Raw genomic sequence first — 57,463 nt, forward strand, 5'->3', positions numbered from 1 at the left:
CGGATGCGTTCATTATAGTCATGGAAGGCCGGCAGCACCTGGGCGATGGCGTCGCGGATCAGGCCATAGTCATCGGCATAGGCTTCCCAGGGGATAGCGAAACGGTCGCCGAGGACCGCGCGCGCCAGGCTGGCCACGATCCACGGTTCCGAACGGACCTGTTCCGAAGGCGGTGGCAGCTTGCCAGTCGAGGCGTGGACCATCGACATGGTGTCCTCGACCGTCACCGACTGCGGGCCGGACGCCTGCATGTCCAGTTCGGTGCGGCCTAGGCAGGGCAGGAGGATGTTCTCCTTCGCCAGCAGGAGGTGCGAGCGGTTGAGCTTGGTGGCGACATGTACCGCCAGATCGAGACCGCGCACTGCCGCGAAGCTGCGCGCCGGGTCCGACATGGCGACCGCCAGATTGCCGCCGAGGCAGACCATGACCTTGGAACGGCCCTCCGCCATGGCTTCCATCGCCGCCACGGCATCATGACCATGCGCCACCGGCGGATCAAAGCCATAAACCCGTTTGATGCCTTCGCGCAGAGGGGCGGGCGCCTTTTCATCGATGCCGACCGTGCGGTCGCCCTGCACATTGGAATGGCCGCGCAAGGGACAGATGCCGGCGCCGGGGCGGCCATAATTGCCGCGCAGCAACAGCAGGTTGGAAATCTGCTGCACGGCGGCGGTACCCTGGCTGTGCTGGGTGACGCCCATGCCGTAACAGACGATGACGGATTTGGCCGTTGCGTAAATCTGGCCGGCCTGTTCGAGCTGGATGCGCGTCAGGCCGGACGCGGCCTCGATCTCTTCCCACAGACAGGCGCGCAGATCGTTGATCAGTGGCGCGATGCCCTGTGTATGTTCGGCCAGGAAGGCGCGGTCAAGAACGCCGTCGCCGCCGGCGGCCAGGTCAGCATCATCGAGCGCGATGACAGCCTTCATGACGCCTTTCAGCGCCGCGATATCGCCGCCGACCTTCAGTTGCAGGTAGTCGCTGGCGATCGGCGTCGCGGTCAGGGTCGCCATCTCCACAGGCGATTGCGGCGAGGCAAAGCGCTCAAGGGCGCGCTCCTTCAGCGGGTTGAACACCACGATCGGCGCGCCGCGCCTGGATACCTCACGCAAGGTGGTCATCATGCGCGGATGATTGGTGCCGGGATTATGGCCGATGGAGAAGATGGCGTCGGCATGATCGAAGTCTTCGAGCGTTATCGAGGCTTTGCCGAGCCCGATCACCTCAGCCAGCCCGACGCTGGTCGCCTCATGGCACATGTTCGAGCAGTCGGGGAAGTTGTTGGTGCCGAAGGCGCGCACGAAAAGCTGGAATAGGAATGCTGCTTCGTTGGAGGCGCGGCCGGAGGTGTAGAACTCCGCCATGTTCGGATCGGGCAGGGCGTTCAGGGCCGTGGCGATACGCTGGAAGGCGTCCGCCCAGGCGATTTCGACATAGCGGTCGGTGGCCGGATTATAGACCATCGGGTGGGTGAGCCGGCCCAGGTCCTCGATATCGTGGTCATGCCAGGTGAGCAACTCGCGCACACTGTGCTGGCTTAAGACCTCCGGCGTGGCGCGTTTGCGGGTGGCCTCCCAGGTGACGGCCTTGGCGCCGTTTTCGCAGAATTCAAACGCCGAGGTGTGTTTGGGGTCGGGCCAGGCACAGCCGGGGCAGTCAAAGCCATGCGGCTGGTTATTGCGCATCAGGGTTTGCGAGCCGGCCACGATATCCATCTGGCTGCGCAGCGTTCGCGCCACCGCCCTGAGCGCGCCCCAGCCGCCGGCCGGGGCATGATATTCGCGGATACCTTCGTCTGACATGGCGACTCCTGCCTTCTGGAGAAGCCTTGTATCACCCCTCGAAGGCAGGTTCCAATAGGCTTGTCAGACGTTTATGGCCGCCCTGAAACCGCCGCGTCGGTAAACCGTGAGTCGGCTATGAAACAGTCGCGCGGGCAACTCGCAGGTTAATGCGGCACAGGTGTTAAGCCGTGACACCGGCGGGCGCGGCGGTGAACAGCAGGATGTCGAACACCATGGCGGTGGAGCGGCCTTCCTTCGGCACCAGCTTGATCGTGACCTCCGTCTTGCCCTGGGTCAGGGCTTCCGGCACCGGATATTGCTCATCGAAGAATTCGCCCGGTTTCATTGGCGTCTTGTGCGAGACATTGGTTAGCAACTGCCCGTCGATCAGGATATCGAAATCGCAGCGGTCATCGCCCCAATAGGTAGCCTGCATCACCAGAGGACCAGGCTTCACCTTCATTGTGAAGGACATAAAGCCGCCGGAGCGGGCGTCACGGCCGTTGCGGCCGCGATAGGTGCCGGGCCAGGAGACATCGGATTCGAGATTGTGGTCGCGCTCGGCCTGCATTTCGCCGAGGTGCATGACATCGACCGAGCGGGCAGCAAGGTCGCGCTGGCGGGCCTGCTCAGTGAGGAAGGCGGCTTCCTCGACCTTCCATGCGGCCTCGTTAAATGCCTTGAAATAGACGGCGCTGCGGCGTTCCCACTGGCTGTAGAACGGCACGATCTTCAGTTCGCCCGGCCGGCCGATGCCGACGGTCTTGAACTCGGCCTTCTCGATCGCCACCGGCGCGAAACCGGCCAGCAGGTCATTGCCCACCAGGGCCGGATCGGTGGCCTTGTAATCGTCATCAACCGAAGCGAGGTCGGCGGCCATGACCATCGGGCCGCGCAGGAGGGCGACCACGCCCGGATTATCCGCGGTCGGCTCGATGCGCAGATCCATTGGCAGGTTGAGCGCCAGGCTGTCGCCCGCCTTCCAGACACGATCGACGATCAGATAGCCATTGTCACGCGCGGCTTCGACCGACTTGCCATTCACTTTGAGTGCGGCGGATTTCGCCCACCCGGGCACACGTAAGCCCAGCTTGAAGCGGGCCGGGCGGCGTAAGGTAGTCAGGCTGAGCTTGATGGCGCCATTATAGGGATAGCCGGTATCGAGGCGCAGACTGGCGCCCCTGGCGGCCCATTTGGCGGTGGACGGGATATAGAGATTGACGAACAGGGTGTCCGCCGTCTGCCAGTAGATCGACTCGGCGTGTTTGGCGTGGCTTTCCATGCCGGTGCCGTGGCAGCAGGTCCAGTTATCGTCCGCGGAGGAGAAGCCGCGGGCAGCGCCGGTGAACAGCGGCGTCATGTAGGAGAACATGCCGGTCTTCGGGTTTTGCTGCGCCATGACGTGGTTGAGGTGAGCGCGCTCGAAATAGTCGAAATAGGCGGCATCGGGTGACCAGCGATACAGGTCGCGGGTCAGCTTCATCATGTTGTAAGTGGCGCAGTGCTCGCAGGTCGCCTCGGTGATGTGCTTCGAGATGGTATCGGGCTCGAAGAAGTATTCGCGGTCGCCATTGCCGCCGATGACGAACGAATGGTGCTTCGTCACGCGCTCCCAGAAGAAGGCGGCGGCGGTGTGGTAATCGGCCTTGCCGGTGACGTCGTACAGACGCGCCAGACCCAGCACTTTCGGGATATTGGTGTTGGAGTGGATATTGGCCAGCTTGTCCTGCTGGGCCACCAGCGAATCGAGCACCTTGTGGTGGTAGAGGCGTTCCGAAAGCTTCAGCCAGCGCGGATCATTGGTGCGCTGGTAAAGCTCGGCGAAGCTGTCATTGATGCCGCCGTGCTCGCAGTTCAGCACCTCCTGCACCTGGGCGTCGGAAAGGGCGGCGAACACCTTGTCGATATAGCCACCGAGGCTGACGGCCACCGGAATGGCCTTGTCGAGACCGCACAGGCTTTGCGCATCGAACAGGCCGCTATAAAGCTTGTGCCAGTTATAGAAGGGCACCCAGCAGCCATTAAGATCGAAGCCGGCCGAGCGGATATCGCCCGCCATGATTTCCGGGAAAATCTCCTTGCCGTCGACAATGGTGCCATCCTTACGCTTGCGCAGGAAGCCGGCGACATAGCCGTCGCCCTGGGCGCCCTGGATCAGGGCCAGTTCCTCGATGACGTACGCGGCGCGTTGTTTCAGTACCGGATCGCCGGTCTGGGCATACATCAAGGAAATGGCGGAGAGATAGTGACCCAGGCTGTGGCCGGCGATGGTGTCGTTTTCCCAGCCGCCATAGGCTTCGGCCTTGGGTTTCAGGCCGGCGCCCTTGCGGAAATTATGCAGGAAGCGGTCGGGCTCTAGTGTCACCAGATAGGTGTGGTTGACATCGAGCGCGGTCTTGTAGGGAGAGGGCAGGAGGCGCACATCCTCAAGCGGCAGGCTGGTGATTTTTTGCGGTGTCATATTGCCGGCAAAGCTGCGGCTTGAAAACAGTCCGAGCCCCGCGAAAGCCGCCGTCGCGGTTAAGATTTGGCGACGATTGCCGGTCAGATTGGCCATTTTACCCTCCAGTTGTCGGACAATTTGGTATACAATATACACTGAATTGCAAGTCCTAAAGCGCATACCCGCCGTAATCCGGCGGCGTTTTTGGGTGAAAAATATTTGCTTTTGACCGGATTTTTTTCGCAGAGCATATGAAAATCGCCCATCCTTTTATGATGGTTGCCTATGCGGTGGATATTTTTTGTAAAATAATACAATGTGTTATGAATTGCGGCGGATTTCGTTCCTATATATGGAATGCGTGCTGGGCCTACCCTTGACCTGTTGCATATTGGATACATTAAATTGTCATGTTATTAGATTTGTCACGATATTGCCGTATATCGTATAAAATATTTTGACGATCTCCATTTTTCATGTCCACATCGTGTCATCAGTTTATCAACGGGGAATACAGATGTTGACGACACGAGTGAGTAAAACCGTATTGCTGGCCGCCACCGGCATGGCCGCGGCCATGATCTGCGCGCCGGCCCTGGCGCAGGAAGCGTCCGGCACGCCGGAACCGACCGCCGCCGAAAAGGCTGCCACGGCCAAGGCCGAAGCCCAGAGCGACGAGGTCATTATCGTCAAGGGGCTGCGCAAGAGCCTGAAGACGGCGGTAGACCGTAAGCGCAATTCCAAGCAGATTGTTGATTCGATCGATGCCGAAGACGCCGGCAAGCTGCCGGACAATAACGTCATTGAAGCTCTGGCGCACGTCACCGGTGTTCAGATCACCCGCGCGCGTGGTGAAGGTGAAAGCCTGATGATCCGCGGTCAGGGCGATATCCAGACCACGCTCAACGGCGCCCCGAACGCTTCCGGCGCTGGCCGTACGGCTTCGCTTAACGACATTCCGGCCGAACTGCTGAAGTCGGTGCAGGTCTACAAGACCCGCAGCGCCGATCAGGTCGAAGGTGGTGTTGGTGGCACGGTCAACGTCGATCTGCGTCGTCCGCTGGACCTCAAGAAGGGATGGACTTTCGCCGGCAGCGTCCGCAATGTCTATGCCAATATCGGTAACACCGAGAGCCCCTACGCCTCGGCCCTGATCGCCAAGCGCTTCGATACCGGCATCGGCGAGATGGGCTTCCTGGTCAACCTGTCCTACCAGGAAAACAATTATAACGAACAGTATGTCACCAGTGAAACCCCGGCGCTGTTCTGGTGCTGCGGCACACAGTGGGACAGCGTGCCCAACAAGGACACTGACATCGCCATGTATCGCGCCCAGTACGGCGTCGAGTACGGCAAGGTCCGTCGTCCGGCGCTGAACGCCTCTTACCAGTGGCGCGTCAATGAACAGCTTGACTTCGTTTTGGAAGCCTCTTCGTTCAACTCAAAGGAAAACCGCTCCTACAGCGCCCTGAATACCCGCATGAAGGACAGCCCAGGTGTCCTGTCAAATATCGTTTACGGCCCGGATGGTCACACGATCATTTCGATGACGGAAACTGACCCGAATCTGACCGACACGAACATCCTGCCTGTCGGCCCGACTTCGCGTGATGACTTCAACAAGGCCACCAACAACCGCGTCAATTTCGAAGCGCATTGGCATAATGATCGTGCGACCGTGAATTTCGCCGTTTACCGCGATGAGAACACCTTCGACAACCAGTGGGTCACGCAAACCCTGCGCCTGAATGGTCTTACCGGCTTCAATGTCGATTTCAATTCCGACAAGATTGAAGGCGGCGGTCCTTACGTCGAATATATCGGCGCCGACCCTTCCAACCCTGACGACTATGGCGTCAAGGAATGGGAAGACGGCAAGGCGTTTGAAAACAGCAATGAAACTGTCTGGTCGGCTGACCTGACCTATCGTCTGAGCGACGACAAGTTCTTCCGTTCGGTCCAGATGGGCGTCCGCCATAGCGATCGCAACGTTGATCGTGCCTATGGCTATCGTTATGCTGGCTTCAACACGCCGCTGGCCATCGCCGACTTCCCCGGCGGCACAGGGCTGGAAGAAGTGCAGAGCGATACGGGCGGCGCGGCGACGCCGAGCTGGTACCGTATCTCGCGTGAAAGCCTGCTGGCCAATTATGATGCGATCCGTAACTATCTCTATACCGAGCGTGATTATGCGGGCGGTTCCGGCGACTGGAATAACGAGGTCGTCAATACCGAGCTGATGCAAGGCAGCTTCACGTCCACTGAAAAGACAGCAGCCATCTACGGCATTATTAATTACGGCTTCAAGGCCTGGAACATTCCGGTAGATGGTTCGATTGGTGTGCGTACGGTCCATACCTGGGGCGAAAGCATCTCCACTCAGCAGGCGGTCGGCAAGGCGCCGGATTATGCGGTCACGCCCACGCAGGTTGTGGCACCGTCTGACGGTACTGATGTCATGCCGAACGCCACGGCGATCGTTCACTTCACGCCGAAGGTGCAACTGCGCCTGGGCTACTCGGTCAATATCCAGCGCCCGAACTTCATCGACGCCAGCTCGTTTGTCTTCTATGACACCAACGGCTGTAACTGCGGCTGGGGCGGCAACCCCGATCTGAAGCCTTACAAGGAAACCAACTACGACGCTTCGCTCGAATACTATTTCGGCCGTGGTGGTGTCCTGTCGGCGGCGGTTTACGACAAGAAATCGGATGGGTTCATCGTCTATGGTGCCACCAATCAGGTCTTTGACGGCGTAACCTATCGCATTGGCCGCCCGGTCAACACGGATAAGGGGGAATACCAGGGCATCGAACTGACAGCTCAAGGCTTCTTCGACTTCCTGCCCTCACCGTGGAACAACTTCGGTGGCCAGGCGAACTTCACCTATAACAGCAAGGCCAATATCTACTACTCGCAGTACAATGGCTCGCCCATTACTCAGGAACAGATCGATACCATTCCGGGTATTTTCGATGCGCCGAACAACTCGAAAACGACCTATAACCTGATGCTGTACTACGAGACTTCGAAGGTCAGCGCCCGTATCTCCTATAACCACCGCGATTTGTGGCGTGCGGGCCTCGACGGTTACTCGGCGCTCGGCTACAGCACCTATTTCGCAGCGACTTCTCGACTAGATGCGGCTTTCGACTATACGCCGGTCAAGTGGATGACGATTGCCCTGGAAGGCACCAACCTTCTGAACGACAATTCGAACACCTATTACGGGGCCAATCATCTGATCCCGCAAGGCGTCCGTGTTGCCGCCCGCACCGTCCAACTCAGCGCGCGTTTCCGCTACTAAGCGGAAACCAGCCTTGGGCAAAAAAACCCCGCTGGTTCGCCAGCGGGGTTTTTTTTGTTCTGAACCTTAAAAACGTTTCGGGCCGCCGAGGAAGAACGATTTGAGTTGCGTCATTTCCTGCAGGTTGAGGTCGGTATTGAAAGCGCCCCGGATATGTTTGGGCAGGTGGCCGGTCGGATCGCCTTCAAAGACAAAGTAATCCATCATTTCCCGCCACGCCCTGCGCTGTTCGTCCGGCATGGCGCGGAAGGCCAGACCGGCGATATGCAGGGCGGCCATGGGGTCGACCAGATCGGGGCGGGCATCGTTCCACCAGTAATTGACCAGCATATTCAGCGGGCCGGTGGTCTGGACATGGTGCCACCACAGGGGCGGGATAAACAGGCCGTCGCCCGGTTCGAGGCGGGCAGTCAGGGCGTGGTTTCGTGCCTGATCGAGTTGCGGGTAACGCGTCGGATCGGGGGCTTCCAGAGAGGCCATGCTGATGGGGACGCCGGCCGGAGAGCGATCGAGCGGACCGGGATAGAGGTTCGCGGTCTGATCGGGCGGGAAGAGGGTGAAGACCTTCTCGCCCGCCACGTGGACGGCGATATTGCTGGTGTAATCGAAATGGGTCTGGGTGCGCAGGGTATTGCCGATCCACAGGCGTGGCCGCACGCCGGAATCCAGCAGGGGCATGTCGAGGTCCGGCGCCATGCCCGGCACGAAGCCATCGACCGGCTGGGCCTGGAGATAGACCGATTCATTTTGCGGCTGGCCTATGGTCGAGAGGCACCAGTCGATAATAAAGCTCAGCGGGCGGCCATAGGTCTTGTAGTTCAGGCCGGTCAGGTCATCATTATAGAAAAAGCGGCCTTCATGTTCTTTTGGCAGGACGGACGCCTTGACTGCGACACCCGTGTCGTACTGGCGCAGATAGTCGCCGAGGGCCTTGGGAGAGGCATTGGCGGCCGCTACGGCCGGCCAGTGAGTGGCGAGCCCCTTGAGGATGACTGGCTGGCCGGAATAACGATTTTCGGCATCGAAAACGGCGCGATTGATCTGCTCGATCACGCGGACGGATTGGCTCATGCCTTCACCAGGGCCGGAGAGTAGCAGGCTTTGGTGATATAGGCTTCGTGGCCGGGCATTGAATTGGCCAGTCCAGCCGTGCCTTCGCGGACGCGGTCCATCCGCCAGCGGAATTCATCCTCCGGCATCAGGTCGGCAACCGGGTGATAGGATTTCGGCATCAGCCCTTGCCCCGCCAGGACAGCGAACCAGCTCGCTTCCTTGAAGAGTTCGTTGGGTTTTACGAGAGAGAGATTGTGCTGCGCGAAGCTTTCCAGCCGTGCCTTCAGGCTGTCAGGGATGTCCATATGCTTGCAGTAGGCCCAGAAGGGCGTGTCCTCGCGCTCGGTCACTTTGTAGTGGGCGATCAGGAAATCCTTCACATCGTCATAGGCGAAGAACATCTCGGCGTTGAAGCTGTTGCGCAGACTGTCGGTAATGCGGTCGCGCGGAAAGAAGCGGATCAGTTTCATGATCGCTTCCTGCACCAGGTAGATGGAGGTCGATTCCAGAGGTTCAAGGAAGCCGCTGGCCAGGCCCATGGCGATGACATTGCGGTTCCACTGCTTTTTGCGGTGGCCGGTCGTGAAGCGAATGACGCGCGGCTGTCCTTGTGGCTTGCCATCCAGCCGTTGCAGGATCAGGTCCATGGCCTTGTCTTCCGAGAGGTGGGATTCGCAGAAGACATAACCATTGCCGGTGCGATGCTGGAGCGGGATGCGCCATTGCCAGCCGGCTTCACGGGCCGTGGACATGGTATAGGGCGTGATGCCGCTGATCTTATCACATGGCACAGCCACGGCGCGGTTGCACGGCAGCCATTGCGACCAGTCTTCGTAACCGGTTTTCAGGGTCTGCTCGATCAGCAGGCCCCTGAATCCAGAGCAGTCGATGAACAGATCGCCGGCGATGGTCTGGCCGCTTTCGAGCGTAACCGAGGCGATATCGCCGCTTTCCGGATGCTGGCTGACGCCGATGATCTTGCCCTCTTGCCGCACCACGCCGCGCGCCTCTGAGTAGCGGCGCAGGAATTTGGCATAGAGCGAGGCGTCGAAATGGAAGGCGTAGTTGACGTTGGGCGCCTTCGGATTGATCTCGCTCATGCGGCCGAAACGGTTCATGCGCGCGGCGATGGTCTGCGGATTGAACAGGCCGAAATCACCGTTCCCGCCTGCTAGATGATAGCGCATCCAGTAGTGGGTGAAGTTGACATTCATATCGACGCCATAGACGCCGAACGGGTGGAAATAGTCGCTGCCCTGGCGTTTCCAGTCGACGAAGCGGATGCCGAGCTTGAAGGAGGCGTTGGTTGCCTTCATGAACTCGTTCTCGTCAAGTTCGAGCAGCTTATTGAATTCCTGGATGGTGGGGATGGTGGCCTCGCCAACGCCGACCGTGCCGATCTCGTCCGACTCGATCAGGGTGAGGCTGTACTTTTGCGTACCGAAGACCTTGGAAAGCGCCGATGCCGCCATCCAGCCGGCCGTGCCGCCGCCCACAACCACGATCTTACGAATAGAGTCCGCCATTTTGTCCGCCTTATGCTTTGTCGTTTAAGGCTTATGGCCCTGCGGTGCGGATGTCAATTCTGCGGTATATCGTATAAAATATTTGACACATGTCCTAAAGCGTGCGGAATAATGTCGGACAATAATGACTGGGGGTTATGACATGCGGATAGCGACGATTTTGACCGTCTGTGCAGGTATTGCCTTGGCGGGGGCTGGGCATTCCGCCCTGGCCGAAACGGTTACGGTCAAGGTGCCAGGCACGGCCATGCCGTGGATCATCAAGAAGAAAAACCCCGACCTGCCTTATGGCAAGGCGGACGGCACGGCGCCGGCGGTGGCGCCGCTGAAACTGACAGCCGGCATGTCATTGCAGATGACGGCCACCGGCTCGACCACCACGGTGGCGGGCGGCGGCAGTTTCGATCCCGGCGGGCAGGCCGAGTTCATCTGTGACGATCATCTGGGTGGTTCGGGTATGCCGTTTCCCAGCATCTATATGAGCCACGGCTTCTATCCGGTGCATCTCAACGAACTGGTGGCCATCTTTACCGATGGCAAGGGCCGGAGGGTCAAGTCGCCGTTTCCGGTCGGCACCGGCCTGACCATTACCGTGCCGGAAGGCGCGGAGGCGATCCAGTTCGGCCTGAATGACGATATCTACGCTGACAACAGCGGCGAAATCGACGTGACTATCACCCCGGCGGCGGCACAATAACTCAGAAACGGCGAGATTTCTCCATGCGTCCTTTGTCCTTTGCGCTTGCCGGCGGCATTTCGCTGCTGGCCCTGTCCACCATTGCCCGCGCGGAAATCGCGCCGATCGCCGAACGTTATGCGACGGCGGAAGCTTATTTGGCGGGCAAGACCGCTGAACTGGTCACCGATCTCGACCTGCGCGCCCGGTTCGTGGCCGGCGGCGCCAAGGTGCTTTATCGTCATGGCACGAAAGGGCAGGGAACAATCACTCTGGCCGATGCCGCCACGGGCCAGACCACGGAACTGACGACTGAGGCCGCCTTGCAGCCGCTGCTGACGCCGGTAATGGGCGCGGATGCCAAGGGGCCGTTCGATGTCTCGCCGGAAGACTATGACGCCGACAAGCGCATCCTGACGCTCAATTCCGGTGGCAAGAAACTGATCTATAACATGGCGGCCAATACGGTCACCGTCGCACCGGTCGAGACGAAGGCCGCCGACGAGGGCGTGGTCTCGCCGGATGGCCTCTACAAGGTGATCCACAAGGGTTACGACCTGGCCCTGGTCGAGATCGCTACGGCTAAGGAAACGGCCCTGACCGGCGACGGCAATTATGATCAGCGCTATGGCATGAACTATCCGATGTTCGCTGACATGGTCGAGGCCAATACCGAAACCCCGCCGATGCCGGTCAGCGTGCAGTGGTCGCCGGATTCGAAGCAGATTCTGACCTACCGTCTGGACCGCAACGGCAGCTATATCTGGCATGGCGTCCAGCCCAATCCGCCGGGCAGCCAGTTGCCGCGCCATTTCGACTATGTTTACCCGACCGCCGGCGCCGAGAAGGTGCCGCAGTTCGTGCCGGTGGTGATCGATGTGGCGGCCGCGCTCAAGGGCACCGTGGCGCCCAAGGTGCTGAACGTCCCTTCAGACTCCATGCTGTGGCCGGGCGATCCGAATTTCGGCTGGAACAAGGACAAGATCATCTACCAGTGGACCAAGCGCGGTTATGGAGAACTGGCCCAGTATGAGATCGACCCGGTCCGCAATGTGGCGACTGTCAAGGTGCGCGAAGCGGTCAAGCCGCTGGTCACGGTCACCTCGTCCTCGATCCGCCCCGTCCCGGAACTGGATGGTAGCCTGGTCATTTCCGAGCGCACCGGCTGGGCGCAGCTCTATTTCGTCGGCAAGGCCGATAAGCCCGAAGGCGGCAAGGCGCTGACAAGGGGCAACTGGGAAGTTACCGATATCGTCCGCGTCGACGACAAGGCGAAGTCGCTGCTGATCACCGGCATCGGCCGCGAGGCTGGCGTCAATCCGTACTTCTCCAGCCTCTACAGCCTGACGCTCGACGGCGCAATCCGCAACCTGACGCCGGAACCGCTCGACCACGACGTCAGCGTGTCGGAAGATGGCAAGACCTTCATCGACCGTATGTCTAGCCCGACCGTACCGACCCGCACCCTGCTGCGCAGCACAACCGACGGCCATATCATCGCTGAACTTGGCAAGGCTGATCCGTCGGCCCTGCTGGCCAGCGGCTTTACCCCGCCGGAGCCTTTCAGCACCCTGGCCGATGACGGCAAGACCATGCTTTACGGCATGATCTTCCGGCCGAAGAATTTCGATGCCACCCGCAGCTATCCGGTGATCGAATATGTCTATACCGGCCCGACGACGCATGTGATTGCCGAAGGCTATGGCCGCAATATCCGCAATCCGGCCGAGGGCATGGCGCAGCTTGGCGCCATCGTGGTTGAAATCGATGCGCGCGGCACCTCGCAGCGCGGTCAGGCTTTCCGCCTGCCGGCCTATCAGAACCTCGGCGAGGTCGGCCTGGATGACCATATCTGGGTGCTGAAGGCAATGAAGGCGAAGTACAGCTATTTCGACCTCGATCGTGTCGGCGTGTTCGGCCATTCGGCCGGCGGTTATGACGCCGCGCGCTTCATCCTGCGCCGGCCGGATTTCTACAAGGTGGCGGTGGCCAATTCGGGCAATCAGGATGAGCGTCTCGACAAGGCCTGGTGGCCGGAAGTCACCATGGGCATCGCCGATGACGCGACCTGGGAGAAGAACTCCAACATTCCGGTGGCCAAGAACCTCAAGGGCCATCTGCTGCTGACCCATGGCGATATCGACGACAATGTGCCGGTGGCGGCGACCCTGCGCCTCGATGCGGCCCTGGTGGCGGCCAACAAGCCGCACGAGCTGGTCATCTTCGCCAACCGCACACACAACTCGATCGGGCCCTACTACTGGCGCAAGCACATGGACTTTTTCACCCAGTACCTGCTGGACGAGACGCCACCGGCGTTCTAAGCGCCGGCGGCAGCCGTCAGTAGTCTTGCACCGTGGGCCGGAAGAGGATTTCGTTGATATCGACATCCTCAGGCTGGCTGATGGCGAAGGCGACGCATCTGGCAAAGGAATCGGCCGGAATGGCCCATTTGTCATAACGGCCGCGGACGGCGGCGGCCATATCCGGTTCGGTGACGCTGGCCGGCAGTTCGGTATCCACCGCCCCCGGCGATATGACGGTCGAGCGGATATTGTAGGGCTTCACCTCCTGGCGCAGGCCCTCCGAAATGGCGCGGACCGCGTGCTTGGTGGCGGCATAGACCACGCCGCCGGGGCCGACCTTATGGCCGGCCACCGAAGACACATTGATGATCTGGCCGCTCTTCTGCGCCTGCATGTGGGGCAGGGCGGCGGCGATGCCATAAAGCACGCCCTTGATATTGACGTCGATCATCTGATCCCATTCATCGATCCTCAAGCGATCGAGCAGGGATTGCGGCATGATGCCGGCATTGTTGATGATCACATCGATGCGGCCATGCAGCGCGATCGCCCGGTCGACGAGGGCCCGGACCTGATCGGCCTGGGTGACATCCATCTGCACGATGGCGCCTTCGGGCAGGCCAAGCTCCGCGGCCAGGGCTTGCAAGCGGTCGAGGCGGCGCGCGCCTAACACGACCCTGGCGCCTTGTTCGCTGAGCAGCCGGGCGGTGGCTTCGCCCAGTCCGCTGGAGGCGCCGGTAATGACGACGACCTTGTTGATTATGCCTTGTGTCATGGGGAAACTCCTCAGCGTCCAACGCGCTGTTGCAGATGTTGCGGATAACGGGCGCCCTGAACCTCGATAGCGGACAGAGCGGTATTGATGGTTGTGAGGTCGCTTGCGGTTAATTGGATATGGGCTGCCGCGATGTTTCCCTCAAGCCGGTGCCGTTTGGTGGTGCCGGGGATCGGAACAATCCACGGCTTTTGCGCCAGCAGCCAGGCCAGGGCGATCTGGGCCGGTGTCGCCTGCTTGCCGGCGGCGATATGGCTGATGGCGTCCACCAGGGTCTGGTTGGCACGGCGCATGTCGACGGCGAAGCGCGGTACGACGTTGCGGAAATCATCGGCGGCGAATTGCGTATCGGCGGTGATGGCGCCGGTCAGGAAACCCTTGCCCAATGGACTGAACGGCACGAAGCCGATGCCCGGTTCTTCGAGGACCGGCATGACCGTGGTTTCAGGTTCGCGCCACCACAGCGAATATTCGCTTTGCAGGGCGGCGACCGGCTGAACGGCATGAGCGCGGCGGATGCTGTCGGCGCCGGCTTCGGACAGGCCGAAATGCCGGACCTTGCCCTCAATGATGAGGTCTTTCACCGTCCCGGCCACGTCTTCCATCGGCACGTTCGGATCGACGCGATGCTGATAAAGCAGGTCGATCTGATCGGTACGCAGGCGCTTCAGTGCGGCTTCGGTGACGGCGCGGATATTTTCCGGCCGACTGTCCAGCCCCTTGGCGACTTCGCCGCCGGCAAAGCCGAACTTGGTGGCGATAACAACCTGCTCGCGCACAGGCTGGAGGGCTTCGCCGAGCACCTCTTCATTGAGACAGGGACCGTAAGCTTCGGCGGTGTCGAAGAAAGTGAAGCCCAGATCCAAGGCGTGGCGGATCAGGGCGATGGCGTTGCCGCGTTCAGTGGCTGGCCCATATCCATAGCTGAGCCCCATGCAGCCGAGGCCGAGGGCGGAAACTTCCAGGCCGGTGCGGCCGAGTGTACGTTTTTGCATTGTCTTAATCTTCCTGAATTTCGGCGAGATAATCAGCATCGCTGACCCGTTCCAGCCAGGTCACGGGCGAGCCGTCGAGCGTTTCGGTAATGGCGATATGACTCATGGCGTCCGTTGAGGTGGCGCCGTGCCAGTGACGCCGGCCGCAGGGGCACGAGACGACATCGCCGGCGCGGATTTCTTGTTTCGGGCCGCTTTCGCATTGCGTCCAGCCGATGCCGGACATGACGATCAGGTTCTGGCCGAGCGGATGGGTGTGCCAGGCGGTTCGGGCGCCGGGCTGGAAGGTCACCAGCGCGCCGTTGACGCGGGCGCCTTCCAATGCGGGAAACAAGGGCTCTATGGTGCCCGCCCTTTTCAGGTTACCATCTCTATTACCCAAGTCGCCGCCAGCAATCGCCTGCTTTTGCCCTTCTGGTTGACGTCTTGAGATACCGGCCATAGGTTACAGCCTCCAACAGGAGGTAGTCATGTTCAAGCGTCTGTTGTCTGTGTTCGCGGCCAGTCTGGCCCTAGTTGGCTGGAGCAGTATCGCCCACGCGGCGGGATGCGGGATTGGCGGGGCAGGGACGACGCAAAGCATTGCCATCGGCCATACCGGGCGGTCGATGCGGGTTCATATGCCGGCTGGCGCGAGTGGCGCACCACTGCCGTTGTTGTTTCTGTTTCATGGCAGCACCGGCACGGGCGCGGGGATGCTGCGCAACTCGCATCTGGAGGACACCTCCGATCGCCACGATTTTATCCTGGTGGCGCCTGATGGCGGTATTCCGGTCGATGGCGGCGGTTTTGTCTGGAATATCCCCGGCGTGCCGACGGTCACCGGCCAGATTCCGACGAAAGATGATGCCGATGATGTCGCCTTTGTCGGGCAGGCCATTGACTGGCTGGTGGGGCAGGGCTGCGTGGACGCTAGCCGCGTCTACGCCACCGGCCTTTCCGGTGGCGGACGTATGACGTCCTGGCTCGGCTGCGTTGATGCTGACCGCTTCGCCGCCATCGCGCCGGTGGTGGGCTTGCGCGCCGGCAATCCTTTGAAGAGCGATCCGCAAACGCCCGATCCGGCCACCTGTAAGCCCTCACGGCCAATGCCGGTGATCTCTTTCGCCGGTGACAAGGACACGACCAATCCGATCGAGGGCGGTGGCTCGGGCTATTGGCAATATACCATGCACGCCGCCGAACAGAGATGGGCGCAACTGAACGGCTGCACGGCCGCGCCGACCACGCAATGGGTGGCCACTGGCGTCTATGAGGAGCGTTACAGCGGCTGCCGCGATGGCGCTGATGTGACGGGCCGGATCACGGTCGGCGGCACACACACCTGGCTGGCCGACAATGAGGCCATGTGGACGTTTTTGTCTCAACATCGCCGCCAGGACTGACTTCGGGCTTCGCAGATCAATACCTATCCGGCAGCATACTTGCAAAATCGTATAATTTATATTTGACGCGCGGCGCGAACAGTGGTTTAAATTAGTCAGTCAATTAGCCTCCACCATTCCTCCCTGGAAAGGCGCGCTGTTGGCGAACGTCTTTGCGTCGTTCTGTATGGATGGATTGAATTTCGTCCGGCCTGCCAGAGGTTCTCCGGCCTTTCCGCGCAGGTTTCCGGACGACGTGCTTGACGTCTCTGATCTGGTTCCGGATCACCCTTTCCGATGTCCGCCCCGGTCTCACTCCCGTGACCGGCCTCGCGCATCGGGACAAACTTTCAGACGCCTGTCGCTACGGTCCCCCCTCCGCGACAGGCGTTTTTTTATGCGCTTTTCGCCGTCTTTTCCGTTTCGAACTGCTTGCGCAGGTCATCGAGCGTCATGGCGATATGCTGGCGCATCAGGGCCGAGACCTCATCCGACCTGCCGGCCGACCATAGCTCCAGCAGGGCGGAATGTTCATTATGGGCGCGGTCGTCACGCCCGGCCGGTTCCAGATGTTTACCGACATAGCGTTCGCAGATGATATTCAGGCGCTCGATGATCTGGATGGTGACCTGGCGGTGCAGCGGGCGGATCAGCGCCATGTGGAAAGCGCGGTTCAGCCGGCCCACCTGGGTCTTGTCGCCGCTAACCGCCACATCCAGTTCATCGAGCGCGGCGCGGGCGGCTTTCCTGTCGGCGTCCGTTGCCACCTTGGCGGCTTCGCCCACGGCATCGGGTTCGAGCTTCAGGCGCAGGGCATAGACCTCTTCGACCTCGTCGGCATTCAGCGGCCGCACGAAGAAGCCGCGATTGGCCTGGGAAATGAGCAGCCCTTCCTGCTCCAGGCGGGCGAGGGCCTCGCGCAGGGGAATCTTGCTGACCCCCAGTTCGGCGGCCAGTGCGTCCTGGCGGATGGCGGTATCCACCGGGATCCGGCCGGAAATGATGCGGTCGCGGACCAGCGAGAAAATCTGCTCGGAGAGGGTTTGAACCACGATGGACATGAGAGGCGCCCCGAATCTTTGCGTTTATAAGTTATACCGGCAGTAAGGCATTCCTTTTGGCCCCTGACAAGTCCATCCACGGTTGTTTGGTTTTGTTTCACAGCTATCGGGGTGGCGTTTTAGCCATTTATTGCTATTGTCAGACTATTGTATACCGTATAACGCTTATGTGGGCGAATAATCTGACAAAAGAGGCCATTGATGACCCGGAAATCTACCAAGCTTCAACACGGCCTTACCTCCCTGGCCTGCGCCCTGCCGCTGCTGATGGCCTGCGCACACGCCGAGGGTAATTGGCAGACGGTCCATTCGGCCGGCAACCCGATCATATCCGACGGCCAGAACTTCACGACCGATCCGGCGCCGCTGGTGGCCGATGGCAAACTCTATATCCTGACTGGCCGCGATACCGCGGCGCCCGGCGTCAATGACTTCATCATGCCGGAATGGCAGATGTTGGAGACGGAAGATCCAGCCTCGCACACCTGGAAGTATAATCCGCATTTCGTGCGCCCGGAAGCCGTTTTCAAATGGGCGACGCCGGCGCGCGCCTATGCCGGTCAGATCGTGCAGGGGCCGGACAAGCGCTATTACATGTACGCGCCGGTCGTGGAGGCCGGCAGTAAGAACAAAGACCCGTTCGCCATCGGCGTGGCGGTCTCCGATACCCCGACGGGCCCGTGGACCGACGCCCATCCCGCCGGGCCGATCGTCTCGCAATCCTACCCGGTGAAGAACGACATTGAAAACATCGACCCGACCGTGCTGGTCGATGACGATGGCCGCATCTATCTCTACTGGGGCACGTTCGGCCGTCTCAAAGCGGTCGAATTGGAAAATGACATGGTCACCTTCAAGGGCCAGCCGGTCGATATCCACGGCCTGAAGGGTTTCTTCGAGGCGCCCTGGCTGTTCAAGCGCAACGGCACCTATTACCTGATGTATGCCGGCAATGCCGCCGGGCCGGAATCCGACTGCACCGAGGCGGTCTATTATGCCTGCCAGGCCTATGGCACGGCCAGGTCACCGCTCGGCCCCTGGACCTATCAGGGCGTGCTGCTCGATCCGGTGTCCTCTACCACCTCGCATGGCGGCATCGTGCGGTACAAAGGCAAGTGGTATCTGGCCTATCACAATGCTGATGCGCCGGGCGGCGACCATTTCCGCCGCAGCGTCTCGATCGACGAAGTGACCTGGGACGACAGCATCACCCCGGCCCTGATCGACAAGGTGATCCCGACCCATCCGCCGGCACCGCCGCCTGCGCCTACGCGCAATATTGCCCCGGCCGCGCGCATCGTCGCCTCCAATTCGCCGGTGCCGGTGCAGTACTGGATCAAGGCGCTCAATGATGGCAAGGTTCATGAAAACCCGCTACCGCCCGATACCTGGGGCACCTGGTCGCCGAACAATCCGGCGCAGCAGTGGGTGGTCTATCAGTGGGAACAGCCCCTGAAATTCAACGGCTCGCGCATCCGTTTCTGGAACGACCAGCCGGCGGGCTCCGGCGTCGGCGTGGCGGCGCCGAAAGCCTGGCATCTCGAATACTGGAAGGAGCAAAAATGGCTCCCGGTGCCCAATGCCAGCGGCTACGGCACCTCGACGGACGCCTTCAATGACGTGACTTTCGATACGGTGGAAACGCGCTGCCTGCGCGCCGTCTTCGACGCCTCGACCGATGGTAAGACCTACGCCGCCGTCGCCGCCCAGGAATGGGAGGCGCTCTATCCGAAGCCGGTTCTGGTCGAGCCGGCGGACACGGATATTCCGGCGTCACCGGTCTGTGCCGCCGAATAACGACTTAGAAACAATCAAAAAGAAGAAATGCCATGTCCAGGAAATTTATCGCCGAAACCCATTTTTGCAAGGCTGAGTGCGGCTGCAATGCCGTCAGCCGCCGCAGCGTATTCGCTGGTGCCGCCGGTGTAGCCCTGATCGGCGCCTCCGGCTTTGCCTTTGCGGCGCGCGCTAACGAAACATCCGTCAACCTGGCGAAAGTCGCCACCCCGTCAGCCTCCTTCCATTCGGGGGACACCCGCGTGGCGGCCCTGAACGACGGCCACACGCCCGCCAATTCTGCCGACGCTGAAAAAGGCATGTACGGCAACTGGCCCAGGACCGGCGCCGAATGGGTGCAGTATGACTGGAGCCAGCCGGTGAGCCTCAACAAGGTCGCCGTTTACTGGTGGGTGGACGGGCAGGGGGTTGGCGCGCCGAAAGCCTGCCGCGTGCTTTACTGGGACGGCAAGACGTTCGTGCCGGTCACAAACATCAATGGCCTGGGCGTGACGAAGGACGCCTTCAACATCACCACTTTCGATACCGTGAAGACCGACAAGCTGCGTCTGGAAATCGTTTCGGACGGCACGCTGTCCACCGGTATTCTGGAATGGCAGGTATGGAGCGTCGGGCCCGTGCCGGCCTTTGCCCCGGTCGTGGCGGCGGGCATTGACCGTACGGTCGTCATGGGCGGCAAGACCTGGCTGATGGGCAAGACGGATACATTGACCGCTGGCGATACGGGAAGCCTGTGGCGCAAGGTCTCCGGCCCCGGCGATGTCACCTTCGCCGACGCCCTGTCGCCCGAAACCACCGCCACCGTCTCGGCGCCGGGCACCTATGTGCTGGAACTGACCGCCCATGCCGGCGGCCAGGTGTCAAGCTCGCGCCTGCGTCTGAACGCACAGGCCGCCCCGCCGCCGCAGCGTCTCGATGTCGTCTACACGAAGAAATACACCATCGATAGCCCGCTGTGGAATGCGCGCGCAAAGGCGCTGATCGTCAACTGGATTCCGCATGTCATCGACTATTGCGAGCGTACCGACCTCAAGATTGGCAATGGCGGCATCGACAATTTCATCGAGGCCGGTAAGGCCAACCGTGGCGAACCGCATGGGCCGCACAAGGGCTATGTCTTCTCCAACGCCTGGGTGGTCGAAAACGTCGAGGCCATGTGCATCGCCCTGATGGTCGATCCGAAGGGCGATACCGAGATGATCAAGGCGCAGGACAAGATGCGCGCCACGCTGGAGCGCTGGATTCCGATCATCCTGGCGGCTCAGGAAAGTGATGGCTACCTGCAAACCGCCAAGACCCTGGCGGCGCCCGGCGAATGGGACGAGCGCTGGTCACCCGATCATCGCGGCAATCACGAAGGCTATATCGCTGGTTACTTCATCGAATCGGCCATCAACCACTACACCCTGACCAATGGCCAGGATCTGCGCCTCTATAACGCCGCCAAGAAACTGGCCGATTGCTGGGTGGCCAATATCGGGCCGGGCAAGAAGGAATGGTTCGACGGCCACCAGGAGATGGAGCAGGCGCTTGTCCGTTTCGGCCGCTTCGTCAATGACGAGGAGGGCAACGGCCGTGGCGATTCCTATATCGCTTTGGCCAAGTTCCTGCTGGAATCGCGCCGCGGCGGTCAGGAATATGACCAGAGCCACCTGCCGCCGGTCAAACAGTATGAGGCCGTGGGCCACGCCGTGCGTGCCGTCTACTTCTATTCCGGCATGGCCGACATCGCCGCCGAAACCGGCGATGTCGACTACCAGAGCGCGGTCGCCTCGCTGTGGGACAATATGGTCAACCGCAAATATTACGTCACCGGCGGCATTGGGTCGGGCGAGACCTCGGAAGGCTTCGGGCCGGACTACTCTTTGCGCAACGGCGCCTATTGCGAATCCTGTTCGAGCTGCGGCCTGATCTTCTTCCAGTACAAGATGAACCTGGCCTATCACGACGCCAAATATGCCGATCTCTACGAGCAGACCATGTATAATGCCCTGCTCGGAGGAATCGATCTGGATGGGAAGAGCTTCTGCTACACCAATCCGCTGGTCAATACCGAGCGCACCCTGTGGCACGTCTGTCCGTGCTGCGTCGCCAATATCCCGCGCACGCTGCTGATGATCCCGACCTGGACCTATGTGAAGGACGCGCAGGGGTTATATGTCAATATGTTCGTCGGATCGACCATCACGGTCGAGAAGGTGGCCGGTACCGATGTGGAGATGGTGCAGAAGACCGACTATCCGTGGAATGGCCAGGTGACGATCACCGTCAATCCGAAAGAAGCCAAGACCTTCGCGCTGCGCGTCCGTATCCCCGACCGCACCACCAGCGAACTCTATACCACCGTTCCGGTGGTGAAGGGCGTCAAGGTCTTCAAGGTCAATGGCAGGGCGGTGACGCCGCGGATCGTCAAGGGCTATGCCGTCGTTGAACGCGAATGGAAGGCCGGCGACACCATCGAACTGGAACTGCCGATGGCGCCGCAGCGTATCTACGCCGATCCGAAGATCGAGGCCGATCGCGGCCTGGTGGCGCTGGGCTATGGGCCGCTGGTCTATAATGTTGAACTGGCCGACCAGACAAGCATCACCCAACCGCTGGGCAAAGCCGCACTCAAGGCCGAATGGAAGCCTGACCTGCTGGGCGGCATCATGGCCCTGAGCGGCAAGTGGGCCGATGGTTCGGCCATGCTGGCCGTGCCCAACTATGCCCGCATGAATCGCATCGGCGGTCCTGAAGAAATCGGTGCCGGCGATGTCGATTACGCACCGGGCACGGAGCAGGCGTCACTCGCCGAGGTCGGTCCGCGCCGGCACTTCACCGGATTGCAATCCCAGGTGTGGATCAGGCAGGCGTAAGCCGGCCTGATCAGCCCGCATCATTGCATGGCATTCAGCTACCACCGAATGTGGCGATAACGTGACAGTGTGTCAAACTTTGCATTTTGTGTATCGTATACGGTAGTAAATATACTTGACCTATTGTAGCCTCGACCCACAAACTTAAAAAAGAGGGTCAGGTTATGAAATTATCGTCGCTTCGCGGCTCACTTACCTATTGCTCGGTGCTGGCACTGAGCATGGCGGCCTTTACCGCCGCCGGCGCTTTCGCGCAGGAGACATCCGATAAGGACAAGGCCAGTGATGACAAGGCGTCCGACACCACCGAAGTTGTGGTCACCGGTTCGCGAATCCGCCACAAGGGCGCGGCCAGCGCCACACCGACCACGGTCATCAATGCCGAAGCCATCCGCAAGTCGGGCGCCCGCCAGGTGGCTGATCTTGTCAACCAGATGCCGGCCCTGGTGATCAGCCAGAGCGACCAGACCTCCAACGCCAACCGCGACAAGGATTCCATGGACCAGGGCCATCCGGGCCTGAATGCGCTTGACCTGCGCGGCCTTGGCACCAAGCGGACGCTTGTTCTGGTCAATGGCCGCCGCCATGTGCCCGGCGCGCCCGGCACCTCGGCGGTCGATATCAGCACCATTCCCGGTGGCCTGATCGAGCGCGTCGAAATCATCACCGGCGGCGCCTCGGCGCAATACGGCGCCGACGCCGTGGCCGGCGTGGCCAACTTCATCCTGAAGAAGAACTACCAGGGGCTGGACGCCAATATCCGTTACGGCAATTCGACCTATGGCGATATGCCGAGCTATGACGCCGATATCCTGTGGGGCAAGAATTTCGCCGGTGGCAAGGCCAATATCACTCTTTTCGGCACCTATGGCCAGTCGAACGGCGTGGTGGCCGGCCAGGATCGCCCCTCGACCTCGCGCGGCAATCCGTGGTGGGCCCGACCGAATTCGTCGGTGCCCTATACCGTGCTCGATGACCAGCACAGCCTGCAATATTCGCCGCGCGCCGTCGTCCTGCTGGGCTCTAAGCCCTATGTCTTCAATGACGATGGCACCATGCGCGATCCGATTCTCGGCACGGCGGGGCTGATCTCGACCCTGACTCCGGCCCAAATGGCCCTGAACTCCAGCGTCGCCCAACTCGTCACCAACAGCGGCGGTGAATTCGACGGCCGCTATGACAACTGGCTGCTGTCGGTGCCGAGCGACCGCTTCATCACCCACGGCACCTTCGGCTATCAGTTCAACGAAAACATGCGTTATTTCCTTGAACTGGACTACGCCACCAACAAGTCGCACGGCGAATACGGCCTGTGGTGGGAAGGCGGCACCAACAAGCTGTGGGACGGCAACCCGTTCATCACGCCGGAAATCATCGCGGCCAATGGTGGGCAGGGTTTCCCGGATGGCCTGTCCTTCGTGCGCAATTTCCCCGAATTCGGCAAGTCGCGTTCCAACTATCGCCGCGAACTCAAGCAGGTGGTGACCGGCTTCGAAGGTGAACTACCGGCCCTGTTCCGCGAACATGACTGGGCCTGGTCGACCTATATTTCCTACGGCAAGACCGAGGAAACCGTCCAGGACTTCAACAACACCTCCAACGAGCGCTACATGCGCGCTCTGGATGCTGTCACGGGGCCGGGCGGGACGCCGATCTGCTGGGTCAATTCCGACGCCGATACCTCGAACGACGATCCGGCCTGTGTGCCTTTGAACCCGTTCAAGCCCGCGACGCAGGACGTCATCAACTACCTGCAATTCGATTCCAGCCCGATGACCACCTCGCTCGAGCAGTATGTCTGGTCGGGTTACATGACCGGCGGCCTGTTCACCCTGCCGGCCGGCGAGGTCCAGGTGGCACTGGGCGCCGAATACCGCCGAGAAGCCAACAATATCGGCGCGCGTGACGAGTATAACCCCGACAGCCCGAACTATGTCCCCGATTATGGCGTGGTCGAAACCCCGCTGAAGGGCGAGTTCGACGTCAAGGAAGTCTTCGCCGAACTGAGCGTGCCGATCCTGAAGGATCTGCCGTTCGCGTACCGCCTGACCGCCGACGCCGCCGTGCGGACCGCCGACTATTCGACCGCCGGCAAGACGACGGCCGAAAAGTACGGCCTGCAATGGGCGCCGATCCGCGATGTCCGCTTCCGCACCACCTACGGCAAGGCCGTGCGCGCGCCAAACATCAGCGAAGTCTTCACCGCTTCGTCGATCAGCGGTCAGTGGCTCAGCGACCCCTGCAACTACTGGAACCTGCCCAATCGCGCCGACAAGACACAATATACCGCCGCCAACTGCGCCGCGGTCATGCCGGCCAACAAGAACGACTACTGGCTGTGGCTGGATGTCAACAAGAAGGGCAATCCGGACCTGAAGGTCGAGACGGCCAAGACCCTGACGCTCGGCGTGGTGCTGCAACCGCGTTTCATGAAGAATTTCAGCGCCACGGTCGATTATTATGACATCGACATGAGCAATGTCATTTCGTCGGTCGAGCCGCAGACCATCATCAACAAGTGCATGGACGCGCCGACGCTCGACAATAATTACTGCGATCTGGTTGTCCGCGATCCGGTGACCAATAACCTGGTCTCGGTCATCAAGCAGAACATCAACCTGGCGCGCCGCAAAACCAGCGGCATCGATACCGAAATCGACTATTCGGTTAATCTCGCCTCATGGGGGTGGGGCAGCAATGCCGGCACCCTGTCGATCAACAGCATCTGGACACGCCTGTTCGAGAACAAGTACACGCCCGATCCGGATAACCCCGACAGCGTCACCGATACGGTCGGCATTTTCGGCTTCCCGAAGCTGAAGGGCCGCACCTCGTTCAACTACAGCCGCGACAAGCTGTCCTTCGGCTGGACCTCGCGCTTCTATTCGGGGATGCGCCAGACGGTGACCATCACGCCGGAATCCTACGCGCCCTACAAGACCAAGCCGATAGCCTATGATGATCTCTATGTCTCGTACTGGGTGAAGCCGAACATGAACCTGAGCGCCGGGCTTTCCAATGCGCTCAATAAGCAGCCGCCCCGTTATCCGGGCGCGGAAGCCGGCGGCGCCTATTTCGGTGACGAAGGCTGGCAGGCCGGGGTTTATGATGTGATCGGCCGCACCGGCTGGATCAATCTGCGCTTCACGCGCTGATAACAAAATGCGCTAACAAAACCCCCGGCATCCTGGATGCCGGGGGTTTTTGCTATTTGGGGAGAGGTGCATGGGTCAGGCAAGGGGTGGGCCTTGCCGGATGGTCCGCCTGGCAGGCTTTTTCCGCCCGGTAGGCGAAAAAGGCGCTCAGCAGCCACCACCAGACGGCGATGCAGACGGCAACACTTGCCAAAAAGACCCAGCCCCGAAAAGAAATGCGTGCGGTCATTGCACCTTTAATCCCTATGTTCTGGCAAATAGGCGGGTTTCTGAAAAAGATGTTATTGCGCCTCTGAGGGGATAAGAAAGATGATTAATACTTCCTTTAACGCCTCAGTGGGGAATAAGTCCCATCATGCTGTATGTGCGTCAATAGAGATAAGATAGTTAACTGTGAAAAGTGGCCATCTCTGGTCTAAATGCTGTTGAAATTAACTATAGTCGTTCAGGCTTAGGTTTCGAGCCGGGTAATGTCTGCGCGTTAAAGTGTCTTTTGCATGACAATGTGTGCGATCATCACTTCCTCAAAAACGTCGCCCACGGCCACGTAGCCATTCCGGGCATAGAAGGGCTGGACGCTGACACGGGCGGCCAGACTGATGCGCGTCTTGCCGACGGCGCGTGTCTCGGTCTCGGCCGCGGCGAGCAGGGCGGCGCCCACGCCCTTGCCCTGGCTGTCGGGATCGACCGCCATCTGGCGCAGCCTGAGCGTCGTGTCGTCATGAGCAGTCAGAAGTAGCGTGCCGATCAGGTCTTCGTTTTCAAAAGCGGCGAGGTGGATGTCACCGGCCTCGCCGGCCAGTTGCGCCGAGGTGAAGTCCAGGCCGAGCGGGGTGCGCAGGACGGCGCGGCGCAGGTTGACGGCAGCGGCATAATCGGCGGAACCGTGGGGAATGCGGCGAACAGTGAGAGACATGCGGAAATCCTGTAACAATAGCGACTGTAATGATCGGCAATTTATAAAATCCGGGGCGGCCCGGCATGGTTTTATATATATTCCCTCCCTAATGCTCCCCATATTGATGAAGACATGCGCCGCCAGCGGAGAAAAGCCATGAAAAACCTTGCGAAACTGACCTGCCTGACTGCGGTTTCGGCACTCATTCTGCTCGGCGCCTGCTCGCCAAAGCCGGACGCCGATGACGTCGCGGCCTCGCAAGCCTCCGAATCGGCGGCCATGTCGATCACGGCGGCCGAGGCGGCCTCTCAGGCAGTGGCCGAGGCCATGACCAGCGTGGACGCCACCGGCTATGTCGGCAAATGGACCGGACCGGAAGGCACCGCCATGACCATCACCCCGGCCGGCAGCGAGTACGAGGTGATGATTACCAATCTGGATGGGCCGCGCACCTTTACCGGCACGCTGGAAGGCGACGGCATCCACATCACCCGCGACGCCACGCCGCTGGTCATTCACAAGGGCGATGGCCAGGCCACGGGCATGAAGTGGCTGGCCGACAAACATGACTGCCTCGTGGTCGCGGCCAATGAAGGATTCTGCAAGGATTAGTCATTTGCCGCCGGGGGCGGCTTAGGTTAGGCGGACAGAGGCGGTATGGAATTCGTCAAGAAGGCGTAAGGGGCAATGAAGCGTCGCGTGCAGTCGATCGTGGTTTTGGCGCTGGCCGTCGCCCAGATTGCGACCGCGCGCCTGATGGAGGCACTCGGCATCGGCGAGCCGATCCAGATGCAGACGGCGCTGGTCTCCCATCCCCTGGTGCCTTATCGCACGGCCTATCTGCTGACGGGCGTGATCTATGCCTTTGCCCTGATAGCCGCCATCTGGCAGGTACTGCCGCGCCAGAAGGAAAGCGTGGCGCTGGAAACGGTGGACTGGAATTTCATCGTCCTCTGGCTGGTCAATTCGCTGTGGCAGATGTGGGTATCGGCGATCGGTCTGGAATGGATCAGCTTCTGCCTGATCGCCGTGGCGGTCTTTGCCGGATTGAATGGTCTGCTGAAATTGCGTCATGAACTGAAACTGTCGCGGAAGGAAAAGCTGCTGGTGGCCGGACCGCTGGCCTTGGTAACGGGCTGGCTGACCGCCGCCTGTGTCGTCAACTTTACCTCGGCCATGATCTGGACCGGTTTCGGCCTCGATGCCGGAAATGCCGCCGTGTCGGTCATCTTCCTGATCGCCCTGATCGCCTTTGGCGGCTGGATGGTTTACCGCACGGGCAACAGTCTCTATGCGGCGGGGCTGGCCTGGGCGCTCTTCTGGGTGCTGATCGCTAACCAGAGCCGCGACCATGAACCGGCCATGGTGGCTGTCGCCGCCATCGGCCTGGCCCTGGTGGTGGGGATACGGCTCTATCTGCTGTGGCGCAAGCCGCAGGCGCTGGCGGCCTGACCATGCAGGTTTTACCGGCGACAGAGGATGACAAGGCCGAATGGCTGCCGTTGTGGCGTGCCTATCTCGATTTCTACAAACAGGCGCTGGATGACGAGATCACCGACCTGACCTTTGCGCGTGCGCTGGAATCCGGCGAAAACCTGAACCTGCTCGTGGTCAAAAGTGAAGGCCGGATCATCGGCTTCGCCACCTATGTGCTGCACCGCTCAAGCTGGGCGCGTGACTGGTATTGCTATCTCGAAGACCTGTTCGTGGCCGAAGACCAGCGCGGCAGGGGCGTGGCGCGGGCCTTGATCGCTGCCGTGGCCGAAGCCGGCAAGGCGAAGGGCGCCGAACGGCTGTACTGGGTCACGGATGAGGCCAATAAAACCGCCCAGGCGCTGTATGAAAAACTGGCGACGAAGACCGATTTCATTCAGTTCCGCCGCGATTTGTAATCATTTCAGGGCGGATTCGAGCGCCGACTGAAAGACCGCCGGCTGGTCGAGCATGATGAAGTGCCGGCTGTTGTCGATGCGGTGGAACGTCATGTTCGGTTTGGTGGCGTAATTGGCCTGGTAGGTCGCCTCGGTGGTGGTGGCGTCTTCACCAGCGGCGACCGGATAAATCAGCACGGTCGGTGTATTGATTGCCGCCAGATCCGGGCGCAGGTCGATGGTCATGTCTTCATAAAAACTTTCGGCCAGAACGCGGCGGTCGGAGGTCATTGACCAGTCGAGCAGTTTCGCCTGATTGTCCGGATCAGTGACCAGCCGTGCCGTGCCCGCGGCCTGCTGGGCTCTGAAGGCATCGGCAGGGGCGGCGACCATGCCGTCACGCATCGCGGCGGCCTGCGGGCGGACCATATCCACCGTCGCGGTCGGGCTGAAAATGACGCCGACATAGGGCAGGGTGTCGACAATGACCAGCTTGCCGGTGTCCTCCGGATGGGCCTTCGCCAGCATCAGGGCCATCAGTCCGCCGAGCGAATGACCGACCACGACCGGCTTTTGCAGATGACTGGCCTTGATATAGGCGTCTATGGCCTCGACTGACGGCGCAAGGATTTCGCCGTCCGTATTTGCGCCGGCCGGCTCACCGGCGAAACCAGCCAGGTTAAGCACATGCAGGCGATAATGGCCTTTCAGATGCATCACCGTATCGTCCCAGACCGCACCGGACGAGGCGAGGCCGGGGATCAGGATGATATCCGGGCCTTGGCCACTGACCGTCACTGAAAAGCGGGCCGAGGCGGCATCGGGGAAGGGCGTGGCGGCTCTGGAATGATTGGCGGTCAGGGCCGCGATAATACCGACGATAATGGCGATCAGCGCCATAGGGCGGTTGAAAATGCCGCTCCTGCGGCGATCGGGGCAGTTGAATTCGGACATGGGATTACCTCAGTATGGCGTTGAAGAGCGCGGTGAACAGCGAAATGAAGACGCGAACCAGATGATGCCCCGGCTCGACCAGCAGAAGGGCGTAGACGCCCGTGCCGAGGATGACTGTGGCGACCTGGAGGCGGTACAGGTTGCGGGCAAGGGGGGAGCGCGTACGCTCCGAAGGGATGCGCAGGGGCATAGGAAATGCCTTTATGGATTGAGGTTTAGCGGTAGGGGTTCTGGAAGATCGCCTCGACCGGCAGGTCGAAAACGGCGGAAATCTTGTAGGCGAGATCGAGCGACGGCGAGTGCTTGTCGGTTTCCAGGGCGATGACGGCCTGGCGGGAGACGCCCAGTTGATTGGCGAGATCGGCCTGGGTCAGGCCCTTTTCGGTACGCAGTTCACGCAGGTTTTGTTTCATGAGGCTTTCCTCAGGATGAGGCTGGTGATGCCGAACAGGCCCCAGAAGAGCGGATAGACGAGATAGAGCGAAAAATGATGCGCGCCGGCATTGTTTTCCATAAAGCCCCAGGCGGTGCAGATGAAAAGGGTCAGGCCGGTGGCGATGATGAAGCGCCTGACGAGCACCGCCCGCAGGTATTCATCCACGCGTTCGATATAGGCGAGGAAGGTCAGGATGGTGCCGCCGATCGGCAAGGCGGGCAGTACGGCGAGGGCGTAAAGCAGCGGTCCGGTAGGCGCCTGGGCTTGTATCAGGGTGATCGAGCCAAATAGGGCGGCGGCATAGAGCACCATCCAGATGGCCATGCCGGTGGAATAGCGGGCGGCGGGAGATTTCAGGTTCATGAATCGGTTTCCAGATAGAGTGAAGGGCATTACCGGTGTAAGGCTGACCTTACATCACGCGAATGTAATGTCAACCTGACATCGTGAAAAAATGTCAGGTTTTCCTTACATTTTATTTGGTCCCTTATTGGTCTCTATGTGGATAGAACCAAGTGGGGCTTGGCAGAGGCGGCAAGCTATGAGACTGTATCCTGAAATAAAATCAGGGGGCGCAGGTGGCAGCCGAAATACTCAAGTTTGAAAAACGCGAACAGCCGAAAGTTGAGACACCAAAGGCGAAGCGCTTCGAGGCACTGGATATCCTGCGCGGCCTGTTCATCATCGGCATGTTGCTGGCCAATAATGCCGGCGACTGGTCGCACATCTGGGCGCCGTTCGATCACGCCGAATGGCACGGTTTCACCATGACCGATCTGGTGTTCCCCGGTTTCATGGTCTGCGTCGGGATTTCGATGACGCTTTCTATGAGCCGGCGGATCGGCGAGGGCGGTAAGGGTGAAATGGCGGTCCATGTGGTGCGCCGGGCCGCTATACTGATTGCCATCGGCCTGTTCCTCAACCTGCTGCCGCATTTCGATTTCGCCCACTGGCGCTATCCGGGCGTATTGCAACGGATCGGCCTGTGCTACGGGCTGGCCTCGGGGCTGGTCCTGCTGCACAGCCATATCGAAGGCGGCAGGCTGGTGCTCCATGCCCGGCCGCTGGCCATTTGGGCCGCCGGACTGATCCTGGGTTATGCCGTCGTCCTGAAATTCGTGCCGGTGCCGGGCTACGGCCTTGGCGATTCCTTCGGGCCGGAAGGTTCGTGGCCGGCCTATATCGACCGCATCATCCCTGGCATCCAGCACATCTACCAGGGCGGCACCAATGAAGCCGGTCAGGTGGTCTATGATCCCGAAGGCCTGCTTTCCACCTTCCCGGCGATTTTCAATATCCTGGCGGGGCTCCTGATCGGTCTGCTGATCCAGAAGCAGACCCCGGCGAAGGCGGTCGGCAGCGTGGCCCTGGCCGGGCTGATGCTGGTGATTGCCGCCCTGGCGATGGACAGCCAGATTCCGATCATCAAGAAGCTGTGGACCTCGTCCTTCGCGCTTTTGACCAGTGGACTGGCCATGATTCTCCTCTCCGGCCTCATGCTGGTCATGGACCGAATGGGGCATACGAAATGGGCCATGCCGATCCGCGTCTTCGGCACCAATGCGATCCTGGCCTATGTCTTCGCCTGGCTGTTTTCGGTCTTCCTCGATGTCACCGGCCTGGCGGGCATGGTCATCCGCTGGATGCACAGTGTGATCGCCGATCCATACGCCATGTCGTTCCTGTTCGCGCTGGGCGTCCTCGTCATCTGCTGGATGTTCATTCTGCCGTTTTATCTCAGGAAGATATTCCTCAAGATATAGCGGATATCACCAGACGCGAAAAAGGCGCGCTTTCCTGTGGAGAGCGCGCCTTTTTCATTCCACCACGGGTTCAGGGCAGTTTGGCGCTGTCCATGACCGCTTTTACATTGGCCAGACTGGCATCGTAATAGTGCTCTTCCGGCGCGATATAGACGATGTAATAGCTCAGGCCCTTGTCGGAAACCGCCTGGGCCAGACCGCGCATATTCAGCCCATCGGTGGTACGGGCGGTGAATTCAAAGCGCACCCCGCGGGTATTGCCTATAGTCACCGGCTGCGGATTGCGCGTCTCAACCTTCTGGTAATCGAGTTCGCTGACCGAGGCGGCGACAAATTCCATCTGCTCGGAAAGCGACATGCCGGCCTTGCCGCGCGGCGCGATGTGGTTCTTGTTGTCGCCCAGCATTATGTTGATCATCAGCGGATCGCTGGAACTGAGGCCATCCGACACATAAAGACGGTTAAGCAAAACGCCGTCGATCGACAGGATGCGCACCTTTTCGGCGCGGCGGTAAAACAGCTTCGAGACATCGGTCCAGTTGCGATCCAGCGTCACATTATAGGCGCTGGCGATGGTCAGTTTGCCGGCGGGAGCAAGCGGCGGCGCCGAGGCGCAGGCGGTCAGCAGTGTGGCGGCCAGAGCAGCAGTTGCGCTCAGCTTGAGCGTGGTCTTGATGGTCATGTGGTTCCCCCTGAAGATGATGCGGCCGGCGCGGTTTCAGCCGGTGTGGCGTTAATGCTCGGCGGTGTGGTTGTCGGCGCCTCGGTCGGTGTGATGACGGGCGCGGGGCGCAGATCTTTCGACAGGGTGTCGATCTGGTCCTGCACCATCCAGGCATCCTGGGCATCGGGCGCCAGCGCGATATAGTGCTTGAAGGCATCCACTGCCTCGATATTCATGCCGAAGTGGCGGTAAACATCCCCCAGTTGCCGCCAGGTTTCCTTTGGCGCGTCGGGGTTTTCAAGCGCGGCCTTGTAGGAGGTTATGGCGTTTTCCATGTCAGACCCCTCCGCCCCGCGCTTGCCGCGCAGGCGCAGGGCCTCGCCCTTGTAGAAGTTGAGCAGGCCGGGATCGAGGCCGTCACGGCTCAGGCGGCCGATGATATAGAGGGTTTGGCCATAATCCTGGCGGCGCAGATCGTCCTTCAGCCAGGCGCCGAGCCAGGGGCGTATGTGATCACGATAGGCTGCGCGTGCCGCCTTGGAGTCTTCGGGGGAGCGGAAGGACGCCTTGCCGCCATTAAGGCTGAGGTCGCGGGCGTTGAGCGCGGTGATGCGGTCGGCCTCCAGCGGATGGTCGCCGAAGACATTGATGCGCGAGGGCGAGCGGCGGACCTTTTCATAGTCGGAGGCGGCCGTTTCATTGAGCCGTTCGCGCCACAGGTCGGCCGCGCTGCCGGTATAGTAGTTTGCCGCGCGGGCATAGATCAGGCCATAGGCATCGGCCTGGGCCTCCATATCGCGCGAATAGTTCATCAGGGCGGCGATGGTGCCGAGATAGGTCAGGTTGACCAGTCCGCTGGTGACATTATTGATGTCGCGTATGGCCGAATAGGAGTTGGCATTGAGCGATGCGCCCAGTGCCACGGCACTGAGCAGGATGCTGGCGGCGAGGGCGGCGTTCTGACCGTCCTTCATCGCCTGGTATTGCCGCATGACGTGCGAGTGGCGGAAGTGCCCGGATTCATGGCCGAGCACGAAGGCGAGGTCGTCCTCGGTCTCGCAGCGCAGCAGCAGGCCGGTCCACACCTCGGTATAGCCAGTGGCGGCCATGCTGGCATTGAAGAACGGGCGATCCATGACATAGAGCCGCACATCACCGGAAAACGGACCAGCGACCCGTGTCAGCACGCCGCCGATATAGGCTTCAAGCGCCGGATCGGTGTCGCGTTCGCCAGAGGTCCGGGCGTCATGCTCGACCTTGGCGGTTTCGGCCCAGATACCGGCTTCAAGGCTGTTCGGCACCGGTTTCTGGCCGGGCTGGCGTTCGGGGGAATCATTGCCGAGATTGACGACAAGAGGGGGCGCGTCGGTTTGCGCCTGCACCGCGAAGGGGAGGGCGATCGACAGGGCCACACCGGTAAGCAGCACCGCCCGCAGGCTTTTCAGGGCTGACATTGCGTGGGCCTAGAGCGGCAGGTTGGCGGTCAGGGTATTGACCGCGTCGGCGGCACCCTCGGCCTCACGGATATCGGTGCCGGCAGGCACGATCATGAAATTGTACCATACCACCTGGCCGGTTTTCAGGTCGACCAGCGACGCCTGAATGGTCTGGCCGCCCATGGGCATGGCGGCGCCGAGCATGGCCATGCCCACCATCATGGCGGCGCGGCCGCCGCTCGAATAGCTGCCCTTGACGCGGACGAACAGGGCGTAGGCCGGGGGCGTTTCAGGTGCGGCATCGATCGGAATCAGCGTGGTGACGCCGTCGCCCAGTGTCCAGTCAAAGCCCGTCTTGGTGGGCAGGCGATAGGTGACGATCTGATTAAGGGAGATCGAATCGATGACCGCGTCGTTGAGTTTCAGCATCTGGATGGCGCGCGTGTCCTCGGTGGCGGCCAGATCGACGGTTGCGGGCTTGTACTTGCGGTTGGCCAGAACCGTGGTCAGGCTGGCGCCAATAAACTTGCCTGCGGATTTCGACCATTCTTCCTTGGGGTCCTGCGAGCCGCCGGCGGTCAACAGGGAGAGCGACACTTCCGGCTGGACAATGAGGACCGGCGTATCGGCGGCCGGCTTGGTGATCTTGACATAGGTCACTGGCGCTTCGGCTTGGGCCGGCGATAGCACGGCAGACGAAATGGCAAGCGCGAGCAGGCTCGCCGCGATGGTGCGGTACATTGGAAAACTCCCCCCATGAATCAATAAAATCGTTTCAATACATACGTCTAGTACAGTGTAACGATTTTCATGACTCATATCGTGTTCCCGAAATTCCGGCAAGTGGGATTGTGACGGCGCTGACATATCTATTGCGGACGGGTGTATTAGACTCTATAGTACTGACCGGTCAGTACTATAGAGAAGTCGTAAGGATGGAAAAAACTGTTCGCCGCCGCGCCGCACCGGAAGTGCGCCAGGCCGATATTCTCGATGCCGCGTTGGCGGAATTCGCCCGCCATGGCTTTGAAGGTGCGCGCATGGAGGACGTGGCGCGGGCGGCGAAGGTCTCAAAAGGCACGGTCTATCTCTATTATCCCACCAAGCAGGCTTTGTTTGAGGCGCTGGTGAGGCGAGATATCGCCCCGCGCGTTGAACTGGCCTCGACCTTTCTGAAGGGCTATGACGGCCCGCTGGAGCCGGCCCTGATGCGTATGGTCGAAATGGCGGCCATGGCGATCGAGGCGGGCCGGCTGCCGGTCTACCCCAAGCTTTTGATCGCCGAAGCGCAGCGCTTCCCGGAACTGGCGGCTTTTTATCGCCGTGAGGTCGTGCAGAAGATGCTGGGGGCGCTCACTGGCCTGTTTCAGCGGGCGCTGGATCGTGGGGAAATCTCCGGCATCGAAGCCGATATGGCGGCCCATTTGGTGATCGCCCCGGTGCTGAAATCCGCGCTGTGGGCGCTGGTTTTTGCCGATAGCGATGAGAAACCGTTTCCGCCATTGCCTTATCTGCAAACCCATGTCCGCGTCTTCCTGAAGGGCCTCGATCATGCGTAATCTTCTGCTGCTGAGTACATGTCTTGTGCTGGTATCCTGTCAGTCGAAACCGGCCGATAGCTACAGCGGCTATATCGAGAGCCAGACGGTCAGCATCAATGCGCCGCAATCGGGCTGGTTGTCGGCTGTCAATGTTGATCGCGGTGATGCGGTGAGTGAAGGCGAGGCGCTTTTCCGGCTCGATGCTACTCAGCAAGAGCATGCCCTGAGCGGTGCCGAGAACCGGGCCGAAGCCGCTCAGGCGCAGGCGGCTGATCTGGCCAAGGGCGCGCGTGAAGCCGATATCGCGCCGTTGCTAGCCCAGCGCATCCAGGCGCAAAGCCAGCTCGATCTCGCCCGCGCCAATCAGGCGAGATACGCGCAACTGGAGCCGAAGGGATATGTTTCGGCGGCGCAGATGGATAGCTTGCGGGCAGCGACGAAATCGGCTCAGGCGCAATTGGTCAATATTGATAAACTGATCGGCGAGAAGCGCCTGGCCTCGCGCGAGGACCAGCAAAGGGCCGCTCAGGCCCAGGCGGCGGCGGCCAGTGCCGATGTCGCCGGGGCGCAATATACGGTCGATGATCGTGATGTGAAGGCGCGACTGACAGGCCAGGTGGATGAGCGTCTGCGTGAGCCGGGCGAGTTCGTGGCGGCGGGCGCGGCGGTTCTGACCGTGCGGCCGAAGGGACGGGAGTTTGTGCGGTTTTATGTGCCGCAGGCGGACCTCAGCAAGTTCAGGGTAGGGAGCGTGGTGCATGTCGGCTGCGATGGCTGTACGGGGCAGACGGCGAGGGTGCGTTTTATCTCACCGGAAGCCGAATTTACCCCGCCGGTGATCTACAGCGTGAAGGAGCGTCAGAAACTGATGTTCCTGATCGAGGCGACACCGGAAAAGCCCGAAGCGCTGCATGCTGGTCAGCCGGTGGATGTGAAGCTGTGAGGGAAAGGGAAGCAAGAAACCCCACCACCATCTGCGCTTCGCTTGATGGTCCCCCTCCCTACCAAAGGTGGGGAGGTATAATCTCTTGTACCTCCCCGGCTATGCCGGGGAGGGGGACCGACGCACTCTTGCGCGTTGGTGGTGGGGTTTCTTGCTTTCTTGTGAGGGCACTATGAGCGACACCGAATGCGCCCCAAAAGACCTCGCCATCGATGTCCGTGGCCTGACCAAGTCTTTCGGCAAGCTCAAGGTCGTAAACAGTGTCGATATCCGAATGCCGCGCGGCCAGGTCTGGGGCTTTCTGGGGCCTAACGGCTCCGGCAAGACAACCACCATCCGTATGCTCTGCGGCCTGCTGAAACCGGATGCCGGTGAAGGCACCTGCCTGGGCTTTGATATCCTGAAAGAAAGCCGCGAGATCAAGAACCAGGTCGGGTACATGACACAGAAATTTTCCTACTGGGAAGACTTGTCGATCCGTGAAAATCTGGAATTTGTGGCCAATCTCTATGACCTCAAGAAAAAGAAACAGGTCGTTGATAAAACTCTGGAAACGCTTGGTTTAAGTTCGCGCCAGAAACAACTGGCCGGCACGCTTTCCGGCGGCTGGAAGCAGCGCCTGGCCCTGGCCGCCTGCACCCTGCACAATCCGAAAATGCTGATGCTCGATGAGCCGACCGCCGGTGTCGATCCGCAGGCGCGGCGCGATTTCTGGGACCAGATCCACCGCCTGTCATCTGAAGGCATGACCGTGCTGGTCTCGACCCACTATATGGACGAAGCCGAGCGCTGCGATCAGATCGCCTATATCGCCTACGGCAACCTGATGGCGCAGGGGCGGGTGGAGGACATTATCGACCAGTCGGGCCTCTATACCTTTATCGCCGAAGGGGTTGGCGTGCGCGAATTGATGGAGCGGCTGCGCGGCCAGCCTGGCGCCGATCACGTCGCCTATTTCGGCAACGCCCTGCATGTCAGCGGCGGCGATTTGGACGCGCTGAAACGTCTGGTCGCGGCGCATCAGGCGGCTGGTATCAAATGGCGCCAGGAACGGCCCAATCTGGAGGACGTCTTCATTCACCTGATGGGGCAATCCAAAGATAACTCTGTGGCGGTGTAATATGAGCGCATTACGGCGCATTGGCGCCATACTGACCAAGGAATTCATCCAGATGCGGCGCGACCGGCTGACCTCGGCCATCATGGTCGTCATGCCGATCATGCAACTGATCCTGTTCGGTTTCGCCATCAATTCCGATCCGCGCCACCTGCCGACCCTGCTGTATCTGGAGGACCGTTCGGCCATTGTGAGATCGCTGACAGCGGGCCTGCAAAACTCCAGCTATTTCGACATCCAGGGCGAGGTGCAGAGCGCCGAAGCGGGGACAAAAGCGCTGCAATCGGGCGAGGCGGCCTTTGTCATTACCGTGCCCGCCGGCTTCACGCGCGAAATGCTGCGCGGTGACCGGCCGCAATTGCTGATCGAGGCCGATGCCTCAGACCCCTCGGCGGCCAGCAATGCCGTGGGGATGATCCAGCAAATCACGCAATCGGCTTTGAAGCAGGATTTGAAGGGAGAGTGGGCGTCGCTGGCGCAAGCGCCGCCACCGGTCGATATCGTCATCCACCGCATGTATAATCCGGAAGGCATATCGCAGTACAATATCGTGCCCGGCCTGCTCGGCGTCATCCTGACCATGACCATGGTGATGATCACCTCCATCGCCATGACGCGCGAAACCGAGCGCGGCAATATGGAAAACCTGCTGGCCATGCCGGCGCGGCCGTGGGAGGTGATGGCCGGCAAGATCGTTCCCTATATCGGCGTCGGAATCGTGCAAACGGCTATTGTTCTGCTGGCCTCGACCTTCGTCTTCGGTGTGCCCTTCCTCGGATCAGTCTGGCTGCTGTCGCTGGGCGTCGGGTTATTCATAATCGCCAACCTGGCCGTGGGCTTCACCTTCTCGACCGTGGCGCGCTCGCAGATGCAGGCCATGCAGATGACCTTCTTCTTCTTCCTGCCGTCGATCATGCTGTCGGGCTTCATGTTTCCGTTCCGCGGAATGCCGGCCTGGGCGCAGGGGATCGGACAGATTTTCCCGCTGACCCACTTCCTGCGCGTGGTGCGCGGCGTGATGCTGAAAGGCTCGGACTTCGCCGCCATGTGGCCAAATATCTGGCCGATGCTGATCTTTATCGCCGTGGCGACGACGGTTGCGATGGCGAGATATCGGTCCACACTCGACTGATACTTATCCACGCTTCTCGACTTGACTCTTTCCTTGCGTAAGAACAAAATAAGAACATTGATGCTCGGAGATATGCCCATGTCATGGTTCTGCGAAACGCAGTTGAGGGATTTGCCGGCCGGCTGCCGGATCATGATCACCTGCGAGAAATGCGGTCAGCAGCGCGCGGAATCGGTACGGCAACTGGTCAATGAGGCACGTGTGGGGGCCATGTATCTCGACCTGATCGAATGGGCCTTCAGTTGCGCCGATTTCCATTGCGGCGGTAGTGTATCGTTCGGTATTTTCACGCCGGTGAAATTAAGTCATGAGGTTCCTGCCATATTATTGCGGGCATGAGGGGTGTTATTGTCACGCCGCATCTTATCTGACTTCAGATCTTAGGAATTTATAGCCGTGTCCCTTGAAACCTGGTGCCTGTATTTCGCCGCCGTCTTCCTGCTGAGCGGCACGCCGGGGCCGAACATGCTCCATGTCCTGTCGCGCAGCGTACGTTTCGGTTTTCGCCGCTCCACCGCTGCCATGGCCGGATGCGGGCTGGCCGTGGTTGTGGCCCTGATCGCATCGGCGGCCGGACTGGCGGCGGTGCTGACGGCGTCACCCCTGCTGTTTGAGATCATTCGCTATGCCGGTGTGGCCTATCTGGTCTGGCTTGGCATTAAAGCTTGGCTGGACAAGGGGGAAGATACGGGGCCTCGCCCGGACGGCACGCTGGCCGGCCTGTCGAGCCTGGCCCTGTTTCGTGGTGGCTTCCTGGTCAGTATCACCAATCCGAAACTGCTGCTGTTCGCGGCGGCTTTCCTGCCGCAGTTCATCAATCAATCGGCGGCGAAATTCCCGCAGTTCGCCATCCTGATCGTGACCTTCGCGGCGATCGAGACCTTCTGGTACGCCATGTATGGCCTGGGCGGCCAGAAACTGGCCGGCTACCTCAGGAAGCCGGCGCTCAACAGGCTGTTCAACCGGCTGACCGGCACCTTGTTCTTCGGGTTTGGTTTCATGCTGCTAAAAGCCAAACACTAGGCTTATCGGGCGACCGGCAGTCCGGCCATCGCCCAGGCGCGCAGGCCGCCGGCGAGGTGGTCATGGATATCGATCCCCGCCGCCTGGCATTGCAGGGCGGCAGTCACTGAGCGAACGCCGCCGGCACAGGACAGCACCATATACTTGCCTTCAGCCGAGGGCAGGGCGGAGGGATCGAGTGTCGACAGCGGATAGTTGACGGCGCCTTCGATGCGGGCATCGGCAAACTCGTGCGGCTCGCGCACATCTACCAGCAGGATTTCATCGGCGGCCAGGGCGGCGCTGACCTCTTCGGGCGTCATATTGCGGATCGGTGTGGACATGGCAGGGCCTTTCAAAATGGACCACCTAAATATTACCTGCGCGGTTCAGGCGCAATGACCAGGTTCGGAGTTCAGATCAAACCGTGGAAAATTTGAGAAAAAGCCAGATCCAATGTCGGGTAGCGAAACAGGTAGCCTGTTTCCAGTGCGCGCTTGGGCACGACCTTCTGGCCACGCAGCAGAATGGTTTCCGCCATCTCGCCAAGTCCCATCTTTAACGCAAAACCTGGAAGCGGCAATATGGCCGGGCGGTGCATAGTGCGTCCGAGCAAGCGGATGAAGTCCTTATGACGTAAAGGTTGAGGCGCCGTCGCATTTACCGGCCCGTCGATTCGGGCGTTGATAATGTGGGCTATCAGACCGCAGGCATCATAGATATGAATCCATGACATCCATTGCCGGCCATGTCCCATTGGCCCGCCTATACCGAATTCGGACGGGAACAGCATTTGCGCCAATGCGCCGCCCTCCAGCGCCATGACGAGGCCAAGGCGCAAATAACTGACTTTTACGCCGTAACTGGCCACCTGCCCGGCGCAGTTTTCCCATTGCCTGCAAAGATCGCTGGCCAGGTCGGGCTTGCCTCCGCTGCTGCTTTCATCGAATTCCAATATTTCGCTGTGGCCGTAATAGCCGACCGCCGAGGCATTGATCAGGTGTCGCGGCTTTTCTTTTGCCACCGCGATCCAGTCTGCAAGAGCCTGCGTCAGCTTGAGACGGCTGTCGTACATCGCCTGCTTCTTTGCTCTCGTCCAAAAGCCATCACTCAGCGATTCCCCGGCCAGATTAACGATAATATCGACAGTGCGCAGATCCTCCAACCGGTCGATGAGTGTGACACGGCCGCTGAATTGTGCAGCTTTCGCTTTGTCACGGGTGAGGATAGTAATATCGTGGCCGTCATTGATCAGGGCCTGGCCAAGCCGCCGGCCGATCAGGCCTGTACCGCCGGTGATGAGGATGCGCTGGCGGGGGACTTCGAGATGCAGGACAGGCGGACTTTCCACCACCTTGAAGCGCTTTGAACGTGAATAGTCGAATAAAGCCCAGGCCAATACGCCCAAGGCGAAAATGCTCATGACCCAAGACCATATGTCATGGAAGACAACATGAAAGCCGGTGGGCAGGGCGCTCCAGCGCATCATTTCCGGCGCCAGCAAAGCCAGGATGATACCATAATTGATGGCGAGGATCGTATGCGTGATGCGTTCACTGGCCGGCAATTTCCGTGTGCGGTCCTCGATAACGAAATCCCAAAGTGTCAGCCCGATTTCACCGAGCAGCATGGCCGCGAAAAGACAGGAGAGCCATCCGCCCCACGACAGCCAACCGAGCGAGAAGAAGATGACGGCGTAAAAGAAGTTTCGTACGCCATGAATCCACAATTCCTGCGCGGCTTGGGGTTTCCACGGCAGGCGCTCGGTGAATTCATGGTGATAAAGCGTGTCGAAGGCACCAAGACAGCCCTGAATCGTCATGATGATAAGGAGGGTATTCATGGAGTGACCTCGCGGAATAAACCAGTCTGGTAGAAGGTGCGGCCCAACTGATGATGGTCCATCGATATCGTGAATCGGAAATCGCCGCCGCCGAGGTCGGTGTGGATGACATGGGTCTGGCCAGGAGAAAGCCAATGTGGCAATGGGATTTGTATGCCGGCGACTTCCCAGAAATAGCGCTCGCTGATGAAATGCAAAGCGCCGTCCTTTGCGAACACGCCCAGCCTCATGCCAAAGCCCATCCCGACATATTCGCAAAGCTGGCCTTTCGCATTTTCGCGCTTCGCGGAAATGACGGTGAAAGGGCGAGCGAAACCATAGGTGCGCTGCCACCAGACGCCACCACCATCGCGCTGTGTCAGCAGAACCTGCATGGCGATATTACACCCGCGATGGGCCGCCAGTGGATTGCCAATCAGGCGCGTCAGTTGCGCAAATAGCCAGCCGGCCGACGAGCAATGGACAACTTCCATTACGCCCTTGTAAAGGACAGGCTTTTCCGGTTCGCGCGCGAAACGTGCACGGACAGCGGGATGCAGGCGGTACCAGTTGGCCCCCAGCAACCGTGGCAATAGTCCTGCCTCATCCCCGAAGCTTTCATGACTTTTGCATACAGCCTGCATCACACTCCCCTTGGTCTGTCAGACCACATTAGCCTTGACCAGCAGAGCGGAATGCTCTACGATTAGCTAATAAACGAATTGTTAGCGGGGCAAATTCGTTTAGTCAATAGCCTAATTATCTAAATGTAGTTTCGCGGCTTTCTGGTGATAACATGCGTATGGTCAAAACCTTTGAGGCCCTGGCTTCGGAACCAAGATTGAAAATCCTGGCCTATCTGTCGAAAGCGACGATGACGGCGGGTGAGATCGCCGAACGCTTCGACATGGCCAAACCGTCGCTCTCCAAGCATCTGAGCATTCTCGAAAATGCCGGCCTGATCACCGGCGTCAAGAAGGGCAAGTTCATTCATTACAGCATCATCCAGGACCATATCGTCAATTCGCTGGATGGATATCTTCAGGAGGTCTGCCCGACGCGCAAGCCCCTGCGCGAGGAAAGCGCTGCCAAGGCGAAGGGCGAGGCGGAAGGCTAGTTTCAGCCGATATTCGACAGTATTGCGGCAATACATGCCACGAACAAAGCGATCGCAACCGCTGGCACCCAATAGGCCGCTCTTTGCTTTTTGAAGGCGAACAGGATGGGCGAGGCTATCTGTGCGATCAGGACGGCCGGGATGCCGATAAAATACGACATCATGTAAATGTGCTGGAGCAGATCACGGTGATCTTGCGGCCAGTGGGCAAAACCCATTCCCAGTGGTGACATATACCAGACCAGCGCCAAGCAAAGAGCCAACGCCAAGCTGACGATGAAATACAGAATGTAAGGAAAGAACTGATAAGCCTTGGTCAAATTCACCTCCCATCTGTGATAATTCACTATAGCAAATCTCTTAACCCATCCACCTGCGACAGCCTGACGCGCGGCAGGATGCGCAGGTTACCCATATAAAATTTGTGGATATAAGACGCCATCACCTCAGCAAGAAGGAACATGGCTGTCATGACACGTAATCTCAAATCTATCGCCGCTGTAAGCGCACTCGCCTTGGTCGCCACTGCCGGCGTTACCCACGCAACCGACTTCAAACCGAAGCAGAAAGGCACCTTCGTCGTCGCGGCCCGCGTGACGACGGTGGCGCCCGATGAAAGCGGCGACATCAAGACGGCGGCGGGCGCGGATTCCGGCCTCAGTGTCGATGTCAATAACAGCACCGTGCCGACGCTCGGCTTTACCTACTTCTTCACCGACCATGTGGCGGTTGAGGGCATTCTCGGCACCTCGAAGCATCAGATCAAGGCCGTTGGGCCATCCACCGATGTCGAGGTTCACGAAACCTGGGTGCTGCCGCCGGTGGTGACCCTGCAATATCACTTCAATCCGGCCGGCAAGGTCAGCCCCTATGTCGGTGCCGGCGTCAACTATATGGACTGGTATGGCGGCAAGGACCAGAACGGCTTCAAGGTCAGGCTCAAGAGCGGCGCCGGCACGGCGCTACAGGCCGGCGTCGATGTGGCGCTGCAAGGCCCGTGGTCGCTCAATCTCGACGTCAAGAAGGTCTTCTACAAGACCGACGCGAAGATCAATGACGGTGCACTGGTTTCCAAGGTCAAGCTCGATCCCGTGGTCGCCTCCGTGGGCATTGCCTACCGCTTCTGATCCGTTTCCCGAGTGTCCCCCGACTGCGGCGGTCCTGTTCGAGCAGGCTGCCGCTTTTTTATGGATAAAGCGAAATTCATCTGACAAAACATCATGGATAGCGCTAACATGATGCGGAACCATAATAATCAGGAGCAGGAAATGATGGGCAAACGTCTTTGGGCGGCGATTCTGGCGGGCACCCTGATCTCCATAGGCGGTCTGGCGCGGGCCGAATCTTACGACTGGAAAACCATTCCCTTTGAAGGCGGCGGCTTTGTCGATGGCTTTCTCTATCACCCGAAATCGCCCGGCATTCTCTATGCCCGTACTGATGTCGGCGGCATGTATCGCTTTGATTTCGCTCGTAAAAGCTGGGTGCCGCTGATGGATGGCTTCGGCCGGGACGATTGGGACTGTTTCGGCATTATGACCATGGCGGTCGATCCGAATAATCCGGACCGGCTCTATGCCACTTGCGGGCTTTACCTGAGCGACCGTGTGCCGGATGGCGCGGTGGTGCGCTCGGAGGACCAGGGCGCGACGTGGCAGGTCACGCGACTGCCGGGCATCAAGCTCGGCGGCAATGCCATGGGGCGCGGCACAGGTGAACGCCTCCAGGTCGATCCGACGGATGGCGATACCGTGTGGCTCGGCACTAACCAGGATGGCCTGTGGGTCAGTCATGATCGCGGCCGGAGCTTTACGCGCTCTGCTTATGCGCAAAAATCCGTCACGACTGTGCTGATCAGCGGCCAAACCCTCTATATCGGCTCCGGCGAGGTGGGTGAGGGGCTTTTCCGCAGTAGCGATGGCGGCAAGACTTTTGCGGCCGTGCCGGGCTCGCCGAAAATGATCCCGCACCAGATTGCGATGGGGCAGGACGGTACGCTCTATGTCACCTTCAGCGATAATCTCGGCCCGCATGGCGTGACAGGTGGCGCGGTCTGGAAGCTGAAAGGCGATACCTGGACCGACATCACCCCGGCGAAACCATCCAAAGGGACACCTTTCGGCTATTCCGGCCTCGATCTGCAAAACGGCTGGCTGGTGGTCTCGACCTCGGATCGTTACAGCGGCAGCGGCGACGACCTCTATGTCAGCCGCGATGGCGGCGGACACTGGACGCCGGTCGGGCCGCAGGCGTCGCACGACGTGGCGGGGCATCCGTGGCTGATCGACTATATGGGCGGCGACGACAAGGACGCTGTGGCCCGCAAGCATATGGGCCACTGGATGGACGCGGTGAAGATCAATCCGTTCAACCCGAAGGAACTGCTCTACGGCACAGGCTACGGCGTCTGGATGACGGAAAATCTCGATGCGCTGGGCGGTGAACATAAGGTCGAATTTGCCTTTGCAAACAATAATCTCGAAGAAACGGTTATACTGGGACTTGAGAGTCCGCCCGCAGGGCCGAAGGTGCTGATGGCGGCGGGCGATGTCGCCGGCTCGGCCTTCACCGATCTCACCAAAACGCCCTCGCATGGCCTGTTTTCACCGACCAACAAGACCAATCAAAGTGTCGCTTTTGCTGCCCGGAAGCCGAACATTATCGTCCGCAGCGTCGATGCCGAGGATGGGCATGGCTATATCTCGACCGATGGCGCCGAAACCTGGGCAGCGCTCAATCCGCCGCCACCCCTGGCCACGACCGACTGGCATAATCATCGCGCCGGCAAGCTGGTAATTTCGAGCGAAGGCAAGAACCTCGTCTGGGTGCCGGAAAATGAGGGCGCCTGGTATTCGGGCGATCTCGGCAAGACCTGGGCGCTTTCGACGGGCTGGCCGAAGCCGGAACGCGGCCAGGAAGCCATCGCCGATCCGGTCAATGACGCGGTGTTTTATGCGTTCGATCACCATACGGGCCGGGTGCTGGTCAGTCATGACAGCGGGGCATCCTTCGCGCCGCTTTACACACTGGCGGCCGATGAGGGGCAGTTGCGTGCCGTACCCGGCAGCGAAGGCGATCTGTGGCTGGCGGCGGGCAGCGCACTCTATCATAGGCAGACGCCGATAGTGGGCGTTGATGCCGCCTGGCAGGTCACCTTTGGCAAGGCGGCGCCGGACCATGACTATCCGGCAGTTTTCCTGTGGGGCCAGGTGAAGGGCGAAGAGGGCCTGTGGCGCTCGGATGATGCAGGCGTGAGCTGGACGCGCATCAATGATGACGCGCATCGGTTTGGCCGGATGCGCGCCATTGCCGGCGATCCGCGGGAATATGGCACGCTTTATATTTCGCCGGATGGACGCGGGACCATCGTGGGCCGGATGAAATAATTACGTCAGGCTCATATTGAGGATAAAGGCGGGGCCGAGATATATGGTCTGTTTGCCGGTATTGAGGTGGATGGTCATGGCGGCGGTTTTCGGCGCATGGTCCTCGGCGGCGGTGAATTCCAGGGTCTGCATCTGCCAGTCGGGGCCGACGCTGATCGCTTTTTCGCCAAAGGAATTATAAGGCGGAGAACTGATCTGCATCCGCATATTGAGATTGACTGGCGCATTGTCGGCCGTTTTGGCGCGCACCCACACGGCAGCGACGATCTTGTCGCCCCTGGTGATCTTGCCGGTGATCGGACTTTCAGCCGCCGCGTCCCAGGGATTGCCACCACTACCGGCGATCTTGATCTCCATGGCCTGACCACCCTGGACATTGGCGTCCTTGACGCGCTTGTTTGTCTGGGCCGCGCCGTAAATATTCCAGGCACCGGGTTCGTTTATGAGCTTTTTGGCAATGTCATCCTGCGCGAAAGCCCGTGATGCAAAGGCGGTGGCGCAGACAGCGCCCATCAGAAGATGGCGACGGTTCATAGGTCTCTCCCGGATAATGTTGTTATTATCCGGGAGATTACATCAATTACGGCCTTTTTCCATAGGCATAGGGGCCGATAAGCGTGCCGACAAAGCCGCCGGCCTTGTCTGTTGACAGATTTGTCACATCGACATCCGCAGCAATGGTCGTGCCCTTGCCGTAGCTAAAGGTGGCCCGGCCGGCCCTGATATCGGCCTTGAGGCTTACCGGTCCGACGGGCGCCGGCTGGGAAGCGATGACCAGGCCATCCAGTGGATCACTGCGTCCGGCGCGGCGCGTAACTTCCAGCACCGTTTTGCCGTTACGCATGGCCAAACCGTAGAAGATGTAGAAGTCGTCGTTCTGGACGGCCAGTATGCCGGCGCGGTCACCTTCCTTAAGCGGCTGGTAATTGACCACGGTGCTGAAGGTGGCGTTCACATGCTTCTGGCGCAGGCCGATAAAGGCCGGGTGCGACTGCACATCGCCGATGGCCTCCGGCAAGGCGGTCAGGCCGATGGTTTCATCGTTTAAGACGGTCAGGAAGTCGCTCTTCGGTGTGCGGATCTGCAACCAGTCAAGTGGGGTCACCCCGCCATAGCTGTAGCCGAAGTGGTGCGAATAGCGGGTATAGTGCGGCTCCTGCACCTGACCGGGCAGGTCCGGCAGATCGACCGCCGCAGGAATCGCCATGCCCTTAGGCAGTATGATCGGCCAGGCGATGCCTTGCGCGTCCTTTTGCCAGTTTACCGGCAGCATGAAGGTTTCGCGGCCGGCATTGTAGAGATTGCCTTCATAGGGCTGGACAGCCAGGAAGATGGCGTGCCAGTCGCCGTTTGGCGTCTGCACCAGGTCGGCGTGACCTGCGGAGGTAATGGGCATGGGCCGCGCCGGATCGAGGTCGCGCTGGGTCAGTATGGGGTTGCCGGCATAGGGCACATAGGGGCCGCCGATCTTTTCCGAACTCAGGATGACTTCCGAATGATTGACCGAGGTGCCGCCTTCCGCCGCCATCAGGTAATAGCGGCCATCCACCTTGTAGATGTGCGGCCCTTCGATCCAGACCGGCTTTTTCGAGATATCGACGCCGCCGTTGACGACGACATGCTTCTCGCCGACCATCTGCATTTTGGCGGGGTCAAACTGCTGAATCCAGATGGCTCGGTGGCCTTCATAGAGCGGCTGGCCTTCGGGAGAATCATTCCACACGACCCAGGCCTTGCCGTCGTCATCCCAGAAAATAGACGGGTCGATGCCGCCGAAGTTCAGCCAGACGGGATCGGACCACGGACCGGCGGGATCCCTGGCCGTGATGACGAAGTTGCCGCCGCAATCGACGCAGGTGTTGATGATATAGAACAGGCCATCATGGTGGCTGATGGCCGGTGCGAACACGCCGCGGGAAGTGGCGAGGCCGGAGAAGTCAAGCATTCCCGGCCGGTCGATGGCGTTGCCGATCTGCTTCCAGTGGACGAGGTCGCGCGAGTGAAAAACCGGTATGCCGGGGTAATAGGCGAAGCTTGAATTGATCAGGTAATAGTCATCACCGGCGCGGGTGATGCTGGGATCAGGATAGAAGCCTGGCAGGATAGGATTTTCGTACTGCGGTTTGGTCAGTTTCGCCTGGCCGGGGATTTCGCTGTCCAGGCGGATATCGGAAAAGACAGCCTGGCCGGGTTGCGGCGCTGATGTTTGCGGCAGGGTGGCACAGGCGGAAAGCGCCAGAAGCGCTACGGCGGGGAGAAAGGCTTTCATGATTACCGCTCCGGTGCAGACTTGAAGGCGGCGGCGATGGCGTCATAAAGCGGCTTGGGCTTGAAATCTGCATCGAACGGTGTCGGACGCAGGGGCAGGCCATCCTTGCGCGGCGTAAAGCCCTGCAGCCAGTTGTACTGGTCCGGCATTCCCCAGAAAAGCACGTCCTTGGTCTGTTTATAGCTCAGCATCTGGTCGAGATAGATGCGCCCCACCGTGGCGACGATGGCGTCGCGCTGTTCGATGTCGCCGGTGGGGATGGTCTGGTCATCGACGTCGAATTCGGTGATCAGCAGGTCGAGATCGAGCGAAACGACCTCATCCAGGAAGTCCTTCCACTGATTGACCTGGCCGGCCATCAGGTCGAAGCCGTTGCCGATATGGGATTGCACGCCCAGCGCATCGATCGGCACCTTATTGTCGCGGAACCAGTGCAGCAGTTTCAGCACGCCCTTGCGGTGATTTTCGTTGCCGGCTTCCCAACTCATATAGTCGTTATAGACAAGCTGCATCTTCGGCATGTATTCGCGGGCCGCCTCGAAGGCGATGCGCAGGGTATCCATGCCGAGTACGCGTGAGAAGGCGTTTTCGCGGACTTCGCCGGTTTTCGGGTCGATGGTTTCATTGACCACATCCCAGGAGGTCAGGCGCTCGCCGTAATGCTGCGCAACGGCAGCGATATAATCACGCAGCAGCTTTTCGGCTTCGGCCTTGCTGGAAAATTTGTATTCCTTCAGCCATTTGGGCGTGTATTCGTCGCGCGCCCAGAAAAGGTTGTGGCCGCGCATGGCTATATGGTTGGTTTCGGCGAAAGCCAGTAATTCATCCGCAGGCTTGAAATTATATTCCGTGGGGCCGTTATTGTGCGTCACGTACAGTTTCAGTTCGTTTTCTGGTACGATGATATTGCATTCGCGGATGGTAAGCTCACGCACACGTGGATCAGCGAGCATCCGCATACCGATAGCGGTGCCAAAGCGCAGGCCCTTGGCGGCGGCCAGATCCTTAAGGGGGAGACCCGAGGGAGACGGTGTTGTGTCGGCAAGGGCAGGGAGCGCTGTCAGGGCGGACGTGGCGGCCCCAAAACATAAGGCATTGCGGCGAGTCAGTGATTGGTTCATAAATTTTCCCTGTTGAATTTTATTCTGTTAGCGCTAACAGTGTCATCGTTCAATTCCGCCGTCAAGCGCGGCAGCGGCCTTCGTAATTGGAAGTGCCGGCAATAGAAAAACAGGGATGAAGTTATGAAGTCTGCGACCGCCGTCGTCACCCGCCGCCTGTTCGGCGCCTCGACCATAGCCCTGACGGCCGCCACGGCCACGGGCGCATTGGCGAAGGCCAAGGAAACCCTGCCGTACAAAAACCCCGGCCTGTCCACTGAAGCGCGCGTGGCTGATTTGCTCGGGCGCATGACACTGGAGGAAAAGGTCGCCCAGATGGAATGCGTCTGGCAGAAAAAGGGCGACATCCAGGACCCTGACGGTAAGTTTAATCCGAAAAAGGCGTCGCAGGTCTGGCCAAATGGCCTCGGCATGGTGGCGCGCCCGTCCGACCAGCAGGGGTTGGCTACCACGACCGGCGCGGGCGATTCCGGTGCCATGGGCAACCGCGACGCCTTCAATACCGCCACCCACGTCAATGCCATGCAGAAATGGGCGGTCGAAGAGACCCGCCTGGGCATCCCGATGATCATGCACGAGGAAGCGCTGCACGGTTATGTGGCCAAGGACGCCACCTCCTTTCCGCAGGCCATCGGCCTGGCCTCGTCTTTCGATCCGGACATGGCCACCAAAATCTTCTCGGTCGCCGCCCGTGAAATGCGCGCTCGTGGCGCCAATTTCGCCCTGGCACCGGTGGTTGATGTCGCCCGCGAACCGCGCTGGGGCCGTATCGAGGAAACCTACGGCGAAGACCCGCATCTCTGCGGCGCCATGGGCAAGGCGGCCGTGATCGGATTCCAGGGCGAGACCCTGCCGCTGGCGAAGGACAAGGTGTTCGCCACACTGAAGCACATGACCGGCCACGGTCAGCCGGAAAACGGCACCAATGTCGGACCGGCCGAGGTATCCGAACGCACCCTGCGCGAGGACTTCTTCCCGCCGTTCGAGAAGATCGTCAAGGAAACCAATATCCGCGCCGTCATGCCGTCCTATAATGAAATCGACGGTGTGCCTTCCCATGCCAACAAATGGTTGCTGACCACCATCCTGCGCAACGAGTGGGGCTTCAAGGGCGTCACGGTCTCCGACTATTTCGCCATCAACGAAATGATCACGCGCCACCATCTGGTGCCGAACACGACCGAAGCCGCCTTCCGCGCCTTCAAGGCCGGCGTCGATATCGAGACCCCGGACAACCAGACCTATGGCAATCTGATCGACCTGGTGAAGGCCGGCCGCATTTCGGAAGACGAGATCAACGCCGTGGTCAGCCGCATTCTCGAAATGAAGTTCCAGTCTGGTCTGTTCGAGAATCCCTACGTTGACGCGAAAAAAGCCGATGCCTTGACCGCCACGCCGGACGCCGTGGCCCTGGCCCGCGAAGCCGCCACTAAATCGGTGGTGCTGCTGAAGAACAACGGCGTTCTGCCGCTTGAAGCCAAAAAGGTCGGTAAGCTGTTGGTGCTCGGCACCCATGCGAAGGATACGCCGATCGGCGGCTATTCCGACAAGCCGCGCCATGTCGTTTCGGTGCTCGAAGGCTTGCAGGCCGAAGGCAAGAAAGGTGGCTTCGAGGTGGCCTATTCCGAAGGGGTGCGTCTCACCGAACAACGCATCTGGGGCCAGGACGTGATCAATTTCACGCCGGATTCGGTCAATGACAAGCTGATTGCCGATGCGGTTGAAGCCGCCAAGTCCGCCGACACCATCGTCATGGTGCTGGGCGATAACGAACAGACCTCGCGAGAGGCCTGGGCCGACAACCACATGGGCGACCGTCAGTCGCTGGACCTGATTGGCCGCCAGAACGATCTGGCCGCGCAGATATTTGCACTTGGCAAGCCGACCGTCGTTTTGTTGCTCAACGGCCGTCCGCTCTCGGTCAACCTGCTGAACGAAAAAGCCGATGCCCTGATCGAGGGCTGGTACATGGGCCAGGAAACCGGATGGGCCGCCGCCGATATCCTGTTCGGCCGGGCCAATCCGGGCGGTAAACTGCCGGTTTCGATTGCGCGCAATGTCGGTCAGCTTCCTATCTTCTATAATTACAAGCCGACCGCCCGTCGCGGCTATCTCGATGGCACCACTTCGCCGCTGTTCCCCTTTGGCTATGGGCTTTCCTATACGACCTTCGATATCTCGGCCCCGAAGCTGGAAAAGGATACCATCGGCGCGGCGGACAGCGTTGTGGTTTCCGTAGAGGTAAAGAATACCGGTTCGCGCAAGGGCGACGAGGTCGTCCAGCTCTATATCCGAGACGACTTCTCGTCGGTGACGCGTCCAGTCAAGGAACTGAAGGGCTTCAAGCGCATCACGCTGGAGCCCGGCGCCAGCCAGACGGTCAGCTTCACCATCACGCCCGCCGATCTCCAATTCTACAATATGGATATGCAGCGCGTTGTTGAACCGGGCACCTTTACGATCTCCGTCGGACCCAATAGTGTAGACCTGAAGACGGCCACGCTGACTGTGGCCTGATGGTTTGGTCGCGCAATGTAACCGAAAAGTGCATAGTCTCTTTGCATGACACTTTTCGGATTGCGCTTAAAGGGGATCGATTATGACGGATATCAGGCGGCGCCATCTCTTGAGCGGGGCGCTGGCGGGTGGAGCGATGCTGAGCGTCGCCTCGGCGGCCAGCGCGCAGAACAAGGGCCAGCCCAATGCGGAATCGCAGGCCATACAGGCGGCGTTGCAGGATTATAACGATCCGGCAACGCTGACCGTACAGCCCGCCGGCACCGACTGGGCACAGCTTCGCCGCTATCACCTGGCCAATGCCGACGTGGTTCAATTGCCCGAAACTGCGCGCAAGGTCGTCATGATGGGCGATTCCATCACCGATGGCTGGCCGGGGCAATCCGGCACTCTGTATGCCGATAACGGCTTGGTTGGGCGCGGGATTGGCGGGCAGGTTTCGGCGCAGATGCTGGTCCGGTTCATGGCCGACGTAGTGGCCCTGCGTCCGAAGGCGGTGCATATCATGGCCGGCACCAACGATATCGCGCAAAACCAGGATCCGTATGATCCGGTGGCCACCACCAATAACCTGCAAGCCATGGCCAATCTCGCCTCGGTCTATGGTATCAAGGTCATCATGGCCAGCGTGCCGCCGGCGGATCATTTCCCGTGGCGGCCGGAGGTCGGCAATCCGGTCGAGAAGATCAGGGCGCTGAACGAATGGATCAAGTCCGTTTGCTCGACCCAGAACTATACCTATGTCGACTATTGGCCGGCCCTGGCGCTGGATAGTGGCGCCATGCGGACCGAGTTCAGCGCCGATGGCGTCCATCCCAATGCCCAGGCCTATGCCGCCATGGCGCCCTATACCCTGGCCGCCATCGCTGCCGCCCTGGCGTAATGACCGGCCGGCATAGGGCGAATGAACAGCCTGCTACAGGAAGTTGAAGTGATTTATGCGCGGCGATAGGATCATGAAACAGATTTGGTTGGCGGCAATTCTTTTGGCCGTATTTCCGGCAGGCGCCCTGGCCTGCGAGGGACCGGTGTCGGTGTGCGATGGCGTGTCGGCCGCGGGTTTCGCCCTGATCAGGGACGGCAAACCGGCCACCGTCTATGTTGATGCCGGGGCGTCAAAGCCCGTGCAGCGCGTGGCCGAGGATTTCGCAGCCGACCTGGAACGCGTATCGGGTGTGCATCCGGCGGTGATAAATGACCTGAAGGACATGACCGGCTCTGTGGTGGTGATTGCCGTGGCCGGCCATTCGCCACTGCCGGTCGATGAGGGCGGTGTGGCCGGCAAGTGGGAAGCCTATCAGCAATCCGTGGTCGATACCGGCCACGGCAAGGCGCTGGTGATCCTGGGCGCAGATGCGCGCGGCGCGATTTATGGCACCTATGATCTGTCGGCGAAGATGGGCGTGTCGCCGTGGTACTGGTGGGCCGATGTGCCGGTGGTGAAAAAGACTGACTTGTATGTGACGGCGGGCTCGCGTATCGATGCGCCGAAGGTGAAGTACCGCGGCTTCTTTATCAATGACGAGGAGCCGGCCTTCGGCGGCTGGGCGCGAGAAAAGTTCGGCGGCATTAATCATCAACTTTACGGCCATGTCTTCGAACTGGAACTACGCCTGAAGGGCAATTATCTGTGGCCAGCCATGTGGGGCAAGGCCTTCTCAGACGATGATCCGCTCAACCAGCAAACTGCCGCCGAATACGGCATCATCATGGGCACCTCGCACCATGAGCCGATGACGCGGGCGCAGGAGGAATGGCACCGTCATAAGGAAGGCGGTGTTACCGGCGGCAAGTGGGATTACACGACGAATGCTGATAACCTGCGCACCTTCTGGCGCGGCGGTATCGAACGGATGAAAGCCGGTAATTTTGAGAATGTCGTCACGGTCGGGATGCGCGGCGATGGCGACGAGCCGATGAGCGAGGGCACGGCCACGCATCTGCTGGAAAACATCGTGGCCGATCAACGCCGGATCATCGCCGATGTCACCGGCAAGCCGGCCGACCAGACGCCGCAGGTCTGGGCGCTCTACAAGGAGGTGCAGGACTATTATGACCACGGCATGACCGCGCCGGATGACGTCACCCTGCTGTTTTCTGACGACAACTGGGGGCAGATACGGCGCTTGCCTGATCCGACCGCGCCAAAGCGGGCCGGCGGCTATGGCGTCTATTACCATTTCGATTATGTCGGCGGGCCGCGCAATTACAAATGGATCAATACCAACCAGATTGAAAAGACCTGGCAACAGATGGATTTGGCCTATGACAGCGGCGCCGATCGTCTGTGGATCGTCAATGTGGGTGATATCAAGCCGATGGAATTCCCATTGAGCTTCTTCATGGACATGGCTTGGAACCCGGAAGCGATGACGCCGGAAGCGCTAAAGGCTTACCCGGCGAAATGGGCCGGCCAGCAGTTTGGGCAGGCACATGCGGCGGAGATTGGTGACATACTGACGCGCTATAGCCAGTATAATGCCCGCAAGAAGCCGGAACTGATCACGGCGGACAGTTTTGATATCACCAGCTTGTCGGAAATGGAGCTAGATTATGGTGTCCTCGCGCAACAAACGCAGACATTAGGCAAGACCCTGCCGGCGAATGCGAAAGACGCCTATTTCCAGCTTGTCGAATACCCGACAGTGGCCAGCGCCAATCTCTATAGTCTTTATTACAACACCGCGCTCAATCATCTGGCAGCCTTGGAAGGCAGTCCACGCGCCAATCTTCTGGCCGATATCGTCGAAAAAAACTTCCAGACGGACAAGGGTCTGGCGGCGCAATATAATGGGCTGGCCGGTGGCAAATGGAACCACATGATGGACCAGACCCACATCGGCTATGACAATTGGCAACAGCCGGAAGTCCAGGTTCTGCCGAAGCTGATCCGTGTGCCTGAAAAGGGAAAACCGGCGCACAATGCATATAAGAGCGATCGCCTCTATCTGCGCCCTTCCTTATCGAAGGCGGGCACATTTGTCGAAAACGAAGGCGCCATTGCCATTGAGGCTCAGCACTTTATCCGCAAGACCGAAGTGCCGGGGCTGCACTGGCAAGTCATCCCTGAACTGGGACGAACCCTGTCATCGGTCGTCTCGCTGCCGCAGGCGGCACCCGCCACGGCACCGGGCGACATGGCGCTGGAATACGATTTCCAGCTTGCCAAGGAGGTTGATGTCACGCTCAATCTGTATCTGGCGCCGACGCTGGACACACAAGGCAAAGGCGGACTGCGTATCGCCGTCACGATCGATGACCGGCCGGCGCAAACCCTGACTTTCGACCTCAGGCCCGATACGCCGCAATGGACCCAGGCGGTCAAGAACAATATCCTCATCCTGCCGGCGGCATTCAATAGCCTCAAGCCCGGCAAGCACACCATTAAGGTGTTCCGCATCGACGGCAATGTGATGCTGGAGCGGCTGGTGCTCGATACCGGCGGGCTGAAACCGTCCTATCTCGGACCGCCGGAAAGTGCGGCGAATTAAGCCCGGCGGCGGCCCTGTTGCGGCAGGGTCGACTTGATAAAGCCGGCGGGCGGATCGGTTTCGGCCAGCACCTGTTCCTTGATGGCGCGCGGTTCGCCGAACAGGTGGCCCTGGGCATAGCCGATTTCGATATCGAGAATATCGACCACCTGCTTTTCGCTCTCGACCTTCTCGGCGATGACCTCGATGCCGTAGCGCGCCAGCAGGCCGGCATAGTCGCCCGCATGAATGTCCTTGAGGAACTTCATCGCCGGCTTGCCCTCGACTTCAAGAAGCTGTTCGAGCAACAGATTGGCGCCGATCTTGACATAGCGCACATCCGAGCGGTGCAGGTCCTGGAGATCGAAGTCGATGCTCGTCACCTTGTCGAGCGAGAAGCGGAAGCCGAGGTCGGCCAGCTTGGCCATGTTGCGCGCCTCGACCGAGCCGCGCGTGGCGAAGGCGTCCTGACCGAGTTCGAAGATCAGCGAACCGGCGAGATCGCGGTTTTCATTGAGGAATTCAAGGAATTGCGGGAAGAAGGTCTCGTCGCGCAGGGAAGTCAGCGAGATATTGCAGAAGATGCCGATGCGGCGGTCCTGCTTGGCCAGGCGGCGGACGATCTGCACGCAGCGGAACAGCAGCAAATTGTCGATCGAAGGGACGAGACCCTCAGCATCGGCGACATTGAGATATTCGGCCGGCATCAGCACGCGGCCGGTGGCGTCACGCAGGCGCGAGAACGACTCGTAGAAGATGGTCTTGCGCTGGGGCAGGGAGACGACCGGCTGGAGGTAGAGATCGACACGATTGGCGATCAGCGCCTCTCGGATGGTCTCGATCAGGGCCAGCGCCTGGGCTTCCTTGGCGTTCATCGCCGGCGTGCCGCGCAGGGGCACGACCGTGGCGGCGGGCGCGGCCTGCCAGCTATTCAGGCGGTCCTCGATGCTTTCGCCGAGTTTCATCACCAGGTCTTCCAGCATTTTCACTTCCGAGGTCAGTTCCTCAGAGCGCGAGGTGCGCTGGTTCTGTACGCGGTCGGCCAGTTCCAGCATGTCCTTCTGGGTCGAGTCGATGGCATCGACCATCAGGCGGTGGGCGTCGCGGACGTTTTCGACATCACGGAGAATGCGGCGCTCGGCCAGTTGCTGCGAGGCATAGGCATGAAAGGAGAGGCAGACCCCCAGCGTGCCGGCGAGAACCGCCAGGGCCGTGCCGAAATCGGAGCCACCGTTCCAGACCATGGCGGCAAGGCTCAGGCCCACCAGAATATAGGTCAGAACAAGAATAGCCGGGGTGAACTTGCCCATAATGGTCCCATTTCGCAGGATGTGGCACACAGAATCGCCAGCCTGACTATGGGATGATTCAAGTCACTCGCCTAGTGGGCGTTAAGATTTACTAACAGAAGATTAAAGTTAATAAGCGCCGTCGGTATTGCGGCGGTACGGGCCGGCGTAATTCTGATCACCGGAACGGCGGCGGTCGGGGCCGAAATAGGTCTTGCAGCGGATAAAGGGGCGTGGTCGCATGATCACCGAATCAAGCCGGCCGAGCAGGGCGCGCGCGGTCAGGGGCTTGACGATGAATTCATTGACGCCGGCATCGCGCGCCTGGATAACGCGAGAGCGTTCGGAATGGCCGGTGATCATAATGATCGGCAGGTAGGGATTGGACGAATCCGCCGAATTGCGCAGCAGACGGGTGAACTCGACGCCATCGATCGGGGACATGTTGAAATCGACCAGGGCGATATCAGCCGGATACTGGCGCAGCATGTCCAGCCCCTCGGCGCCATCGCGCGCTTCGCGCACATTGCGGATTCCCGTGCCCTTGAGGATGGCGGTGACGATGGAGCGCATGTGCTGATTATCTTCGATCAGCAGGATTTTCAGACTACTGTAATCGGCCATATGCTCGGAGTGTCGCTGTGAAAGGCAGGCGCGCCTTATAGAGTGTTGCTATGAGCAACGCATAGGCCCGTTAAGCAAAATATTCAAATATTTCCGAGAGAATAGTTCGCTGTGGTAATTGGGTGACGGCCTACCCGACCATAAGGCCCTGAGTCATAAGGCTGGGGTCCATGTGGCGGTCGCCCCATTTCAGCCGCCAGCACAGGTGAGGGCCGGTGGCGCGGCCGCGATCGCCCACCAAGCCGATCAGTTGCCCCTGGATCAGGCGGTCGCCTTTACTGACCAGCACGCGAGACTGGTGGAGGTACATCGAGATCACGCCCTGGCCGTGATCGATAAAGGTCAGGCCGCCTTCGTAGAAGAGGTCGGGCTCGGCCAGCACCACAAGGCCGCCCTGCGGCGCATAGATCGGCGTGCCGATTGGTGCCGCCATGTCGAAACCGTAGTGCGGGCTTTTGGGGACGCCGTTGAGGATGCGCTGATTGCCGAAACGACCTGAAACAATGAAGTTTTTCAGCGGCCAGATAAAGCCGCTTTTGAAGCTGTCACCGCTGTCGCGGTTGGCAAAGGCGGTTGCTTTCAGCGCGGCGTCACGCTTGATGCGCTCAAGGACTTCTGGGGCTTGGGGGGTGACGGTTTCCGGCGGCAGGCCGTCGACGCGCTGGGTGTCATAGGTCTGGGGCGCGATGGTGACGGTGGTGGTCTGGGTGTCAGTGGCCGTGCGTGTTTCGATCAGGCAGGCAACCGGGGAATCGCGGTCGAAACCGACATAGAACCAGCCGTCGGCGGAGGCCGTGCTCTGCCGGATACCATCCACCCAGAGTTCGGCATTGGGCGCAGACCGCCCGACGCAATAGCCGCTCTGGATAAAGCGGCCCTTAAGCCCGAAAGGATCAACGGTCTGCGCGCGCGCCAAAGAACCCAGACCGCCAAGCAGGGCGGTTGCACCTGTCAAAACAATGCGGCGGTTCAGCGCTTCAGGTTTTTCCAC

50 protein-coding genes (2 of these 50 only partly in view) are annotated in these 57,463 nt (G+C 60.1%); 23 read left to right on the plus strand and 27 right to left on the minus strand.

Features of this window, described 5'->3' with window-relative positions; all coding sequences use genetic code 11:
* A protein-coding gene (locus BLO49_RS09325; RefSeq protein WP_090647530.1) for an FdhF/YdeP family oxidoreductase crosses the window boundary here: on the minus strand, positions 1–1,802 show its 5' portion. Its footprint begins 478 nt before the window's first position; only the first 1,802 of its 2,280 coding nucleotides appear in the window; it begins with the start codon at positions 1,800–1,802; the stop codon falls past the left edge of the window.
* 163 nt (positions 1,803–1,965) lie between these two features.
* Positions 1,966–4,341 carry a glycoside hydrolase family 127 protein gene (locus BLO49_RS09330; RefSeq protein ID WP_090647532.1) on the minus strand — a complete coding sequence of 792 codons (2,376 nt, stop codon included), beginning with the start codon at positions 4,339–4,341 and terminating at the stop codon, positions 1,966–1,968.
* A 403-nt stretch (positions 4,342–4,744) separates the two neighbouring features.
* Between BLO49_RS09330 and BLO49_RS09335 the strand changes: the two genes are divergently transcribed.
* Positions 4,745–7,534, plus strand: a complete 2,790-nt coding sequence (locus BLO49_RS09335; RefSeq protein WP_090647535.1) for a TonB-dependent receptor — start codon at positions 4,745–4,747, stop codon at positions 7,532–7,534.
* 66 nt (positions 7,535–7,600) lie between these two features.
* On the opposite strand, the gene BLO49_RS09340 is transcribed toward BLO49_RS09335, so the two are convergent.
* The gene (locus BLO49_RS09340; RefSeq protein WP_090647538.1) at positions 7,601–8,605 is read right to left on the minus strand and encodes a cupin-like domain-containing protein; all 1,005 of its coding nucleotides are present in this window, start codon (positions 8,603–8,605) and stop codon (positions 7,601–7,603) included.
* Positions 8,602–10,113 carry a tryptophan halogenase family protein gene (locus tag BLO49_RS09345; protein ID WP_090647541.1) on the minus strand — a complete coding sequence of 504 codons (1,512 nt, stop codon included), beginning with the start codon at positions 10,111–10,113 and terminating at the stop codon, positions 8,602–8,604. Before BLO49_RS09345 ends, BLO49_RS09340 begins: the two co-directional genes overlap by 4 nt.
* Before the next feature lie 142 nt (positions 10,114–10,255).
* Between BLO49_RS09345 and BLO49_RS09350 the strand changes: the two genes are divergently transcribed.
* Entirely contained in the window at positions 10,256–10,810 is a 555-nt protein-coding gene (locus BLO49_RS09350) for a hypothetical protein (protein ID WP_090647544.1), read from the plus strand.
* Between the two features lie 23 nt (positions 10,811–10,833).
* On the plus strand, positions 10,834–13,113 hold the full coding sequence (locus tag BLO49_RS09355) for a S9 family peptidase (protein ID WP_090647546.1): 2,280 nt from the start codon (positions 10,834–10,836) through the stop codon (positions 13,111–13,113).
* A gap of 16 nt (positions 13,114–13,129) precedes the next feature.
* On the opposite strand, the gene BLO49_RS09360 is transcribed toward BLO49_RS09355, so the two are convergent.
* The 3 genes from BLO49_RS09360 to BLO49_RS09370 are packed head-to-tail and all read right to left on the minus strand — an operon-like array spanning position 13,130 to position 15,307.
* Positions 13,130–13,870: an SDR family oxidoreductase gene (locus tag BLO49_RS09360; RefSeq protein ID WP_090647549.1), complete on the minus strand. Its 741-nt coding sequence runs from the start codon at positions 13,868–13,870 to the stop codon at positions 13,130–13,132.
* A gap of 11 nt (positions 13,871–13,881) precedes the next feature.
* Positions 13,882–14,865 (minus strand): aldo/keto reductase, encoded by a 984-nt coding sequence (locus BLO49_RS09365; protein WP_090647552.1) that lies wholly within the window; start codon positions 14,863–14,865, stop codon positions 13,882–13,884.
* Between the two features lie 4 nt (positions 14,866–14,869).
* Entirely contained in the window at positions 14,870–15,307 is a 438-nt protein-coding gene (locus BLO49_RS09370) for a (R)-mandelonitrile lyase (RefSeq protein WP_090647554.1), read from the minus strand.
* A gap of 28 nt (positions 15,308–15,335) precedes the next feature.
* Between BLO49_RS09370 and BLO49_RS09375 the strand changes: the two genes are divergently transcribed.
* The gene (locus BLO49_RS09375; protein ID WP_090647557.1) at positions 15,336–16,250 is read left to right on the plus strand and encodes a CE1 family esterase; all 915 of its coding nucleotides are present in this window, start codon (positions 15,336–15,338) and stop codon (positions 16,248–16,250) included.
* Between the two features lie 374 nt (positions 16,251–16,624).
* Here the strand turns inward: BLO49_RS09375 and BLO49_RS09380 are convergent, their stop codons facing one another.
* Positions 16,625–17,290: a GntR family transcriptional regulator gene (locus BLO49_RS09380; protein WP_090647559.1), complete on the minus strand. Its 666-nt coding sequence runs from the start codon at positions 17,288–17,290 to the stop codon at positions 16,625–16,627.
* A gap of 201 nt (positions 17,291–17,491) precedes the next feature.
* On the opposite strand from BLO49_RS09380, the gene BLO49_RS09385 reads away from it, so the two are divergent.
* The 3 genes from BLO49_RS09385 to BLO49_RS09395 all read left to right on the plus strand — a co-directional run bounded on the left by BLO49_RS09385 (position 17,492) and on the right by BLO49_RS09395 (position 25,100).
* Positions 17,492–19,087, plus strand: a complete 1,596-nt coding sequence (locus BLO49_RS09385) for a family 43 glycosylhydrolase (RefSeq protein WP_090647561.1) — start codon at positions 17,492–17,494, stop codon at positions 19,085–19,087.
* Between the two features lie 32 nt (positions 19,088–19,119).
* Positions 19,120–21,945 carry a glycoside hydrolase family 127 protein gene (locus BLO49_RS09390; protein WP_090647564.1) on the plus strand — a complete coding sequence of 942 codons (2,826 nt, stop codon included), beginning with the start codon at positions 19,120–19,122 and terminating at the stop codon, positions 21,943–21,945.
* 164 nt (positions 21,946–22,109) lie between these two features.
* Positions 22,110–25,100, plus strand: coding sequence for a TonB-dependent receptor plug domain-containing protein (locus tag BLO49_RS09395; RefSeq protein WP_090647568.1), 2,991 nt, complete (start codon positions 22,110–22,112; stop codon positions 25,098–25,100).
* 481 nt (positions 25,101–25,581) lie between these two features.
* On the opposite strand, the gene BLO49_RS09400 is transcribed toward BLO49_RS09395, so the two are convergent.
* Positions 25,582–26,016, minus strand: coding sequence for a GNAT family N-acetyltransferase (locus BLO49_RS09400; protein ID WP_090647571.1), 435 nt, complete (start codon positions 26,014–26,016; stop codon positions 25,582–25,584).
* A gap of 138 nt (positions 26,017–26,154) precedes the next feature.
* Here BLO49_RS09400 and BLO49_RS09405 point away from each other — a divergent pair, with 138 nt between their 5' ends.
* The 3 genes from BLO49_RS09405 to BLO49_RS09415 all read left to right on the plus strand — a co-directional run bounded on the left by BLO49_RS09405 (position 26,155) and on the right by BLO49_RS09415 (position 27,890).
* Positions 26,155–26,610: a hypothetical protein gene (locus tag BLO49_RS09405; RefSeq protein ID WP_090647573.1), complete on the plus strand. Its 456-nt coding sequence runs from the start codon at positions 26,155–26,157 to the stop codon at positions 26,608–26,610.
* A 75-nt stretch (positions 26,611–26,685) separates the two neighbouring features.
* The gene (locus BLO49_RS09410) at positions 26,686–27,450 is read left to right on the plus strand and encodes a hypothetical protein (protein ID WP_090647575.1); all 765 of its coding nucleotides are present in this window, start codon (positions 26,686–26,688) and stop codon (positions 27,448–27,450) included.
* A 2-nt stretch (positions 27,451–27,452) separates the two neighbouring features.
* Complete coding sequence (locus tag BLO49_RS09415; protein ID WP_090648246.1) at positions 27,453–27,890, plus strand: GNAT family N-acetyltransferase; 438 nt, start codon at positions 27,453–27,455, stop codon at positions 27,888–27,890.
* Here BLO49_RS09415 and BLO49_RS09420 read toward each other — a convergent pair whose 3' ends face one another.
* The 4 genes from BLO49_RS09420 to BLO49_RS09435 are packed head-to-tail and all read right to left on the minus strand — an operon-like array spanning position 27,891 to position 29,622.
* Complete coding sequence (locus BLO49_RS09420; protein WP_245678965.1) at positions 27,891–28,823, minus strand: alpha/beta fold hydrolase; 933 nt, start codon at positions 28,821–28,823, stop codon at positions 27,891–27,893. It lies immediately after the preceding gene.
* 4 nt (positions 28,824–28,827) lie between these two features.
* Positions 28,828–29,013, minus strand: a complete 186-nt coding sequence (locus tag BLO49_RS09425) for a hypothetical protein (protein ID WP_090647578.1) — start codon at positions 29,011–29,013, stop codon at positions 28,828–28,830.
* A 25-nt stretch (positions 29,014–29,038) separates the two neighbouring features.
* Entirely contained in the window at positions 29,039–29,236 is a 198-nt protein-coding gene (locus BLO49_RS09430; protein ID WP_090647579.1) for a helix-turn-helix transcriptional regulator, read from the minus strand.
* Entirely contained in the window at positions 29,233–29,622 is a 390-nt protein-coding gene (locus tag BLO49_RS09435) for a hypothetical protein (RefSeq protein WP_090647582.1), read from the minus strand. Before BLO49_RS09435 ends, BLO49_RS09430 begins: the two co-directional genes overlap by 4 nt.
* A 215-nt stretch (positions 29,623–29,837) precedes the next feature.
* Here BLO49_RS09435 and BLO49_RS09440 point away from each other — a divergent pair, with 215 nt between their 5' ends.
* Positions 29,838–31,022, plus strand: coding sequence for an acyltransferase family protein (locus BLO49_RS09440; protein ID WP_090647584.1), 1,185 nt, complete (start codon positions 29,838–29,840; stop codon positions 31,020–31,022).
* 70 nt (positions 31,023–31,092) lie between these two features.
* On the opposite strand, the gene BLO49_RS09445 is transcribed toward BLO49_RS09440, so the two are convergent.
* The 3 genes from BLO49_RS09445 to BLO49_RS09455 are packed head-to-tail and all read right to left on the minus strand — an operon-like array spanning position 31,093 to position 33,863.
* Positions 31,093–31,704, minus strand: a complete 612-nt coding sequence (locus BLO49_RS09445) for a hypothetical protein (protein ID WP_090647586.1) — start codon at positions 31,702–31,704, stop codon at positions 31,093–31,095.
* Complete coding sequence (locus BLO49_RS09450) at positions 31,701–33,140, minus strand: M48 family metallopeptidase (protein WP_090647588.1); 1,440 nt, start codon at positions 33,138–33,140, stop codon at positions 31,701–31,703. The genes BLO49_RS09445 and BLO49_RS09450 overlap by 4 nt, the downstream gene beginning before the upstream one ends.
* 9 nt (positions 33,141–33,149) lie before the next feature.
* Positions 33,150–33,863, minus strand: a complete 714-nt coding sequence (locus BLO49_RS09455; protein ID WP_090647589.1) for a hypothetical protein — start codon at positions 33,861–33,863, stop codon at positions 33,150–33,152.
* Between the two features lie 194 nt (positions 33,864–34,057).
* Here BLO49_RS09455 and BLO49_RS09460 point away from each other — a divergent pair, with 194 nt between their 5' ends.
* From BLO49_RS09460 to BLO49_RS09485, 6 genes are all read left to right on the plus strand, one after another.
* Positions 34,058–34,681, plus strand: coding sequence for a TetR/AcrR family transcriptional regulator (locus BLO49_RS09460; protein WP_090647592.1), 624 nt, complete (start codon positions 34,058–34,060; stop codon positions 34,679–34,681).
* On the plus strand, positions 34,674–35,606 hold the full coding sequence (locus BLO49_RS09465) for an HlyD family secretion protein (RefSeq protein ID WP_090647594.1): 933 nt from the start codon (positions 34,674–34,676) through the stop codon (positions 35,604–35,606). The genes BLO49_RS09460 and BLO49_RS09465 overlap by 8 nt, the downstream gene beginning before the upstream one ends.
* A 172-nt stretch (positions 35,607–35,778) precedes the next feature.
* A complete protein-coding gene (locus BLO49_RS09470; RefSeq protein WP_090647597.1) occupies positions 35,779–36,726 on the plus strand; it encodes an ABC transporter ATP-binding protein in 948 nt (315 codons plus the stop codon).
* Between the two features lies 1 nt (position 36,727).
* The gene (locus BLO49_RS09475; protein ID WP_090647600.1) at positions 36,728–37,855 is read left to right on the plus strand and encodes an ABC transporter permease; all 1,128 of its coding nucleotides are present in this window, start codon (positions 36,728–36,730) and stop codon (positions 37,853–37,855) included.
* A gap of 78 nt (positions 37,856–37,933) precedes the next feature.
* Positions 37,934–38,194, plus strand: a complete 261-nt coding sequence (locus BLO49_RS09480) for a hypothetical protein (RefSeq protein ID WP_139159658.1) — start codon at positions 37,934–37,936, stop codon at positions 38,192–38,194.
* Between the two features lie 57 nt (positions 38,195–38,251).
* Positions 38,252–38,878 (plus strand): LysE family translocator, encoded by a 627-nt coding sequence (locus BLO49_RS09485; RefSeq protein WP_090647605.1) that lies wholly within the window; start codon positions 38,252–38,254, stop codon positions 38,876–38,878.
* A 2-nt stretch (positions 38,879–38,880) separates the two neighbouring features.
* Here the strand turns inward: BLO49_RS09485 and BLO49_RS09490 are convergent, their stop codons facing one another.
* The 3 genes from BLO49_RS09490 to BLO49_RS09500 all read right to left on the minus strand — a co-directional run bounded on the left by BLO49_RS09490 (position 38,881) and on the right by BLO49_RS09500 (position 41,323).
* Positions 38,881–39,201 carry a rhodanese-like domain-containing protein gene (locus tag BLO49_RS09490; RefSeq protein ID WP_090647608.1) on the minus strand — a complete coding sequence of 107 codons (321 nt, stop codon included), beginning with the start codon at positions 39,199–39,201 and terminating at the stop codon, positions 38,881–38,883.
* Positions 39,202–39,272: 71 nt separating this feature from the next.
* Positions 39,273–40,700: a TIGR01777 family oxidoreductase gene (locus tag BLO49_RS09495; protein WP_090647610.1), complete on the minus strand. Its 1,428-nt coding sequence runs from the start codon at positions 40,698–40,700 to the stop codon at positions 39,273–39,275.
* Positions 40,697–41,323, minus strand: coding sequence for a DUF4166 domain-containing protein (locus BLO49_RS09500; RefSeq protein WP_090647612.1), 627 nt, complete (start codon positions 41,321–41,323; stop codon positions 40,697–40,699). The genes BLO49_RS09495 and BLO49_RS09500 overlap by 4 nt, the downstream gene beginning before the upstream one ends.
* A 152-nt stretch (positions 41,324–41,475) precedes the next feature.
* Here BLO49_RS09500 and BLO49_RS09505 point away from each other — a divergent pair, with 152 nt between their 5' ends.
* The gene (locus tag BLO49_RS09505) at positions 41,476–41,796 is read left to right on the plus strand and encodes a metalloregulator ArsR/SmtB family transcription factor (protein WP_090647614.1); all 321 of its coding nucleotides are present in this window, start codon (positions 41,476–41,478) and stop codon (positions 41,794–41,796) included.
* 2 nt (positions 41,797–41,798) lie between these two features.
* Here the strand turns inward: BLO49_RS09505 and BLO49_RS09510 are convergent, their stop codons facing one another.
* Complete coding sequence (locus tag BLO49_RS09510; protein ID WP_139159659.1) at positions 41,799–42,116, minus strand: hypothetical protein; 318 nt, start codon at positions 42,114–42,116, stop codon at positions 41,799–41,801.
* A gap of 150 nt (positions 42,117–42,266) precedes the next feature.
* Here BLO49_RS09510 and BLO49_RS09515 point away from each other — a divergent pair, with 150 nt between their 5' ends.
* Together BLO49_RS09515 and BLO49_RS09520 are read left to right on the plus strand one after the other, a co-directional pair.
* The gene (locus BLO49_RS09515; RefSeq protein ID WP_415500042.1) at positions 42,267–42,923 is read left to right on the plus strand and encodes an OmpW/AlkL family protein; all 657 of its coding nucleotides are present in this window, start codon (positions 42,267–42,269) and stop codon (positions 42,921–42,923) included.
* A gap of 141 nt (positions 42,924–43,064) precedes the next feature.
* Positions 43,065–45,182, plus strand: coding sequence for a sialidase family protein (locus BLO49_RS09520; protein WP_090647621.1), 2,118 nt, complete (start codon positions 43,065–43,067; stop codon positions 45,180–45,182).
* On the opposite strand, the gene BLO49_RS09525 is transcribed toward BLO49_RS09520, so the two are convergent.
* Genes BLO49_RS09525 through BLO49_RS09535 form a run of 3 tightly spaced genes read right to left on the minus strand, consistent with a single transcriptional unit; the run spans position 45,183 to position 48,572 of the window.
* Positions 45,183–45,716 carry a carbohydrate binding domain-containing protein gene (locus BLO49_RS09525; RefSeq protein ID WP_090647623.1) on the minus strand — a complete coding sequence of 178 codons (534 nt, stop codon included), beginning with the start codon at positions 45,714–45,716 and terminating at the stop codon, positions 45,183–45,185.
* A 46-nt stretch (positions 45,717–45,762) separates the two neighbouring features.
* The gene (locus tag BLO49_RS09530) at positions 45,763–47,451 is read right to left on the minus strand and encodes a glycoside hydrolase family 43 protein (RefSeq protein WP_090647625.1); all 1,689 of its coding nucleotides are present in this window, start codon (positions 47,449–47,451) and stop codon (positions 45,763–45,765) included.
* A 2-nt stretch (positions 47,452–47,453) separates the two neighbouring features.
* The gene (locus tag BLO49_RS09535; RefSeq protein ID WP_090647627.1) at positions 47,454–48,572 is read right to left on the minus strand and encodes an endo-1,4-beta-xylanase; all 1,119 of its coding nucleotides are present in this window, start codon (positions 48,570–48,572) and stop codon (positions 47,454–47,456) included.
* A 123-nt stretch (positions 48,573–48,695) separates the two neighbouring features.
* Between BLO49_RS09535 and BLO49_RS09540 the strand changes: the two genes are divergently transcribed.
* The 3 genes from BLO49_RS09540 to BLO49_RS09550 all read left to right on the plus strand — a co-directional run bounded on the left by BLO49_RS09540 (position 48,696) and on the right by BLO49_RS09550 (position 54,580).
* Entirely contained in the window at positions 48,696–51,089 is a 2,394-nt protein-coding gene (locus BLO49_RS09540) for a glycoside hydrolase family 3 N-terminal domain-containing protein (RefSeq protein WP_090647629.1), read from the plus strand.
* An 82-nt stretch (positions 51,090–51,171) separates the two neighbouring features.
* The gene (locus tag BLO49_RS09545) at positions 51,172–51,972 is read left to right on the plus strand and encodes a GDSL-type esterase/lipase family protein (protein ID WP_090647631.1); all 801 of its coding nucleotides are present in this window, start codon (positions 51,172–51,174) and stop codon (positions 51,970–51,972) included.
* A gap of 73 nt (positions 51,973–52,045) precedes the next feature.
* Positions 52,046–54,580 (plus strand): glycosyl hydrolase 115 family protein, encoded by a 2,535-nt coding sequence (locus tag BLO49_RS09550; RefSeq protein WP_090648251.1) that lies wholly within the window; start codon positions 52,046–52,048, stop codon positions 54,578–54,580.
* Here BLO49_RS09550 and tipF read toward each other — a convergent pair.
* The gene (gene tipF / locus BLO49_RS09555; protein ID WP_090647633.1) at positions 54,577–55,869 is read right to left on the minus strand and encodes a flagella assembly cyclic-di-GMP phosphodiesterase TipF; all 1,293 of its coding nucleotides are present in this window, start codon (positions 55,867–55,869) and stop codon (positions 54,577–54,579) included. The two genes, BLO49_RS09550 and tipF, sit on opposite strands and share 4 nt — an antisense overlap.
* 108 nt (positions 55,870–55,977) lie before the next feature.
* Complete coding sequence (locus BLO49_RS09560; RefSeq protein WP_090647635.1) at positions 55,978–56,472, minus strand: response regulator; 495 nt, start codon at positions 56,470–56,472, stop codon at positions 55,978–55,980.
* Between the two features lie 130 nt (positions 56,473–56,602).
* The gene (locus BLO49_RS09565; RefSeq protein WP_245678966.1) at positions 56,603–57,463 is read right to left on the minus strand and encodes a M23 family metallopeptidase; all 861 of its coding nucleotides are present in this window, start codon (positions 57,461–57,463) and stop codon (positions 56,603–56,605) included.
* Positions 57,442–57,463, minus strand: partial view of a DUF2093 domain-containing protein gene (locus BLO49_RS09570; protein ID WP_090647637.1) — the 3' portion only. Its footprint extends 194 nt past the window's final position; 22 of the gene's 216 nt are visible here — the last part of the coding sequence; its start codon lies off the right edge, out of view; it ends in the stop codon at positions 57,442–57,444. Before BLO49_RS09570 ends, BLO49_RS09565 begins: the two co-directional genes overlap by 22 nt.

Origin of the sequence: Asticcacaulis taihuensis (genome assembly GCF_900100255.1) — a bacterium.
Lineage (GTDB): Bacteria > Pseudomonadota > Alphaproteobacteria > Caulobacterales > Caulobacteraceae > Asticcacaulis > Asticcacaulis taihuensis.

Excerpts from the sequence above, each read along its gene's own strand:
- BLO49_RS09330 (WP_090647532.1), bottom strand. The coding sequence starts at position 4,341 with ATGGCCAATCTGACCGGCAATCGTCGCCAAATCTTAACCGCGACGGCG.
- BLO49_RS09335 (WP_090647535.1), top strand. The coding sequence starts at position 4,745 with ATGTTGACGACACGAGTGAGTAAAACCGTATTGCTGGCCGCCACCGGC.
- BLO49_RS09340 (WP_090647538.1), bottom strand. The coding sequence starts at position 8,605 with ATGAGCCAATCCGTCCGCGTGATCGAGCAGATCAATCGCGCCGTTTTC.
- BLO49_RS09345 (WP_090647541.1), bottom strand. The coding sequence starts at position 10,113 with ATGGCGGACTCTATTCGTAAGATCGTGGTTGTGGGCGGCGGCACGGCC.
- BLO49_RS09350 (WP_090647544.1), top strand. The coding sequence starts at position 10,256 with ATGCGGATAGCGACGATTTTGACCGTCTGTGCAGGTATTGCCTTGGCG.
- BLO49_RS09355 (WP_090647546.1), top strand. The coding sequence starts at position 10,834 with ATGCGTCCTTTGTCCTTTGCGCTTGCCGGCGGCATTTCGCTGCTGGCC.
- BLO49_RS09360 (WP_090647549.1), bottom strand. The coding sequence starts at position 13,870 with ATGACACAAGGCATAATCAACAAGGTCGTCGTCATTACCGGCGCCTCC.
- BLO49_RS09365 (WP_090647552.1), bottom strand. The coding sequence starts at position 14,865 with ATGCAAAAACGTACACTCGGCCGCACCGGCCTGGAAGTTTCCGCCCTC.
- BLO49_RS09370 (WP_090647554.1), bottom strand. The coding sequence starts at position 15,307 with ATGGCCGGTATCTCAAGACGTCAACCAGAAGGGCAAAAGCAGGCGATT.
- BLO49_RS09375 (WP_090647557.1), top strand. The coding sequence starts at position 15,336 with ATGTTCAAGCGTCTGTTGTCTGTGTTCGCGGCCAGTCTGGCCCTAGTT.
- BLO49_RS09380 (WP_090647559.1), bottom strand. The coding sequence starts at position 17,290 with ATGTCCATCGTGGTTCAAACCCTCTCCGAGCAGATTTTCTCGCTGGTC.
- BLO49_RS09385 (WP_090647561.1), top strand. The coding sequence starts at position 17,492 with ATGACCCGGAAATCTACCAAGCTTCAACACGGCCTTACCTCCCTGGCC.
- BLO49_RS09390 (WP_090647564.1), top strand. The coding sequence starts at position 19,120 with ATGTCCAGGAAATTTATCGCCGAAACCCATTTTTGCAAGGCTGAGTGC.
- BLO49_RS09395 (WP_090647568.1), top strand. The coding sequence starts at position 22,110 with ATGAAATTATCGTCGCTTCGCGGCTCACTTACCTATTGCTCGGTGCTG.
- BLO49_RS09400 (WP_090647571.1), bottom strand. The coding sequence starts at position 26,016 with ATGTCTCTCACTGTTCGCCGCATTCCCCACGGTTCCGCCGATTATGCC.
- BLO49_RS09405 (WP_090647573.1), top strand. The coding sequence starts at position 26,155 with ATGAAAAACCTTGCGAAACTGACCTGCCTGACTGCGGTTTCGGCACTC.
- BLO49_RS09410 (WP_090647575.1), top strand. The coding sequence starts at position 26,686 with ATGAAGCGTCGCGTGCAGTCGATCGTGGTTTTGGCGCTGGCCGTCGCC.
- BLO49_RS09415 (WP_090648246.1), top strand. The coding sequence starts at position 27,453 with ATGCAGGTTTTACCGGCGACAGAGGATGACAAGGCCGAATGGCTGCCG.
- BLO49_RS09420 (WP_245678965.1), bottom strand. The coding sequence starts at position 28,823 with ATGTCCGAATTCAACTGCCCCGATCGCCGCAGGAGCGGCATTTTCAAC.
- BLO49_RS09425 (WP_090647578.1), bottom strand. The coding sequence starts at position 29,013 with ATGCCCCTGCGCATCCCTTCGGAGCGTACGCGCTCCCCCCTTGCCCGC.
- BLO49_RS09430 (WP_090647579.1), bottom strand. The coding sequence starts at position 29,236 with ATGAAACAAAACCTGCGTGAACTGCGTACCGAAAAGGGCCTGACCCAG.
- BLO49_RS09435 (WP_090647582.1), bottom strand. The coding sequence starts at position 29,622 with ATGAACCTGAAATCTCCCGCCGCCCGCTATTCCACCGGCATGGCCATC.
- BLO49_RS09445 (WP_090647586.1), bottom strand. The coding sequence starts at position 31,704 with ATGACCATCAAGACCACGCTCAAGCTGAGCGCAACTGCTGCTCTGGCC.
- BLO49_RS09450 (WP_090647588.1), bottom strand. The coding sequence starts at position 33,140 with ATGTCAGCCCTGAAAAGCCTGCGGGCGGTGCTGCTTACCGGTGTGGCC.
- BLO49_RS09455 (WP_090647589.1), bottom strand. The coding sequence starts at position 33,863 with ATGTACCGCACCATCGCGGCGAGCCTGCTCGCGCTTGCCATTTCGTCT.
- BLO49_RS09460 (WP_090647592.1), top strand. The coding sequence starts at position 34,058 with ATGGAAAAAACTGTTCGCCGCCGCGCCGCACCGGAAGTGCGCCAGGCC.
- BLO49_RS09465 (WP_090647594.1), top strand. The coding sequence starts at position 34,674 with ATGCGTAATCTTCTGCTGCTGAGTACATGTCTTGTGCTGGTATCCTGT.
- BLO49_RS09470 (WP_090647597.1), top strand. The coding sequence starts at position 35,779 with ATGAGCGACACCGAATGCGCCCCAAAAGACCTCGCCATCGATGTCCGT.
- BLO49_RS09475 (WP_090647600.1), top strand. The coding sequence starts at position 36,728 with ATGAGCGCATTACGGCGCATTGGCGCCATACTGACCAAGGAATTCATC.
- BLO49_RS09480 (WP_139159658.1), top strand. The coding sequence starts at position 37,934 with ATGTCATGGTTCTGCGAAACGCAGTTGAGGGATTTGCCGGCCGGCTGC.
- BLO49_RS09490 (WP_090647608.1), bottom strand. The coding sequence starts at position 39,201 with ATGTCCACACCGATCCGCAATATGACGCCCGAAGAGGTCAGCGCCGCC.
- BLO49_RS09495 (WP_090647610.1), bottom strand. The coding sequence starts at position 40,700 with ATGAATACCCTCCTTATCATCATGACGATTCAGGGCTGTCTTGGTGCC.
- BLO49_RS09500 (WP_090647612.1), bottom strand. The coding sequence starts at position 41,323 with ATGCAGGCTGTATGCAAAAGTCATGAAAGCTTCGGGGATGAGGCAGGA.
- BLO49_RS09505 (WP_090647614.1), top strand. The coding sequence starts at position 41,476 with ATGCGTATGGTCAAAACCTTTGAGGCCCTGGCTTCGGAACCAAGATTG.
- BLO49_RS09515 (WP_415500042.1), top strand. The coding sequence starts at position 42,267 with ATGACACGTAATCTCAAATCTATCGCCGCTGTAAGCGCACTCGCCTTG.
- BLO49_RS09520 (WP_090647621.1), top strand. The coding sequence starts at position 43,065 with ATGATGGGCAAACGTCTTTGGGCGGCGATTCTGGCGGGCACCCTGATC.
- BLO49_RS09525 (WP_090647623.1), bottom strand. The coding sequence starts at position 45,716 with ATGAACCGTCGCCATCTTCTGATGGGCGCTGTCTGCGCCACCGCCTTT.
- BLO49_RS09530 (WP_090647625.1), bottom strand. The coding sequence starts at position 47,451 with ATGAAAGCCTTTCTCCCCGCCGTAGCGCTTCTGGCGCTTTCCGCCTGT.
- BLO49_RS09535 (WP_090647627.1), bottom strand. The coding sequence starts at position 48,572 with ATGAACCAATCACTGACTCGCCGCAATGCCTTATGTTTTGGGGCCGCC.
- BLO49_RS09540 (WP_090647629.1), top strand. The coding sequence starts at position 48,696 with ATGAAGTCTGCGACCGCCGTCGTCACCCGCCGCCTGTTCGGCGCCTCG.
- BLO49_RS09545 (WP_090647631.1), top strand. The coding sequence starts at position 51,172 with ATGACGGATATCAGGCGGCGCCATCTCTTGAGCGGGGCGCTGGCGGGT.
- BLO49_RS09550 (WP_090648251.1), top strand. The coding sequence starts at position 52,046 with ATGAAACAGATTTGGTTGGCGGCAATTCTTTTGGCCGTATTTCCGGCA.
- tipF (WP_090647633.1), bottom strand. The coding sequence starts at position 55,869 with ATGGGCAAGTTCACCCCGGCTATTCTTGTTCTGACCTATATTCTGGTG.
- BLO49_RS09560 (WP_090647635.1), bottom strand. The coding sequence starts at position 56,472 with ATGGCCGATTACAGTAGTCTGAAAATCCTGCTGATCGAAGATAATCAG.